Source organism: Kitasatospora sp. CB01950 (assembly GCF_001905465.1).
Lineage (GTDB): Bacteria > Actinomycetota > Actinomycetes > Streptomycetales > Streptomycetaceae > Kitasatospora.
This window is the reverse complement of sequence record NZ_LISX01000014.1, coordinates 1-54094: the sequence shown is the minus strand read 5'-3', so window position 1 is coordinate 54094 and position 54094 is coordinate 1. Positions and strand designations below refer to the sequence as shown.

The window sequence follows — 54094 nt, the reverse complement described above, 5'->3', positions numbered from 1 at the left end:
CACCAGTGCCACACCCATCACGGCTTCCCCTTCCCCGCCGATTCTCCCGCATCATCGCAGGTGGGCGCGGTGCGGCGGCACGGCGCAGCGGCGATTCCGCGAAGTTCCGCGCGTTCAGCGCCCCAGGCCGAGCCGGACGGCGCGCTCCACCGGCGAGTACGCCCCGTCCGCGCGCTCCAGCACCAGGTCGCCGGTGGACAGCAGCGCCGGCTGGGCGAGGAAGCGCGGCACCGTGCCGTGGTGCGGCTGCGCGGCGTGGATCAGGAACGGGTGGCACAGGTAGACGTCCCCCGCCCGCCCGGTGGCCGACGCGGTCTCCCGCTCCGGATGGTCCAGCAGCCCGGCCCGGTCGAGCTCCGCGCAGAACGAGAAGAACTCCACGCCCTTGTCGCCGGCCGGCTCCAACTGCCGCGGCACGTCCAGGTGCGAGCCGACCTTGATCCGGGTCGGCGCGTTCGCCTCGTCCACGTCGGACAGCAGGAACAGCATCAGCAGCGCCCGGCCGCGCGAGACCAGGTTGAGCCACAGGCCCTCCTCGCCGTCCGGCGTGAAGCTCGCGTCCAGGTGCCAGCCCGCGTCGCCCGGGTCGTCCGGGTGCGGGAAGCGGATCGGGAAGCCGCCCAGCCACGGCTGCGGCCGCCACCGGCCCTCGCCGACCAGCTGGTCGAACGCGCCGTGCAGGCGCTCGGTGGTCGCGGCCCGCCGGAACGGCTCGTCCGCGTACCCGGCCAGCCGGACCACCGGCTGCGTCCAGCCCGCCGGATCGTCCGGATCCAGGCCCATCTCGCGCCAGAGGAACTCCCGGCACTCGGCGGCCAGTTCGGGCGAGAACGCACCCTCCAGGCGGACGAAGCCGTCCGTGACGAAACCCTCGACCTGCTGCGGCGACAGAACAGTACCCATGGGGACGGAGTCTCGGCCGAACGCCCGGCAGCGGCAAACGAATTTCCGTCCGAGCGATGCGACTTGACGCGACGCCACCCGCGCGCTTCGGTAGGAGCCATATGACTGCCTTGCACACCGGCCCCGCCTTCGACGCCCTCCAGGGCCTGTCCGTGGGCGACGCCCTCGGCGCCCAGTTCTTCGTTCCCGCCACCGCCCGCGCCCAGTTCTTCGTTCCCGCCACCGCCCGCGCCCACTTCGGCGCCGCACCGTCCCGCCCGGCCCCTGGCCGTGGACCGACGACACCGAGATGGCCTGCTCGGTGTACGCCATGCAGGTCGCCCGCGGCGCGATCGACAGCTACGACCTCGCCTGCGCCTTCGCCCGGTGCCACGACTTCGACCGCGGCTACGGGCCCACCGCCAACCGGCTGCTCCGGCTGATCCGCGAGGGCGGCGACGCCCGTCGGCTGGCGGCCGAACTCTTCGACGGCCAGGGCTCGTTCGGCAACGGTGCGGCGATGCGGGTGGCCCCGCTGGGGGCCGCGTACGCGCACGACCCGGCGTCCGTCGTCCGGCCCGCCGCCGACACCGCGGAGACCACCCACACCCACCCGGACGCGGTGGACGGCGCGATCGCGGTGGCCGTCGCCGCCGCCCACGCGGTGCGCTGCCGGACCGCGCCGCTCGCCCCGGACCGCTTCCTGTCCGCCGTCGCCGACCTCACCCCGTTCGGGCCCGTCCGCGAGGGCCTGGACCAGGCCGGGCGGCTGCTCGACCGGTCCGACGTCCGGGCGGTCGCGGCGGTGCTCGGCAACGGCCGCCGCACCAGCGCCCTCGACACCGTCCCGTTCGCGCTCTGGTGCGCCGCCCGGTGGCTCGACGACTACCCGGCGGCCGTCCGGGCGGCGATCGGCGGCGGCGGCGACATGGACACCGTCGCCGCGATCACCGGCGGCGTGGTCGCCGCCCGCACCGGCGCCGACGGCATCCCCGCCGGCTGGCTGGCCGCCCGCGAACCGCTGCCGGCCTGGGCGTTCCCCGAGGACGCCCAGGTCCCGCCGCCCACCTGGCCGGACACCAGGTCCGCGGTGGAGCCCCCGGCCGTGCCGCGCTTCGTCCCGATGGTGCTGCCCAGGCCCTACCCGGTGCCGGACCGGCTGTCCTTCGGCGAGGAGGTGTGGAACCGCTACCGCTCCGGCTACCGGGCCGCACGCTGGGTGGCCCGCGCCGAGGAGGGCGTCCTGCACCTGCACGGGGCGACCACCGGACGCGAGGTGTTCGCCGTCCGGGTCGCCCCGCACCGCGGCGGCCACCATGCCGTCGGCGTGCAGATCGAGGCCCACCCCGCGCTCTACAACGGCGGCCGCAGCAAGCGGGGCGAGGTGGAGTTCGTCCTCATGGAGCTCGAAGGCCTCGTCCGGACCAGGGGCCCGCTGCCGGCCGGCCCCTGGTGACGGCCCCTGGTGACGGCCCGTCGGGCGGCCGGATAGGGTGAAATCCACCGGTGGGCGGCTGAGGAGGGGACGATGCGCATCGAAGCGGTGCTGTTCGACCTCGACGGCACACTGCTGGACCACGACGGCGCCGCCGAGGCCGCCGTCCTGGCCGGCGCGGCCGCCGAACTCCCCGGACAGCCGCTGGACCGCGACGGACTGCTGCACTTCTGGCGCGACCTCGAACGCCGCGAGTACGACCGCTACCTGGCCGGCGAACTGACCGTCCAGGAACAGCGCCGGGCCCGCGCCCTCGGCCTGGCCCGGCACCTCGGGCTCGGCGAGTGGTCCGACGAACAGGCCGACGCCTGGTTCGCCGGATACCTCCGCCGATACCGGCGCTCCTGGCGGGCCTTCCCCGAAGTCCCGCGCGCCGTCCGCGAGTTGGGCGCCGACCGACAGCTCGGTGTGATCACCAACGGCGAGGGTGACATACAGCGCGACAAGCTGCGCACCGTCGGCCTCGACGCCCTCGCCGCGCACACCACCGCCTCCGCCGAGGCCGGCTGCGCCAAACCCGACCCGGAGATCTTCCACCTGGCCTGCCGCACCCTCGGCGTCGCCCCCGCCAACACCGCGTACATCGGCGACCGGCTGGACGTCGACGCGCAGGCCGCCACCGAGGCCGGACTGCTCGGCATCTGGCTGGAACGCGAGCCCACCGGCGCGCCGGCCGTCACCGTGCCCCGGGTGCGCACCCTCGCCGAGGTCGCCCCGCTCCTCGGCTGAAGGCCGGTCGGCGTGGCTTCGGGCCGCCCGGGCCCCCCGCCGCGTACCGTCGGGCCGGACGGCTGACGGTTCGTCAGCGAAGTGAATCCGGGAGGCCGATATGGACACGAGGCAACGAGTGGCGGCACTGGTGGCGGACGCGGGAACCACCTACGCCGAACAGGCGGGCATCGAGATCGCCGACCGACCCGCCGAACTGTGGCAGCTGCTGATGCTCAGCAACCTCGTCTCGGCCCGCATCCAGGCCGAGATCGCCGTCACCGGCACGGCCTCCCTGGTCGCCGCCGGCGCCGGCACCCCCGCCGGCACGCTGGAACTCGACTGGCAGCAGCGCAAGGACGCGCTGATCGCCGGCCGCTACCAGCACTTCGCCGACGGCACCGCCACCAGGCTCGGCGAATGCGCCCGCCTCGCCCAGGACGAATACGGCGGCGACCTGCGAAAACTCGCCGCCGCAGCCCAGGGCCGCCCCGAGCGCACCCGCGCCCTGCTGCAACGCTTCCCCGGCATCGGCCCGGCCGGCGCCGCCGCCTTCTGCCGCGAGGCCCAGGCCGTCTGGCCCCACCTGCGCCCCGCCCTCGACCCCCGCGCCACCGCCGGCGCCGAACGCCTCGGCCTGCCCACCGACCCGGCCGAACTCGCCGCCCTCATCGCCCCCGAAGACCTGCACCGCCTCGGCGACGCCCTCGTCCGCGCCGCCCTCGACCCCGCCATGGCCGAACGCGTCCTGGCCGCCACCCCCGACACCGCGCAGACCGCGTCGGTCTGACGCCCCGCAAGCCCCGCCCGCCCCGCCGGCCCCGCCCGCCCCGGACGCCTCGCGGACGGCCGGACCCTCGCCGCCGCCCTGCACGACTCGACCGGCGCCGTGCTCCGTTGGGACCTCGCCGACCGCACCCACCCCGCCCGCATCGGCGAGCCCCTCACCACCAGCACCGGCCCGCTCTCCGTCACCGCCTTCGGCCCGGACGGCCGGATGCTGGCCGCCACCACCGACGGCGGCGCGGTGGGCCTCTGGCATCTCGACCCCGAACAGGTGGCCGCCCGTATCTGCGCGACCACCGGCCCGCTCGACGCCCGGCAGTGGGAGGCGCGGGTGGCCTCCGTGCCGTACCGCGCGACCTGCTGAAGGCCCCGAAAACCCCGAGCGCCCCCGCCCTGACGGTGGGCGGGGGCGCGGTTCGGGCGGGTCAGCGGCCGAAGATCCGGCTCAGCCAGGAGCCGGAGGCGGCCTTGTCGGCGGCGGTGCAGGAGCAGCGCTGGGACTTGGGGATACCGGCGAGAACCTGCTCGACGTGCATGCCGCAGCCGGCGTAGGAGGGCTTGTTACAGGTCTTGCAGGTGGTGCGACGGCACATGGGGGTGGTCCTTTCGGGGAGGGGGTGTCAGGAGTGCGAGAAGGGGATGTTCGGGAGGATGCGGTCGAGCCAGCGGGGCGTGTGCCAGGCGGCGCGGCCGGTCAGGCGGAGCATGACGGGGAGCAGGACCAGGCGGATCAGGGCGGCGTCCAGCAGGACGGCGACGCCGAGGACGATGCCCATCTCCTTGGGCGGCAGCGGGCCGGAGATGGCGAAGGTGAAGAACACCGCGACCATCACGGCGGCCGCCGCGAAGATCACCCGGCCGGAGTGGGCGAGGGCGCCGACCATGGCCTTGCGCGGGTCGCCGGTGCGCTCGTACTGCTCCTTCGCGGAGGCCAGCAGGAAGACGGTGTAGTCCATCGCGATCGCGAAGATCATCGCGAAGAAGAACACCGGCGCCCAGCCGTCCAGGAAGCCCTGCGGGGTGAAGCCCAGCAGTCCGGAGCCGTGGCCGTCCTGGAAGACCAGTCGGGCGACGCCGAACGCCGCGCCGGTGGACAGCAGGCTGGCCACGGTGCCGAGCGCCGCGATCAGCGGGGCGCGCAGCGCGAACAGCAGCAGGACGAAGCCGAGGACCATGACGACGCCGATGACCAGCGGGGTCTTCTCGGTCAGCAGGTGCTGGAGGTCGAGGTTCTCCACCGCGGCGCCGCCGACCAGGGTGTGGTCGGGCAGTTCGGCGCGCAGCGTGTTCACGGTCTGGCCGAGCTGCGGGTCGGACGGGTCGACGGACGGGACGGCCTGGATCAGCGACAGGTTCGCGCCGTCGGCGGCGGGCATCGCGGGCATCACGCCGGCGATGCCGGGGGTGGCGGCGACGGTCTGCGCGGTGGCCGCGGCCTGGTCGGTCGGGGTGAGGATCTGCAGGGTGCCGGGGGCGCCGTCGCCGAAGGCCTGCTGGACGGCGGTGTAGCCGGCCCGGGCGCTGGCGTCCTCGGGCAGCACGTTGATGGACGGCATCGCGGTGCGCAGTCCGATCACCGGCGCGGCCAGCGCCAGCAGCGCGACCAGGGCGAGCGCGCCCCAGCGCAGCGGCTGCTTCCACAGCCGCTCGCCCCAGGCCTCGAACCGCGGCGAGGTCTGCGCCTCGCGCTTGGCCCACGGCAGCGACACGGCGTCGATGCGGTGGCCGAGCTTGCCGAGAATGGCGGGCAGCAGGGTCAGGGTGGCGCCGAGGACGAACAGCACGGCCAGCATGATGCCGCCGGCCATCGAGCGGAACGCGGGGGACGGGACCAGCATCACGGCGGACAGGCTGACCAGCACGGTCGCGCCGGACAGCAGCACGGCCTTGCCCGCGGTGTCCATGGTCTCCGCGACCGAGCGTGAACTGTCGCTGCCCCGCTTCGAATTGGCGCGGGCGGCGCGGAACCGGACGACCAGGAACAGTGCGTAGTCGATGCCCAGCGCGAGGGCGAACATCATGGCGAAGTTCATCGCCCAGATGGAGACCGGGAACAGGTGGCTGATCAGCACCAGCGAACCGGCCGAGGCGGCCAGGCCCGCCATGGTGAGCAGCAGCGGCAGTCCGGCGGCGACCAGCGAGCCGAAGGCCAGCACCAGGATGGCCAGGGTGACCGGCCAGGACATGATCTCGGACTTCATCATCGCGTCGTGGTTGGCGGTGTTGAAGTCGCTCCACAGCACGGACGCGCCGGTCGCGGTGACGTCCACGCCGCCGCCGGACAGCTCGCGCAGCGGCTCCTTCAGGTCGTCGGCGGCCCGCACCATGTCGTCGGGCGAGGCGGCGGCCCCGGCCAGCAGCACGGCGGTGCGGCCGTCCTGGCTGACGGTCGCGCCGGGCTGCGGCGGGACGACGGTGGAGATCCGGGAGTCGGCGGTGGCCAGCGCGGTGGCCCGGTCGACCACCTGCTGCACGTCGGGGTCGGTCACCGGGCGGTCGGCGTGCACCACGATCTGGATCGCGGAGGAGGCGTTGCCCGCGAAGTGCTCCTCGGCGAGGGTGCGGACCTTCACCGAGTCGGAGCCGTTGGCCTGCCAGCCCGCGCCGGAGAGCGCGGTGGTGACCTTCGGGGCGAACGCGCCGAGGCCGATCACGATGATCAGCCAGCCGACCAGCACGGTCTTGAAGTGGTGGACGGACCAGACGCCGAGGCGGCCGAGCAGCCCGTCCCGGGGCGGGGCGACGGCCGGGGGCGCGGAGGCGGCCGGCGCGGGGGCGGAGCGGTTCACGGGTGTTTCTCTCCAAGCGGGCGGGGGGTCCGCCGATCCAAGGGTAATACCTGGGGGGGTATATACGGGGACAGGCGGGGCCCTGGGTGCGGGGGAGCAGGGGGAGCAGGGGGAGCAGGGGGCGCAGGGGGCGCGCGGGGGCGCCCCCTGGAGGGTGGGTGCGGGGTCAGGCCTTCAGTGCGGCCATCGCGGCGCGCAGCCGGACGGCGGCGTCGTCGGCCACCTCGGCGAGCTCGGGACGGCCGGTGAACTGCATCATCAGCTGCGGGTCCATGGCCTCGACCAGGACGCCGCCGTCCACCGCGCGCAGCACCACGTTGCACGGCAGCAGCAGGCCGACCCGGCGGTCCACCTCCAGGGCCCGGTACGCGATCGGCGGGTTGCAGGCGCCGAGGACCAGGAAGTCCTCCACCTCGACGCCGAGCTTGGCGTGCAGGGTGGCCGTCATGTCGATCTCGGTCAGGACGCCGAAGCCCTGCTCGGCGAGGGCCGCGCGGACCCGGCCTGCGGCGTCCGCGAACGGGATGCCGGTCAGGGTGGCGGTGAAGTCGTCGGTCATGTCGCCGAACCTCTCTGGTCAGTGCTTCGGTGTCCTGGTTTGTCGCTGTTGCGGCACTTCGATACCCCCGAGGGTATTCAAGCGTACGTCCGATGCAACCGGGCGGGTGGGAGGTCCATTCCCGGGCGCGGCGGGTGACGTCCGTCTCACCCGCCGGCCGGCCCGGTCAACCGCCGTAGCGATGGCGCAGGTTGGGGTCGTCCAGCCACCACGGCCGCTCGCCGTCGGAGGCCTCGTCGTCGGAGACCCGGGCCTGCTCGGCGGCGTCCAGCGCGGCGTCCACGGCGGCGGTCTCGGCCCGGCCGGTGACGATCAGGCGGCGGATCAGCGCGACCAGGAACGGCAGGCCGACCACGTCGCCGAGGATCCAGATCGCGTTGCCGCCGACGAACTGGTCCCGGGCGAGCGAGGGGCCCCAGTCGCGGGCCAGCGACGCGTAGTACGGCTCGGCGACCAGGTGGCCGCCGTACAGCAGCACCAGCGCGAGCGCCGCGTCGAACACCACCTCGACGAAGGTGATCACCACGCTCAGCAGCAGCGGGTACTCGTGCGCCACCGGGTCCAGCTGCAGGCGCGGCCAGAAGTACAGCAGGCCCAGCAGCACCAGCAGCAGGTGGAAGCCGATGTTCCCGGCGGTGCTGGTCAGGGTCTCCCGGTACAGCGGCGTGAAGTACAGCAGCCACGGCGGGACGACCAGCAGCACCGTGGACACCAGCGGGAACATCAGCACCCGGGAGGTCCGTCCGCCGAGCGCCGCGCGCAGCCGCTCCCGGCCGGCCGCCGGCAGGGTGTCGGCCAGCAGCGAGACGGGCGCGCCGAGGGCCAGCAGCAGCGGCACCAGCATCAGCAGCAGGACGAGCTGCACGGCGCGGTCGGCGAACAGCACCCGTTCGTAGACGCCGAGGCCGGAACCCGTCGTCCACACCCACACCGCCAGCCCGCCGAGGAACGCCGCCGTGCGGTACCAGGGCCAGCCGCCGCGGCGGCGCACGCCCACCAGGTAGCCGCCGGCCAGCAGGACCGTCAGGGCGGCGACCGCCGGTTCCAGGGTCCAGGTGTCGGCCAGCGCCGACCAGTGCCAGGGCGCGACGGCCGCGGGGTGGGGCATGGCGGTGGCTCCTTCGGTCGATTTCCGGCCGCGTCGCCCGCCGGGCGGAACCGGGGGCGGCCGCCCGGCGTCGGTCGCAGCGCCGGGTCCGTGGGAGGATCCGGCATTGAAGTTCTACACGCATGTAGAAAATCGACCGAACGGGGGGCCCGGGTGGGACGCGCGAGGCGCAGCGTCGGCAGCCGACGCGCCGCACACCGTCGCAACCTCGAACTCGGCCTGCTCGCCCTCGCGGTGGCGGTCTGCCTGGTCGGCTGGGTGAGCGCGAACCTGGCGCTGCGCGGCACCCTCCCGCCCGGCCTGCTGCCGTTCGGCGGCGGCCTGACCGGCCTCACCCTCGCCCTGCACCTCGCGGTCCGCCGCTTCGCGCCCTACGCGGACCCGCTGATCCTGGCGCTGGCGGTGCTGTTCACCGGCTTCGGCCTGGTGCTGCTCGACCGCCTCGACTACTCGTACGCGATCTGGCACGCCGCCAAGGGCGACTGGCAGAAGATCCCCGCCGCGCCCAGCCAGGTGCAGTGGACGGTGGTCGCCACCCTGGCGGCCGTCGTGCTGCTGATCGTGGTCCGGCACCACCGGCTGCTGCAGAAGTACGTCTACCTGATCATGGCGGGCGCGCTGATCCTGCTGGCCGCGCCCGCGTTCTTCCCCGGCGACACCCTCGGCGCCAAGCGCTGGATCATGGTCGGCGGACTCTCCTTCGAGCCCGACGAGTTCGTCAAGGTCGCCATCGCGGTGTTCTTCGCCGGCTACCTGACGGCCAACCGGGACGCGCTAGCGCTGACCGGCCGCAGGGTGTGGGGCGTCAACCTGCCGCGCGGCCGCAACCTCGGGCCGGTGCTGGCGATCTGGGTGATCAGCCTGCTGGTGCTGATCTTCGAACGCGACCTCGGCACCTCGCTGATCTTCTTCGGGGTGTTCGTGGTGATGCTCTACACCGCCACCGAACGCACCGGCTGGGTGCTGATCGGCCTGCTGATGGCCGTGGCCGGCGCGGCCGTGGTCGGCGACCTCGAACCGCACGTGCACGGCCGGGTCGAGGGCTGGCTGCACCCGCTCGACTACTACGAACCGGTGCACGACCCCCACCTGGTCTCCGACCAGCCCGCGCAGGCGCTGTTCGGCCTCGGCAGCGGCCACCTGGTCGGCAGCGGACTCGGCCAGGGCAGACCGTTCCTGATCGGGTTCGCCGGGCGCAGCGACTTCATCTTCACCACCATCGGCGAGGAACTCGGCCTGACCGGCGCGATGGCCGTCCTGCTGCTCTACGGCCTGTTCGTGCAGCGCGGCCTGCGCACCGCCGTCGCCATCACCGACCCGTTCGGCAAACTGCTCGCCACCGGCCTGTCCGCCGCCGTCGCGCTCCAGGTGTTCGTGGTGGTCGGCGGCGTCAGCGGGCTGATACCGATCACCGGCAAGGCACTGCCGTTCCTCGCCGCGGGCGGCTCCTCGCTGACCGCGAACTGGCTGCTCACCGCCATTCTGATCAAACTCTCCGACGCGGCGGGCCGCGCCGAACTCGAACCCGCCCCGGCACCGCTCGACCCGGCCCGGGGCGGGTGACTTCCCGCTGCGGGCGGTCAGCGCCGGCGGCCGGCAGGACGGTGGCGGCGCGGCTGCGCGCCTACTGGGGGTGCATTCCCCGGAGCGCGGCGACCGCCATGGCCGTGGCGCGGTCGGTGGTGGCGTCGTACGGGGCGCCGGACTCCAGGGCGGTGACCGTCGCGTTCACCAGGCCCTGGAGCAGCTGGGCGGTGAACTCCGGTGCATTGTCGCCGAGTTCGGTGAGGGCGGCGATCAACGGGGTGAGCAGCTCGCGGTGCGCGTGGCCCGCCGCCTCGCGCAGCGCCGCCGCGTCGCGGTCGCCGGCCAGCGCCCGGGCGATCCGGTGCTCGCCGTCGCGGACCAGCTCGCACTGGGCGCGGACGTACGCGGCGACCCGCCCCTCGGGCGTCTCGGCGGCGGCCATCGCGGAGGTGATCCGCTCCGTCCAGCGCGGGGCGGACTCGCGGACCACGGCGGCCAGCAGTTCGACGCGGTCCGCGAAGTACTTGTAGACGCTGTTGCGGGCCAGGCCGGTGCTGCGGGCTACCGCGGCGAAGGTGACGGCGGCGGCGTCCCCCTCGGACTCCAGCAGCGCGCGGGCAGCCTCGACCAGCGCCCGGCGCTGCTGGGCGCGGTGGTCGGCGACCGTGGCGGCGCTGATCTTCGGCACCCCCACAGTCTAGGAGTCGCGGGAGGGCGCCCCCCGTGTTGGGGACGTGGCGTCGCCATGTTCTATCTTGGGGACGCACTGTCCCCATCCTGGAAGGAGCACGGTGTACCTCGCCCTGCTCGAACTCAAAGCCGCGCGTGGCCGCTTCCTGCTCATGGGCTGCGTCGTCCTGCTGGTCGCCGCCCTGGTCGGAATCGTCTCCGGCTTCACCACCGGACTCGGCGACGACACCGTCTCCGCCCTGCGCCGCCTGCCCGCCACCCACCTGGCGTTCTCCCCGGACGCCAAGTCCGACCAGTTCGCCCGCAGCCTCGTCCCCGCCGAGACCCTGGCGGGCTGGCAGCAGCGCCCCGGCGTGCAGGCCACCCCGCTCGGCGTCACCATCACCCGCGGCACCACCGACCGGCACGCCGAGGTCGACCTCGCCGCGTTCGGCGTCGAGCCCGGCTCGTTCCTCGACCCCGGCGTCGAGGACGGCCAACGCCTCGGCGGCGACGGCCAGTTGGTGATCTCCCGGAAGCTCGCCGAGGAGGGCGTCGCGATCGGCGACACCCTCACCGTCGACCGGCTCGGCATCGCCCTCAAGGTCACCGGCATCACCGGCCGCGCCTCCTACGGGCACGTCCCGGCCGGGTACGTCACCACCGGCACCTGGCAGGCGATCCGCTTCACCACCCCCGGCGCGAGCGCGCCCGCCGCGGGGCTCCCGCAGCAGTACAGCGCGATCGCCCTGCGGGCCGCCTCGGGCGCGGACCTGGCGGCGGGGGACCGCGAGCTCGGCACCCGGACCGTCGCGACGACCGACGCGTACGCCGCCGCGCCCGGCTACACCGGCGAACGCGTCACCATGACGTCCATCCAGTTCTTCCTGTACCTGATCGCCCCGCTGGTGGTCGGCGCGTTCTTCGGCGTCTGGACCGTCCAGCGGCAACCCGAACTCGCCCTGCTGCGCGCGATGGGCGCCTCCCGTCGCCGACTCCTCGGGCACACCCTGGTCCAGGCCGCGGCCGTCGTCCTCGGCGGCACCCTGGCCGGCGCGGCACTCGCCTCCGCCGTCGGACTCCTGGTCGGCACCGAAGTCCCGTTCAGCCTCCCCGGGTTGGCGCTCACCGCCACCATGGCCACGGTCGCCCTCGCCGCCCTCGCCGGCGCCGCCCTCACCCTCCGCCGGGTCGCCACCGCCGACCCGATGACCATGCTCGGAGCCGGACGATGACCTCTCTGACCCTGCACCAGGTGTCCGTCTCACTCGGTCACGGCGACGCGAGGACGCCCGTCCTCCGAGGCGTCGACGCGACCTGCCGGCCCGGGGTGCTGACCGCGCTGGTCGGCCCGTCCGGCTCCGGGAAGTCGACCCTGCTCGCCGTCGCCGGCGCGCTGCTCAGGCCCGACGGCGGTCAAGTGCTGCTCGGTGACAGCGACTTGGCGTCCCTGAACGACGGCGAACGGGCGAAGGTCCGGCGCGAACGGATCGGCTACATGTTCCAGAGCGGCAACCTGCTGGGCGGCCTCACCACCGTCGAGCAGCTGCTCGCCGCCGCGTCCATCGCCGGCCGGCCGGCGAGGCGGCTGCGCGCCGCGGCGGAGACGGCCCTCGACGAGGTCGGCCTCGGACACCGGCTGCGGCACCGCGCGGACCAGCTCTCCGGCGGCGAGAGGCAGCGCGTCGCACTGGCACGAGCACTCTTCCTCGAACCCGACCTCCTGCTCATCGACGAGCCCACCGCCGCCGTCGACCGCGAACAGGCGGGCACCCTCACCGAGTTGATCGCCCACAAGGCCCGCGAACGGGGCTGCGTGGCGCTGGTCGCCACCCACGACCCGGTCGTCGTCGACGCGGCGGAAGCAACGGTCTCGATGTAGAGAGTGAACCAGCAGGGGCGCGGGGAACTGCGCGAGGGGGAACGCAGCACGTCCGCAAGATCGCGACGCAAGGCAATGGCCTGCACGTGATCGCGACCTTGCGGACGTGGTGTGCGCTTGTCGCGCCGTTCCCCGCCCCTGTCTTCCTTACCGCTCGGCGGACCTTTCGCTGGCCGAGGCGTTGAGCATGGCGACGCGGTCGACGACCTTCACCCGCTCGCGGCCCTCGGCGGCGCCGAGGGCCTTCTCGTGGGCGTCGAGCCGGTGCCAGCCCTCCCAGGTGGTGAAGTCGACGCCGCGGGAGCGCAGGAAGTCGACCACCGCGTCCTCGGCGGGCTCGGCCGCAGGGCGCAGCGTGCCGGCGGCGTGGTCGGCGACCAGGCAGGCGACGGTCTCGTTGGCGTCGCCCTTGGTGTGGCCGATGAGGCCGACGGGGCCGCGCTTGACCCAGCCGGTGACGTAGACGGACGGGAGGTGGGCGCCGGCCTCCTGGACGCGGCCCGCCTCGTGCGGAACCGTCGCGGAGAGGGCGTCGAAGGGCAGCTTGGGCAGCTCGTCGGAGCGGTAGCCGACCGCGCGGTAGACGGCCTGGACGGGCCATTCGCGGAAGGTGCCGGTGCCGACCGTGTTGCCGGTGCCGTCGAGCCGGGTGCGCTCGGTGCGCAGGGCGACGACGCGGCCGTCCTCGCCGAGGACCTCGACGGGGTTCTCGAAGAAGTGCAGGTGGATGCGGTGCGGGCGGTCGCCGATGTCGCGGATCGCCCAGTTCTCCAGCGTGGCCGCGACCATGTCGGCCTGCTTGTTGGCGCGCCGGGTGGCGATCGAGGCGTCGTCGTAGTCGATGTCCTCGGGGTCGACGATCACCTCGATGGTGGGGGAGTGGTCGAGCTCGCGGAGCTCCATCGGGGAGAACTTGGCCTGCGCGGGGCCGCGGCGGCCGAAGACGTGGACCTCGACGGCGCGGTTGGCGGCGAGGCCGGCGTGGACGTTCGGCGGGATCTCGGTGGGGAGCAGCTCGTCGGCGGTCTTGGCGAGGACGCGGGCGACGTCCAGGGCGACGTTGCCGACGCCGAGGACGGCGACCTGCTCGGCCTCCAGGGGCCATTCGCGGGGGACCTCGGGGTGGCCGTCGTACCAGGAGACGAAGTCGGCGGCGCCGTAGGAGCCGTCGAGTTCCATGCCGGGTATCGCGAGGTCGCGGTCGGCCTCGGCGCCGGTGGCGAAGACCAGGGCGTCGTAGAAGCGGTGGAGCTCGTCCAGGGAGAGGTCGCCGGGGTAGTCGACGTTGCCGAGCAGGCGGACCTGCGGCTTGTCGAGGACCTGGTGGAGGGCGGTGACGATGCCCTTGATCCGCGGGTGGTCGGGGGCTACGCCGTAGCGGATCAGGCCGAAGGGGGCGGGCAGGCGCTCGATCAGGTCGATGGAGACACCGGGGGCGGTGGCCAGCTCGGACTTCAGCAGCGCGTCGGCGGCGTAGATCCCGGCGGGGCCGGCACCGACGATGGCCACCCGGACGGGGCGGGACATGGGCAGGTACTCCTTGTTCGGCTCTGGGCGCGTACCGCCAGCCTTACGGCGGGCGGACGCGCCCGGTACGGTGCTTCGCCTTATGTCGTCATAAGGCGAAGCTATGGCCCCCCAAAGTTCGGCCTATGTGGCGTCCCCGTTGCCCCCCAGCATGCACGAGTCGCCGCGGCCGGGGCGATCACTCGTAGCGCAGGCGCAGCGACTCCTCCTCGGCGGCCAGCACCTGATCCAGCGTCAGCGAGGGATCGCGCAGGTGGGAGAGGGTGATCGAGGCCGAGCTGGGCGCCGCGTCGGCGGGCAGCCACTGCTCGGGACGCCAGGCCGAGCCGCGCAGGAACGCCTTCGGGCAGTGCCCGTAGACCTCGTCCGCGGAGACCACGATCGCGGTGCGCGGCGGCTTGCCGACCGGGGTGAGCCGCTCCAGCAGCCGGGGGTCCGCACTGATGCAGGCCCGGCCGTTGACCCGCAGGGTGGCGGCGCGGCCGGGGACGACGAAGAGCAGTCCGGCCTGTCCGGTGGCGGCGATGTTGTGCAGGCTGTCGAGGCGGCGGTTGCCGGTGGCGTCGGGGATCGCCAGGGTCCGCTCGTCCAGGACGGAGACGAAGCCGGGCGGGCCGCCGCGCGGAGTGGCGTCGCAGTTGCCGTCCGCATCGGCGGTGGCGACGAAGACCAGGGAGGCACAGCCGATCAACAGACGGGCCTCCTCGTGCAGGCGGTCGACCTGCTTGCGCTGCACCGTGTCGCTCGGCTGCTCGTACAACTCCCGCAGCCGGGCCGGGTCGCGGATCGCCTCAGCGGCGAGGGCGTCGAAGATCACGCGACCCGACCCTATCCCCGTTCACCTCGGCGGCGGCGAGGGGGTCAGATCTGCAGCGGAACCGCGTGCACCTCGTCCGCCGGGTGTCCGGTGCGCTCGTGGACGCGCTGGACGGCCTCCCGGGACGGGCCGGAGGACAGGCAGTACACGGTGCCGGAGTCGGGGTCCGCCCAGGCCTGCCGGAACTCCACGCCCTCCTCGTGCTGCACCGCGAGGTCCGCCTCGTGCGCGGCCTTCAACTGCTCGGCGGTGATGCCGGCCATCCCGTGGTGGACGTCCATGAACATCGTCATCGTCGCTCAACTCCTCGGCCGGGAGCCCCCGCGCGGGGGCACTCATCTCCACCGTGCGCCCCGGGGCGTGAACCAGGCCACAGGACGCGCTCTTGCCTTGGGCATAGATGCGCGTGCAAGAATGCTGGTGCAGTAGCAGTGACGTTCAGCGCACTCCGGGGTCGGTGAAATTCCGAGCCGGCGGTTACAGTCCGCGACCCGTCCGCAGCCAGCGGCCGGTTGACCAGGTGAAATTCCTGGACCGACGGTTAAAGTCCGGATGGGAGGCGTGCGCGGCGGACAGGTGTGTTCACACCGCGGCCCACCCGAGGGCCGGGGTGCCGAAGCACGGCATGTCGGCAGCTCACCCGTGCCGCGGGGCAGGTCCCCGGCCGCACGGCGGGCCTTCCCGACGCGCCGCGTCCGCAGTCAACTCCCGATCGCCGCCCCGGAGTCCGCGCCCCAAGCGCGAGGAGAACCCGGGTGTTCACCGGCATTGTTGAAGAGCTCGGCGAGGTCGTCTCCATCGAGGAGATCGGTGAGTCCTCGCGAATCCGCCTGCGCGGCCCGCTGGTCACCGCGGACGTCCGGCACGGCGACTCCGTCGCAGTCAACGGCGTGTGCCTCACCGTCGTCGACGACAACGAACAACTCGCCAAGCACGAAGGCGAGTTCAGCGCCGACGTGATGCGCGAGACGCTCCGCCGCTCCAGCCTCGGCGCGCTGCGCCCCGGCTCCCGGGTCAACCTGGAACGGGCGATGGCGCTCGGCGCCCGACTCGGCGGCCACCTGGTGCAGGGCCACGTCGACGGCACCGGCGCCGTGATCTCCCGCGAGCCGGGCGACCTGGACGCGGACGGGAATCCGCGCTGGGAGGTGGTGCGTCTCTCGCTGCCGCAGCCGATCTCGCGCTACCTGGTGGAGAAGGGGTCGATCACCGTGGACGGAGTGAGCCTCACTGTCGTCGAGGCCGCCCGGGACAGCTTCACCGTCTCGCTGATCCCCGCCACGCTCGCCCTGACCACGCTCGGGGTGAAGGCGGTGGGCGACCCCGTCAACCTGGAGGTGGACGTGCTCGCCAAGTACGTGGAACGACTGCTCGAAAACCGTGCACTGCCCGACACCCTGGGGGAAACCAAGTGAGCGCGCTCGCAGATCTGACCTTCACCGCCTTCGGCGAGCAGGTGAAGGTGGCCGACATGGTCGGCAACCTGATAGGGCTCGCCGGGCTGGCGTTCGGCTGGCGCCGCTCGGTGCTGACCTGGCCCGCCCAACTGCTGGCCGGCGCCGTGCTGATCAGCGTGTTCCTCGGCGGGCAGGTGCCCGGACTGATCGGCAAGCAGGTGATCGTCGTGGTCACCGCGGTCTGGGGCTGGACCCAGTGGAACCGCGGCCGCCGCGACGCCGGCGAGATCGCCGTCCGCTTCGCCGACCGGCGCGAGCGGATCCTGCTGATCGCCGCCACCGCAGCCGGCACGCTCGCCGTCGCCGCGCTGTTCAACGCCTACCCGAAGCTGTCCTGGAACCCGCTGCTGGACGCGTACATCTTCACCGGCACGCTGGCCGCCATGTACGCCCAGGCCCGCGGCTGGGTGGAGTTCTGGTTCGCCTGGATCGCCGTCGACGTGATCAGCGTGCCCTACAGCTACGCCCACGGCTACGTCTTCTCCGCGCTGACCTTCACCATCTACTTCGTCCTCGTGGTGGCCGGCCTGGCCAGCTGGTGGACGAAGGCCCGCACCGCACGAACCACCCTGCCCGTCGAGGGAGTTGCCGCATGAGCGCCGAAGAGCCCGTCGATCCCGGGGAGCCGCTCGCGCTCGACCCGGTGGAGCGCGCCATCGCCGACATCGCGCTCGGCCGCGCCGTGATCGTGGTCGACGACGAGGATCGCGAGAACGAGGGCGACATCGTCTTCGCCGCGTCCGCCGCCACCCCCGAGCTGATGGCGTTCACCGTCCGCTACAGCTCCGGCGTGATCTGCGTCCCGATGCCGGGCGCCGACCTCGACCGGCTGCGGCTGCCCCCGATGACCCAGGTCAACGAGGACCGCAAGGGCACCGCCTACGCCGTCTCGGTGGACGCCCGCGACGGCGTCGACACCGGCATCTCCGCCGCCGACCGGGCCCGCACCGTCCGGCTGCTGGGCTCCGCCGCCACCGAGGCCACCGACCTCACCCGGCCCGGTCACGTCTTCCCGCTGCGCGCCGTCGACGGCGGCGTGCTGGCGCGCCCCGGGCACACCGAGGCCACCGTCGACCTGGTCCGTCTGGCGGGCCTGCCGCCCGCCGGGGCGATCGCCGAGGTGGTCAACGACGACGGCACCATGGCCCGGCTGCCCGAGCTGCACGCCTTCGCCCGCCGGCACGGCCTGGCGATCATCTCCATCGCGGACCTGATCGCCTACCGCCGCCGCACCGAACTGCACGTCGACCGCGCCGCCGTCACCGCGCTGCCCACCGACCACGGCGACTTCACCGCCGTCGGCTACCGCGGCACCATCGACGGCGTCGAACACCTCGCGCTGGTGGCCGGCGGCCTGGACGCCGACGGGAAGCTCCCCGACGGCGAGGACGTGCTGGTGCGGGTGCACTCCGAGTGCCTGACCGGCGACGTGTTCAGCTCGCTGCGCTGCGACTGCGGTCCGCAGCTGCACGCCTCGCTGCGCGCCGTCGCCGAGGCCGGCCGCGGCGTGGTGCTGTACCTGCGCGGCCACGAGGGCCGCGGCATCGGCCTGGCCCACAAGCTGCGCGCGTACGAGCTCCAGGAGCGGGGCCGCGACACCGTCGACGCCAACCTCGACCAGGGGCTGCCCGCCGACGCCCGCGACTACTCGATCGGCGCGCAGATGCTCGCCGACCTGGGCGTGCGCTCGCTCACCCTGCTCACCAACAACCCGGCCAAGCAGGCCGCGCTCACCGAGCACGGTCTGAAGGTCACCGCCCGCCGGCCGCTGCCCACCGCCGCCGGCGCCCACAACCTCACCTATCTGCGCACCAAGCGCGACCGGATGGGCCACGACCTGCCGTGGCTCGACGACGACAACAAGTAGCCGCACCACGGAAAGAGGAGCACGACATGGCCGGTCACGGAGCCCCTGTGCTGTCCCCGAAGAACTGCGCCGACCTGCGGGTCGCGATCATCGCCGGGCAGTGGCACGAGCAGGTGATGAACGGACTGCTGGACGGCGCGCACCGCGCCCTGAAGGAGCTGGGGATCGAGGAGCCGACCGTGGTCCGCGTCCCCGGCACCTTCGAACTGCCGGTCGCCGCCAAGCAGTTGGCGGGACGCGGTTACGACGCGCTGGTGGCGCTGGGTGTGGTGGTGCGCGGCGGCACCCCGCACTTCGACTACGTCTGCCAGGGCGCGACCCTCGGCCTGACCCAGGTCTCGGTGGAGACCGGCGTCCCGGTCGGCTTCGGCGTGCTGACCTGCGACACCGAGCAGCAGGCGCTGGACCGGGCCGGGCTGCCGGACTCCGTCGAGGACAAGGGCCACGAGGCGGCCACCGCAGCCGTCGCCACCGCCGCCGTGCTGCGCGAGGTGGTCGAGCCCTGGCGGTGATCGGACGATCGCACCGGGGGCGGTCCGTTGCGATGTCCAGCGGACTGTCCACGGTGCGGAACCGTTTACCGTCCGTCCGTCCGCACCCCGTAAGGTGAGGCCATCATGGCATCGAAGACATTCGAGGAGCTCTTCGCCGAGCTCCAGCAGAAGGCCGCCACCGGCGACCCCGCGACCTCCCGCACCGCCCAGCTCGTGCAGCAGGGCGTCCACGCGATCGGCAAGAAGGTCGTCGAGGAGGCCGCCGAGGTCTGGATGGCCGCCGAGTACCAGTCGCCCGAGGAGACGGCCGAGGAGATGTCCCAACTCCTCTACCACGTCCAGGTGATGATGATCGCCCGCGGGCTGACGCTCGAAGACGTCTACAAGTACCTGTAATTCCCCACCGCACCGCAGTCGACGAAGGGTTCCCCTCTCATGCTCCGCATCGCCGTCCCCAACAAGGGTTCGCTCTCGGGTCCCGCGGCGGAGATGCTCCATGAGGCCGGCTACCGGCAGCGCAAGGACGCCAAGGAACTCGTCCTGGTCGACCCGGACAACCAGGTCGAGTTCTTCTTCCTGCGCCCGCGCGACATCGCCGTCTACGTCGGCTCCGGCCGCCTCGACATCGGCATCACCGGCCGCGACCTGCTGCTGGACTCCGCCTCGGACGCCGAGGAGGTGCTCGCGCTCGGCTTCGCCGCCTCCACCTTCCGGTTCGCCAGGCCGGTCGGCGCCGAGATCAACGGCGTCCAGGACCTGGACGGCCTGCGGATCGCCACCTCCTACACCGGCCTGGTCGAGCAGCACCTCGCCGAGCACGGCGTGAAGGCCACCGTCACCAAGCTGGACGGCGCGGTCGAGACCGCCGTGCACCTGGGCGTCGCCGAGGTCATCGCCGACGTCGTGGAGACCGGCACCAGCCTGCGCAACGCCGGCCTGGAGGTCTTCGGCGACCCGATCCTGGTCTCCGACGCCGTGGTGATCCGCCCCAAGGGCGCCGGCGAGGACCCGGCCGTCGAGCAGTTCCTGCGCCGCCTGCAGGGCGTGCTGGTGGCCCGCCGCTACGTGCTGATGGACTACGACATCCGCGCCGAGACGGTCGGCGCCGCCGTCGCGCTCACCCCCGGCCTGGAGTCGCCGACCGTCTCGCCGCTGCACACGGCCGGCTGGGTCGCGGTCCGCTCCATGGTGCTCCGCAAGGAGGCCCAGCGGATCATGGACGACCTGTGGGCGATCGGCGCCCGCGCCATCCTGGTCACCAACATCCACGCCTGCCGCATCTGACCCGCTGCCGAACGGGGGCCGCCCGCCCGGCGGCCCCCGCTTGTTCCTGGAGCCACCCGTGTCTGTGCCCGCCCTGCCCGTGACGTGGGCCCCCCGCCGCAACCGCGCCGTGCTGCTCGCCCTGTGCGGCGTGATGGTGGTGCTGTTCACCGTGCTCGCCTTCGCGCTGCCGGACACCTGGCAGCCGCGGGACCGGGTGATGATGGTGCTCAGCGGCCTGCTGTTCGCCGCGGTCGGCCTGATGCTGGCCCGCCCCAAGGTGGTCGCCGACGCCGACGGACTGACCGTGGTCAACTTCGTCCGCAGCCGCCGCCTCGCCTGGGCCGAGGTGGTCCGGGTCAACCTCAAGCACGGCGACCCGTGGGTGATGCTCGACCTCGCCGACGGCACCGCGCTGGCCGCCGTCGGCATCCAGCCCGCAGGCGGCCGCGAGCAGGCCGTCACGGCCGCCCGCACGCTGCGCGACCTGGTCGAGGAACGCGGCGCGAGCCGGGGCTGACCCGGCAGGTCCGGACGGGCCGGAGAACCGTTCGGGTATCGTCTACGCTGGTAAAACCGCGGCAAAGCCCAAGAGTGTCCGGCCTGCCGCCCTGACCCGCGACCTGAGGAGTGACACCTCCCCTCGATGGACGATCCGTCCGGTAGTACCCGCGCCGCCACGCACATTCCGAGCCAGGGAAGGCGGGCGGCCCGATGACCACCGCCTGGCTCCTGCTGCTTGCGGCAATCCTGCTCATCCTCGCCAACGGCCTGTTCGTGGCCGCCGAGTTCGCGTTCGTGACCGCAGACCGCGGCACCGTGGAACGCGCCGCGGCCACCGGTGACGGTCGGGCGAAGAGGCTCTCCAAGGCCCTGCACCAGCTGTCCTTCCAGCTCTCCGGCGCCCAACTCGGCATCACCATCACCTCCCTGGTGGTCGGCATGCTCGCCGAGCCGGCGCTGTCCACCCTGCTGTCCCCGGTGTTCACCGCCGTCGGCCTGCCCGACGCGGCTGCCCGCGGCACCGCGCTGATCGTCGGCCTGGTGCTGGCCACCGTGGTGCAGATGGTGATCGGCGAACTCGTCCCGAAGAACTGGGCGATCTCCCACCCGCTGCAGGTCGCCTACGCCGTGGTCGGCCCGCAGCGCGCGTTCTCCGCCGCCTGCCGCCCGCTGATCGCGTTCCTCAACGGCTCCGCGGACCGGCTGGTCCGCGCCCTCGGCGTCGAGCCGCAGGAGGAACTCGGCCACGCCCGCACCGCCGACGAACTCCTCGCGCTCGCCCGGCACTCCTACCAGGCCGGCGCGATGGACGAGGAGTCGACCGCCCTGTTCGTGCGCACCCTGGGCCTGCGCGAGCTGACCGCCGAATCCGTGATGACCCCTCGGATCGACGTCTCCGCGCTCCAGGAGGACGCCACCGCCGGCGACGTGCTCAACCTCACCCGGGCCACCGGGCTGAGCCGCTTCCCGGTGTACAGCGAAAGCCTGGACAACGTCACCGGCACCGTCACGCTCAAGGACGCGCTCGCCGTCCCCGCCGGCCGCCGCGACCACACCAAGGTCCGCCACCTGGCCTCCCCGCCGCTGCTGGTCCCCGAGACGCTGCCCGTCGAGCGGCTGCTCGACCTGCTGCGCGGCCGCGAACCGATGGCCGTGGTGGTCGACGAGTACGGCGGCACCGCCGGCGTCGCCACCATCGAGGACATCGTCGAGGAGGTCGTCGGCGAGGTCCAGGACGAGCACGACCCCGACGACACCCCCGAGCTGCGCCCGCTCGCCCCGCGCGACGGACTGCCGGTCTGGGACGCCGACGGCCGGGCCCGGCTCGACCAGCTCGCCAAGATCGGCCTGCACGCCCCCGACGGCCCCTACGAAACCCTCGGCGGACTCCTCGCCGACCTGCTCGGCAAGCTCCCCGCCGTCGGCGAGAGCGCCGAACTGCCCGACTGGGAGATGACGGTGACCGCCGTCGACCGCCACCGCACCAGCCGGGTCGAGGTGCGCCGCACCCGCGCCGAGGACGACCACGACGACCAGGACGGTCACCGATGAGCGCCCTGCAACTCGCCTTCTCGCTGCTCCTGCTGCTCGGCAACGCGTTCTTCGTCGGTGCCGAGTTCGCCGTCATCTCGGTGCGCCGCAGCCAGATCGAACCGCTCGCCGAGGCCGGCGACAAGCGCGCCCGCACCGTGCTGCACGCGCTGTCCAACGTCTCCGCGATGCTGGCCGCCGCCCAACTCGGCATCACCGTCTGCTCGCTGCTGCTCGGCGCGCTCGCCGAGCCGACCATCGCCCACCTGCTGGAGCCGGTCTTCCACGCACTCGGCGTGCCCGCGTCGGCGATGCACCTGCTCAGCTACGCCGTCGCGCTCAGCCTGGTGGTGTTCCTGCACATGGTGCTGGGCGAGATGGTGCCGAAGAACCTGGCGCTGGCCGGCCCGGCCCGGGCCGCGCTGTGGCTCGGCCCGCCGCTGGACCGGCTGGCCCGCTGGCTCGCCCCGGTGATCACCTTCCTGAACGCCCTCGCCAACGGTGTGCTGCGGCTGTTCCGGGTCGAACCCAAGGACGAGGTCAACTCGGTGTTCACCAGCGAGCAGCTGCTGCTCCTGCTGGCCGACTCCGGCGAGGCCGGCCTGCTGGACGACACCCGCCGCGAACGCCTGGAGGACGCCCTGGAGATGGGCAGCCGCCCCGTCACCGAGGTGATGCTGCCCGCCGACCAGCTGGTCACCGTGGGCCGCGACGTCACCGGCGAACAGATCCAGCAGCTCGCGGTGCGCACCGGCTTCTCGCGCTTCCCGGTCGTCGACGAGCTGGGCATCGTGCTCGGCTACCTGCACGTCAAGGACTCGCTGGAGGTCGACGACCTGACCGCGCCCGTCCCCGACCGGCTGTGGCAGCCGATCACCGTGGTGCGCTCCGGCCTGCCGCTGGACGACGCGCTCGCCGTGATGCGCCGCAACGCCGTCCACCTGGCGGCCGTGGTGGACGCGGACGGCCGGCAGCTCGGCCTGGTCGCCCTGGAGGACGTCCTGGAGGAGCTGGTCGGCGAGGTCCACGACCCGGACCACCGGCGCTGACGCCTTGTCGCCCCCGGCCCCGTCGCAGTTCCTGCGGCGGGGCCGTTCCTCTTACGGCAGTTCCACCGGGTACGGTTCGGCGAAGTCGGCGGAGCGGCTGACCCGCTCCCAGGCCCCGGCCTCGGCGAGCTGGCGGCGGGAGTACTCCAGCGCCATGGTCACCGCGTTCACGCCCAGCAGCAGGTGGCTCGGGAGCTCGGCCCGCCGCACCGTGCGGACGATGGTCTCCGCGGCGCGCACCGGGTCGCCGGCCGCGCCGGCCTCGCCCCGGCGCATCCGCCGGTTCATCGCGCCGACCGTCTCGTCGTAGGCCTCCGGCACGGGGTGGGCGGTCATCGAGGCGCCCGCCCAGTCGGTGGCGAAACCGCTCGGCTCGACCACCAGGTACCGGATGCCGAACGGCGCGGTCTCGGCGGCCAGCACCCGGGTGAAGCCGTCCACCGCGAACTTGGCGGCCTGGTACGAGGCGATGCCCGGCGACCCGCCGACCCGCCCGCCGACCGAGGAGAACTGCACCACGGTGCCCGAGCGTTGACGCCGCAGCGCGGGCAGCGCGGCCTTGGTGACGTGGTAGACGCCCCAGAAGTTGGTCTCGAACTGGGCGCGGAAGTCGGCGTCGTCCGAGGTCTCGACGGGGGAGACGTTGGCGTAGCCGGCGTTGTTGACCAGCACGTCGATGCGGCCGAAGCGGGCCAGCGCGGCGTCGATCGCCGCCTGCGCGGCCGCCGGGTCGGTGACGTCCAACGGGACGGTGAGGACGCGGTCGCCGTGCCCGGTGAGTTCTGCGGCGAGGGGTTCGGGGCGGCGGGCGGTGGCGACGACCAGGTCGCCCGCCGCCAGGGCGGCGTCGACCAGGGCGCGGCCGAAGCCGCGGGACGAACCGGTGATGAACCAGACCTGCTGCCGGGTGGTGCGCGTCTCTTCGCTCATACCGTTAGTAAAACACCGTTCTCTTATTAGCGCAACGCCGTTGCGTTAACGACTCCTATGATGGTGACATGAGTGAGCCGGCATTCCGACGGGCGCGCAGCGCCGAGGCCAAGCAGGCGCGCGAAGGGGCGATCCTGGACGCGGCCCGGGCGCTCGGCGAGGGGCGTGGCATCCGCGACGTCACGCTCACCGACATCGCCGCCGAAGTGGGCATGCACAAGTCGGCGCTGCTGCGGTACTTCGAGACCAGGGAGCAGATCTTCCTCGAACTCACCGCCCAGGGCTGGCGGGAGTGGTCCGCCGCCCTGCGCGCCGACCTCGCGGCCCGCGCGCACGCCACCCCCGCCGAGGTCGCCGAACTGCTCGCCGCGACGCTGTCGGCCCGCCCGATGTTCTGCGACCTGCTGGCGCAGGCCCCGCTCAACCTGGAACGCAACGTCTCACTGGACGCGGTGCGCGCCTTCAAGCTCGTCACCCTGGACGAAGTCGCCCTGATCGGCGGGGAGTTGAACCGCCTGCTCGGCCTGACCGAGCAGCAGGTGCTGGACCTCGCCGCCACCGCCACCGGCATGGCCGGCGCCCTCTGGCAGATCGCCACCCCCGGCCCGCGACTGAAGGCCCTCTACGCCTCCGACCCCCGCCTCGGCCACGCCATCGTCGAGGTCGAACCCCGCCTGCGCCGCGTCCTGACCGCCTACCTGACCGGAGTGGCGGCGACCTGACCCTCAGCCCGTCACTGGCGGCCGTCGATCAGCTCGCCGTACGCCTGCAGCAGGTCCGGCAGCCGCAGGGTGGCGAGGTCCTCGCGGGACGGGACGCCGCGCAGGGCGGAGAGCCGCAAGTCCCGGTAGGCGCAGGACTTCTCGTACAGGGTGCGGATGAATCGGCCGTTGCCGAGCTGGTCGATCCAGCCCTCCGTGACCACGTGGCGGCAGATCGACGCCAGCTCCTCGGCCGCGTCCACATCCCACTCGTCACCGTCGGTGTGCGCCAACTGCCCGCCGATCTCGGAGAGTTCGGACGGACGGTAGGACGGGAAGTCGACCCGGGTGGTGAACCGCGAGTTCAGCCCCGGGTTGGTCGCCAGCAGCCGGTTCATGCCCTCCGGGTAGCCGGCCAGGATCACCACCAACCGGTCCCGGTTGTCCTCGGCGCGCTTCAGCAGCACCTGCAGGGCCTCGTCGCCGAACGCGTCGCCCTTGCTGTACCCGGAGTTGGCCAGCGAGTACGCCTCGTCGATGAACAGCACGCCGTCCAGCGCCGAGTCGATCAGATCGTTCGCCTTCACCGCCGTCTGGCCGAGGAACTCGCCCACCAGATCGGCCCGTTGGGCCTCCACCAGGTGGTCCCCGGAGAGCAGCCCGAGAGCGTGGAACACCCGGCCGAGGATCCGCGCCACCGTGGTCTTGCCGGTGCCCGACGGCCCCGAGAAGACGAAGTGCCGCTTCGGCGGCTGCACTGGCAGGCCCCGGTCCGCGCGCAGCCGCGCCATCCTCAACTGCGCCGACAGCGCCCGGACCTGACGCTTCACCGGATCGAGGCCGACCATCGCCTCCAGCTCCGCCAGCGCCTGGTCCAGCTCCATCCGGGCCGCCGGCGCCGGGTTCGGACCGGCCGGCGGAATCGCCGCCGCCACCGGCCAGTTGCCCAACCGCAGGGGTAACGGCGAAGCACCGGACGCCCGTTCGGGCACCTGCCCGCCGCGCGACTCCCCGCCCGGCGGCTGCGCCCGCTCCGGCTCCGGATCCTCCACCGTCTCCACCGCGGTCTCCACCGCCGTGCCCCGGTACTCGCCGTACTCGCCCAGCGCCGCCCCGTCCAGCAGCCCGTCCTCGGCGGAGATCGCCGCCAGCCGCTGCTCGGTGTCCATGAACGCCGGATCGGCCCGGTGCACCGCCCGGTACAGCGGCAACGCCGCCGCGCTGCGCCCCGCGCCCTCGTACGCCCGGCCCAGCCAGTACCGCAACTCCTTGCGCTGCGGCTGCTCGGAGCGGCAGCGGGCCAGCGACGCCGCCAGCGGGCGCTGCGCCTGCGCGCACATGTCGAGCCGGACCCGGGCCATGCCCGCGAACAGGCCCGCCTCGATACCCAGCACCGGATCGTCCAACAGGCGGTCGGTGTCCCGGATCAGCTGTTCCCAGTCCTTCAACAGGTAGGAGCGGCAGGCCTGCAGGAACCGCACCGCGGGCTCCTGCTCCGGCTCCGGACAGGCCGCCAACGCCTGGTCCAGCTCGGTGAGATGACGCCCGTCCAGCCAGTGCGAGGCGTGCGCCAGGGCGAGGTCCTGCGCGGACTCCAGCACCGGCTGCACCCACCAGCCCAGCCAGTACCAGGAACTGAGCGGACGGCGGTGGCGCTCGCGCTGCTCGCCGAACCGCTCGCGGTGCCGGTGCATCGCCAGCAGCGCGCCCGCGGTGTCGCTGCGCAGCGCGTGCAGCCCCAGCCAGGCGTCCGCCATGCCCGGGTCGATCCGCACCGCGGCCCGGAACTCCTCCTCGGCACGGGCGTACGAGCCCGCCGTGTAGGCATCCATGGCACGCGACCAGAAGCGGTCGGCCTCCGGATCCGGCCCCGCCGCGGCGGGCCCCTTGCCGCCGGAACTCTCCACCGTCACTGACGCCCCCCGCCAGACCTAGGGCCGCTTCAAACGGGCCTGCGTGGGCATGGTACCGGCGCGGAGCTGATCCGTAAGGGTGCCGCGCGGGTCAAATGGCGCGAGACGATCGGGTGTTGGGGTGCTGAGCGGCGCCCGGCGCGAAAGGGAACGGCGTCTCCGGCTCACGGGGGAACAAACCGGAGACGCCGTGTCTGTGGTTGCGGATTCAACTGATTTCCGCGACACGCAGAACTTAAATCCTGACGACACCGCAGGTCAAGAGCGGTTCAACCGGTTCACTCAGGGTGTCCCCGACGATCCGCCCGGTGATCCCGTCGACCCGCAGCGAGGCGAACGGACGGCTCGGATCGGCGGCGAAATGCGCCCGCTCCGCCACCGCCCAACCCGCCCAGAACTCGGCCAGTTCCGGACCGTCCCGCAGCTCGCCCCGGGCCCGCGCCGCCGCCGCATCCAGCTCCATCCACAGCAGCGCCGCCAGCGCCGGACGCACCGCCCGGCGGCCCGCGCCGACCCCCTCCAGCAGCACCACCGGGGCCGGCGGCACCACCGCGACACCGTCGAACTCCCGTGCCGTCCAGTCGTACACGCCGTGCCGGGCCGCCTCGCCCCGCCCCAGCGGCTCCAGCACCTGGGCGCGCAGCCGGCCCACCCAGCCGAACGGCTCCCGATGGGTCGCCAGATCGTCCAGGTGCACCACCGGCGCACCGCCGAGCGCCTGCGACAACCGGCCCGTGAACGTGGTCTTGCCGGAACCGGCGTGCCCGTCCACCGCGACCAGCCGCACCGGGCCCAGCGACGGGGGCAGCGCGAGCAGGCCCGCGGCGAGCGCGGACAGGTCGGGGAAGGCGTCGGTCATCCGGCCAGCCTACGTGGCCGGGCGGGGGAGTCCCGGAGGGCACCGGGGCGACGGCGCCCTCGGCGGGAGAGGCGGCGCTCAGGCCGCCCGGCGGTCGCGCTGGACGGGCAGCAGCGCCCGCACCGCGCGGTGGGCGCCCGCGTGCGAGAACGGCTGGGTGCGCCAGTCCAACGCCGTCGGCAGCGGCACCAGGTTCTCGGCGCCGTCCTGCTCCGGCTGGTCCACGGACTCCGGCAGGTCGGCCGTCGGCGTGCCGGCGCCCCGGCAGATCGCCGACTGGAAGGGGTTCCACGCGGAGGGCAGCACCGCGTGCTGCGGCAGCCGCTCCTCGTCCCCGATCAACGCGATCGGGCGGTCACAGGCCGGGCAGTCCACCCGGACGATCTCCCAGTTGTCGGCCGCGCCCGCGTCCGCCCCGAAGGACGGCTCGGGCGCGCCGCGTTCGTCCTCGACGTCGGGACGCTGGTCGGTGGAAGGCATTTTGATCCCCCTCGGATCGGGCCGGATTCACTCGTTGTCCGGGCCACCACCAGCACTTCCCCCTGACACCACGTCATAACCCTGCGCCCCGGCGCACGGTGATGCACCAAGTGTGTTCCTCGCCACATTCCATTGGCATGTGCCCCCCGAATGCGCCCCCGATGAGCTGTCTGCACAGCCCCGCCCGTATCGAGTAGGTTGACGCCTTGTGGAGGAACTCGACCAGCGCATCGTCCAGCTGCTGCTGCAGGACGGACGGATGAGCTACACCGACCTGGGCAAGGCCACCGGCCTGTCCACCTCGGCCGTGCACCAACGGGTGCGCCGCCTCGAACAGCGCGGCGTCATCCGCGGCTACACCGCCATCGTCGACCCCGAGGCGGTCGACCTGGCGCTCACCGCGTTCATCTCCGTCAAACCGTTCGACCCGAGCGCCCCCGACGACACCCCCGAACGCCTGATCGCCCTCCCCGAGATCGAGGCCTGCCACAGCGTCGCCGGCGACGAGAACTACATCCTCAAGGTCCGCGTCCCCACCCCCGGAGACCTGGAGGACCTGCTCGCCCGCATCCGCGCCGCCGCCGGCGTCTCCACCCGCACCACCGTCGTCCTCTCCACCCCCTACGAGGCCCGCCCCCCGAAGCTCTGACGAAACTGTCCATAGTGCGAGACTGGTCGCCATGACCGAACGCACCGACCGGACCGTCCTGCTGCGCGGCGGCAATGTCTACAGCCCCGCCGACCCCTTCGCCACCGCCATGCTGGTGGAGGGCGAACACATCGCCTGGGTCGGCAGCGACGGAGCCGCCGAGGCGTACGCCGACGTCGCCGACGAGATCGTCGAGCTGAACGGCGCCCTGGTCACCCCCGCGTTCGTCGACGCGCACGTGCACGCCACCTCCACCGGCCTCGCCCTGACCGGCCTCGACCTCACCGACAGCGCCTCGCTCGCCGACGCCCTCGCCGCGATCGCCGCCTTCGCCGAGCGCCGTGCCGACGGCGTCCTGCTCGGCCACGGCTGGGACGAGACCCGCTGGCCCGAGCACCGCGCGCCCACCCTCGCCGAACTCGACACCGCCGCCGGCGGGGCCGCGCTCTACCTGTCCCGCACCGACGTCCACTCCGGCCTCGCCACCAGCGCCCTGCGCGCCCTCGTCCCGGCGCTCGCCGACTGCGCCGGGTACTCCGCCGACGGCCCGCTCACCCAGGACGCCCACCACGCCGTCCGCCGCGCCGCGCTCGCCCACCTCACCCCCGCCCAGCGCCGCGACGCCCAACTCGCCACGCTGCGCCGCGCCGCCGAACTCGGCATCGGCGCGCTGCACGAGTGCGCCGGCCCCGACATCTCCTCCGCCGGGGACCTCGCCGCGCTGCTCGCGCTGGCCGCCGCGACGGACGGCCCCGAGGTCTTCGGCTACTGGGGCGAACTCGGCGCGGAGGGCGTCGCCACCGCGAAGCGGCTCGGCGCGGTCGGCGCCGGCGGCGACCTGTTCGTCGACGGCGCGCTCGGCTCGCACACCGCCTGCCTGCACGACGCCTACGCCGACACCGACCACACCGGCGTCTCCTACCTGAACGCCGAGCAGATCGCCGAGCACGTCGCCGCCTGCACCGAGGCCGGCCTGCAGGCCGGGTTCCACGCCATCGGCGACGCCGCGATCGCCGCCGTCGTCGAGGGCGTCCGGGCCGCCGCCGACAAGCTCGGCGCGGAGCGCGTCAAGGCGATGCGGCACCGCGTCGAGCACGCCGAGGCGCTCACCCCGGAGACCCTCGCCGCGTTCGCCGAGCTCGGCCTCACCGCCTCCGTCCAGCCCGCCTTCGACGCCGCCTGGGGCGGCCCCGACGACATGTACGTCGCCCGCCTCGGCGCCGAGCGCGCCGCGCAGCTCAACCCGTTCGCCGCGATGCTGCGGGCCGGCATCCCGCTGGCGTTCGGCTCCGACGCGCCCGTCACCCCGCTCGACCCGTGGGGCACCGTCCGCGCCGCCGCGTTCCACCGCACCCCCGAGCACCGGATCTCGGTGCGGGCCGCGTTCACCGCCCACACCCGCGGCGGCCGTCGTGCCCTCGGCCACGACACCGACGGCGTCCTCGTCCCCGGCGCGATCGCCTCCTACGCCGTCTGGGCCACCACCGACCTGGTCGTCCAGGCCCCCGACACCCGCATCGCCGGCTGGTCCACCGACCCCCGCTCCGGCACCCCCGGCCTGCCCGACCTCACCCCCGGCGAACCCCTCCCCACCTGCCTGCGCACCGTCGTCCGCGGCCGGACCGTGCACACCCGTCACGGGTAGCCGGACCGCCCGTACGGGTGAGGTACCTTTCGGGGAACGTCGTACGAAGCAGAGAGATGGTGCGCAGGTGTCACTGCCCGTTTCGCAGGAGCGGCCGGTGGCCGAGGGGAAGCAGGACGGGGCACCGAAGCGCCGCGGCCGCGGCGGATGGTGGGCCCGGACGGGGCTGGCCGCGGTGTCCGGAACGGCGATGGCGTTCGCGTTCCCGCCCTACGACGTGTGGCCGCTGTCGATCCTCGGGGTGACGGCGCTGACGCTGCTGACCCGGGGCCGGCGGGCCCGGCACGGCGCCTGGCTGGGCTTCGTGTTCGGCGTGCCGTTCTTCGTGGTGCTGCTGTCCTGGCTGCGGGTGGTGGGCTGGGACGGCGTGGTCGGCCTGTCCGCGATCGAGGCGCTGTTCCTCGCGCTGATGGGCGCGGGCCTCGCACTGACCTCGAAGCTGCGCGGCTGGCCGCTGTGGGCGGCGATGCTCTGGGTCACCCAGGAGTGGGCGCGCGACCGGCTGCCGTTCGGCGGCTTCCCGTGGGGCCGGCTGGCGTTCGCCAACACCGCCAGCCCGTTCACGCCGCTCGCCGCGCTCGGCGGCGCCCCGCTGGTGACCTTCGCGGTGGCGTCCTGCGGCGTCCTGCTGGCCTGGGCGGCGCTGTGCGCGCTGCGGGCCCGCCGCTCCGACGGAGCCGTGCTGCCGTGGCGCGCCGCCGCGGGCGGCCTGGCGGCCGTCGCGCTGGTGCTGATCGGCTACGCGGTGCCGGTGCCGACCACGGCCGCCGACACCGTCAAGGTCGCGATCGTCCAGGGCAACGTGGACCGTCCCGGCATGGACTTCCTCGGCCGCCCGATGCTGGTGCTGAACAACCACGCGAGCACCACCGAACAGCTCGCCGCGGACGTCGCCGCCGGCCGGGTGCCCAAGCCCGACGTGGTGATCTGGCCCGAGAACGCCTCCGACCTGGACCCGTTCACCGACCCGGCGGCCTACGCCCGGATCGACCAGGCCGTGAAGACCATCGGCGTGCCCACCCTGGTCGGCGCGCTGGTCGACGGACCCGACCAGCAGCACGTGCGCAACGAGGGCATCGTCTGGGACCCGTCCTCCGGCCCGGGGGAGTCGTACACCAAGCAGCACCCGGTGCCGTTCGGCGAGTACGTGCCGTTCCGCGCCGAACTGTCCAAGGTGATCACCCGGCTGCAGCGGGTCGGCCGCGACTTCTACCCCGGCACCGGCAGCGGCGTCATGCACCTCGGCCCGGCCCGGATCGGCGACGTCATCTGCTTCGAGGTCGCGTACGACGAGATCGTCCGCGACACCGTCAACCAGGGCGGCCGGGTGCTGGTCGTGCAGACCAACAACGCCACCTACAACCGCACCGGGCAGACCGAGCAGCAGCTCGCGATGTCCCGGCTGCGCGCCGTCGAGCACGGCCGCGCGGTGCTGATCGCCGCCACCAGCGGCGTCAGCGCGGTGATCACCCCGGACGGCACGGTGCAGCAGCGCACCGCGGAACTCGACCAGGAAGTGCTGAGCGCCGTGGTACCGCTGCGCGACGGCCAGACGATCGCCGACAAGGTCGGCGCCGGACCGGAGTGGGTGCTCGCCCTCGGCGGCCTGCTGGCCTGCGGCTTCGCCGCCGCCACCGGGTGGCAGCGGCGGCGGGTCGGCAAGCAGTCCTGAGACGGTGCGCCGAGGCAGGCCGGCGGCCCGGCGGCGGAACACGACGCGTCGCCGGGCCGTTGTGCACAGTGGTGCCGTGAACGCAGCCGGAGCCGCCGGCCGCCGCTGAGAGCACCGCGTTGGAGTGGATCCGTACCGTGTCCCAGCAAGCAACCCCGGCCCGTCCGACCCGGCGCGGGCGCATCGCCCGGTTCGTGCCGCTGCTGATCGCCGTCTGGCTGGTGCTGGAGATCTGGCTGATCACGGTGGTGGCCGGCTCGGTGGGCTGGTTCCTGACGTTGGTGCTGCTGCTGGCCGGGGTGTTCCTCGGCGGCACGGTGATCAAGCGCGCCGGGGCGCGGGCGTTCCGCGCCGCCGTCGAGCTCTCCAAGGACCCGAAGTCCGCGCAGCCGCAGACCGGCACCTCGATGACGGTGCTGGCCGGCCTGCTGCTGATGCTGCCGGGCTTCCTGTCCGACCTGCTGGCCGTCACCCTGCTGCTCCCGCCGACCCGCGCCCTGTGGCGGGCCGGCGCCCGGCGGCTGACCGGCAGCGTGCTGCGCTCCACCGCCCCGGTCGGCGCGGACCGGCTCGCCGACGCGATGCGGCTGCAGGAGCAGCTGCGCATCCACCGGCCCGACGGCAAGGTCGTCCAGGGCGAGGTCGTCGACCCGCCGGCCGGCCCCAAGGGCCCGGACACCGAGTACCGGCCGCCGATCGCTCCCTGAGCCCGCTGAGCCCCTGGCCGGGCCTTCCGAGCCCGGCCGGGCCGCTGGCCGGGCCTTCTGGGACGCCTCTGGTGGGGCCTTCTGAGACTGTGACTGTGACTGGACAACGCCGAAGGGCCCCGGAACTTCCGGGGCCCTTCGGCAGTGGTGCGGTGTCTCGTCCGTCAGGCGGACTTGCGGGAATCGCGCGGGTGGACCGCCAGGTTCATCCCGCCCGAGCGGAGCACGGCCAGGCGCTCGGCCAGGACCTCCTCCAGTTCCTCGCGCGTCCGGCGCTCCATGAGCATGTCCCAGTGGGTGCGCGTCGGCTTGGTCTTCTTCTCCTCGGGCTCCTCACCGTCGAGGAGTGCGGCCTCCTGGCCACAGAAGCGGCATTCCCACACCACGGGGATTTCCGCCTCGACGGAGAACGGCACCTCGAAGCGGTGTCCGTTCTGACATGCATACTCGACGGTCTGGCGCGGTGCCAGGTCAATGCCGCGGTCGGTCTCGTAGCTGGTCGCCCCGAGTCGCGTGCCGCGGAGAGCTCGCTCGCTCATGAATCGTGCCTCCCGGGCTTCTTGCCCACAGGACTAGTGGTCGCTGTTCTTCGTCGATGGGTCCAACGCCCGACCTCCGACGAAGATTCCCGTCCGGGACATACGCCGCCTGTCGTGCCGCCCCTGTTTGTACCCATGGTCGCCCGATTTGTCACATCTGAGCGGTGATATCACCCGGCGTGTCACATTTTGTGTAGTTCTGGTTCGGCGCGAGCGGGGCCGGAAACCGGGCCGGTCAGGGATGGGTCGGGGCGGCGTCCTTGGTGAGATTCACCTCGGCCCGCTCCGGTTCGGCGGGCGCGGGGGCCTCGGTGCGGGTGTCGCGGTGCGGCAGCAGCGCGATCACCGCGTCGCGCAGCGCCTGCGGGGAGTCCTCGTCCAGCGGGTCCGCCGTCGCCGGGACCTGGACCCGGACCGGGGCCGCGGTGCCGATCCGGGCGTAGCCGCGGCCGGGCGGGGTGTGCGCGGCGGGCGCGATGTCCAGCGGGACGCCCAGCCCGGCCGAGCCGGACTCGGAGGTGACCGGGCCGAGCACCACCCGGGCCCGGGTGCAGGTGTGCACGGTGGTGGAGATCCGGTCCCGGGCCTCCAGGTCGTCCACGAACACCACCGTGACGCGGGCCGCCCGGCCGTGCCTCAGCGGCAGCTCCAGCAGCTCCTGCGGGTCGGTGCGGCCCTCGGCGTGGGCGAGCTCGGACAGCTCGGTGAGGTGGTCCAGCAGGATCCACAGTGGCCGGGTGACGTCCGCGGGCGCGGCCACCCCGTGGTGGCGGGCCGCGTTCAGCGCCATCAGCCGCCGCTCGGTCTCCTTCGCCACCCACTCCAGTGCGGCCAGCGCCCCGTGCAGGCTGGTCTCCACGGTGTACACGCCCGGACGGTTCACCAGGCAGGCGTGCTCGCCGGTGCTCGCCCCGTCCACCACCACCAGGTCCCCGTGCGGCAGCGCCTGGAGCGCGATCGAGCGCAGCAGCGTCGAGGTGCCGAAGCCGGCCGCGCCGAGGGCCAGCAGGTGCGGCTCCGCCGAGCGCGGGCCGACCCGCCACACCACCGGCGGCTGCTGCTCGGTCACCCCGCCCTGCTCGACCGGGATGGTGCGGTGGCTGCCGGCGCCGTCGGTGAAGCCGAGGACGATCTCGCCCGGCGAGGTGACGAAGCGCTGCGCGACGATGTCGGCCGGCAGCGGGGCGAGGGCGCTCACCCGCAGCCGGTTGATCTCCTCGTCCCAGTCGAAGCGGTACTCCCGGGAGCGGCCCGCCTTGCCCTGCACCACCTGCTCGATCCGGGCCCGGGCGGCGGGCTCGGTGTCGGTGAAGTACGCCGGGTAGGAGATCTCCAGCGCGGTGATCCGCCCGTCCGCGTCGAACTCCCCGCCGGAGAACGCCGCCCGCCACTCGCCGTCCAGCCGGTACAGCGCGAACGGCTCGTCGAGGCCACCGAGGTACGGGGTGAGCGCCGCGTACAGCGCCGTCAGCTTGACCTCGGCGAGGTCCGGCTCCGCCTCGGGCGCGGACTTGGGGCTGCGGCCGACCCAGGCGGCCGAGGCGACCAGTGCGACGAGCGCCAGCAGCGGGCCGTGCGGCAGCAGGAAGATGCCGAGCGTGACGGCCGCGCCGACCAGCAGCGTCGGGCCGCGCCGCTCCTTCGGGGTGGCCGCCCAGCGGGCCTTGGCCCAGTCGGCGTGGCGGCGCAGGCCGCGCCCGATCAGCGTCAGCGGCGTGAACACGTCGGCGGCGTGATCGCCGGCCGAGCGGGCGAGGTCGCGGCCCCGGTTGAAGTGGCGGGTGAAGGACATGCGGACTCCCGAGGTGGGGTTCTGACGGGGGACCGGCCGCGGGCGGGGACGGCCCGGGTCGGCGAAAAGGCCCGGGTCGGTGGGATCTCCGCGCCCGGGCCGTGAGGCGGGGCCGCTCAGAACTTGAGGCCGCCGATCAGGCTGGCCAGGCTCGCGCCGCCCGCCTGGATGCTCGGGGCGATCGAGGAGCCCGCGACGTAGAAGCCGAACAGGGCGCACACCAGGGCGTGGGAGATCTTCAGCCCGTCCCGCCGGAAGAACAGGAAGGCGATCACGCCGAACAGAACGATGCCGGAGATGGAGAGAATCACGGGATGCTCCTCACGGGGGCGGGGACAATATGACAGAAAGTGCCTTCATGGTGACAAAAAGTAATAGATGATGGTGTGCGGCAAGCGGGTGGATCTCCGAAGGCCGCCCGAACGGCTGCCTCCCCCGCACGGACGACCCGGTCGCCCGCCCGACGACCGCCCGACGGCGGCCCGTACCCTTGACCGACATGGAGATCCGCACCACCGGCTTCGGACACCCCGACGCCCAGAAGCTCGCCGCCGAAGTCCAGCAGGAGTACGTCGTTCGGTACGGCGACGGCGACCAGACCGCCATGCACACCGACCACTTCGACCCGCCCGCCGGGCTCTTCGTGATCGGCTACCTGGACGGCGAGCCGGTGGCCTGCGGCGGATGGCGGGTCAAGGAGCGCGACGCCGACGGCCTGCGCGACGGCGACGCCGAACTCAAGCGGATGTACGTCGTCCCCGGCGCCCGCGGCAAGGGCCACTCCCGCGCCCTGCTGCACCACCTGGAACAGGCCGCGATCGCCGCCGGCCGCACCCGGATGGTCCTGGAGACCGGCACCCTGCAGCCCGAAGCGGTCGGCCTGTACGCCTCCGAGGGGTACGTCGAGATCCGCAAGTTCGGTTACTACAAGGACCACGAGCAGAGCATCTGCATGGGCAAGGAACTCGTCGGCCGGGACACCGCACCGGGCGCTGACGCGCTGTAACTTTCGCACCCGCAGGGCCACTTGGAGCGGCCGCCGGACCGGAGGACCCGGGCGGCGGCCGCTCCGCCGTTCCTCCGGTCCGCCGCAGGTCGGCGCGGGGACGGGCGCCCTGGTGGTCCAACGGGCCTGGTTCGCAGGTGAGTTGGGGGGCCGGGAGGCGGCGGTGGCGGTCCGTTGCCCGGGGCGCGCGGCCGACCGTACGGTCCGTCCACCCACCCACCCCCCGGAAGGACGAACCATGGCTGCACAGTTGCGCGCAGCACGCCGGCGCGGGCATGCCCTCGCGGCGCTCGCCGTCGCCGCCGCCGGCGGACTGCTGGCCGCCGCCACCCTCGGCAGCGGCCCCGCCGGAGCCGCCGGCACCCCCCTGCGCGACCTCGCCGAGGCCAAGGGCAGCTACTTCGGCACCGCCGTCACCCAGTCCAACCTCGGCAACTCCACCCTCACCGCCGTCGCCGGCGCCCAGTTCGACATGGTCACCCCCGGCAACGAGATGAAGTGGGACACCACCGAATCCTCCGCCAGCAACTTCAACTTCGGCCCCGGCGACCAGATCGTCTCCTTCGCCAAGGCCCACAGCATGCGGGTGCGCGGCCACACCCTGGTCTGGCACAGCCAGCTGCCGTCCTGGGTCGGCAACCTGCCCAAGACCCAGGTACAGGCCGCGATGGAGAACCACATCACCACCCAGACCACCCACTACAAGGGCCAGGTCTACTCCTGGGACGTCGTCAACGAGCCTTTCAACGAAGACGGTTCGCTGCGCACCAGCCCCTTCTACAACGCGATGGGCAGCGGCTACATCGCCGACGCGCTGCGCACCGCCCGGGCCGCCGACCCGAACGCCAAGCTCTACCTGAACGACTACAACATCGAAGGCACCAACGCGAAGAGCGACGCCATGTACCAACTGGTCTCCTCGCTCAAGTCGCAGGGCGTGCCGATCGACGGCGTCGGCCTGGAGAGCCACTTCATCGTCGGCCAGGTCCCCAGCACCATGAAGGCCAACATCCAGCGCTTCGCCGCACTCGGCGTCGACGTCGCCATCACCGAACTCGACGACCGGATGCAGGTGCCCGCCAGCGCCGCCAACCTCGCCCAGCAGGCCACCGACTACGCGACGGTGATCTCCAACTGCCTGGCCGTCAGCCGGTGCGTGGGCGTCTCGCAGTGGGGCGTCGGCGACGCCGACTCGTGGATCCCCGGAGCGTTCAGCGGCTACGGCGCCGCCACCATGTACGACAACACCTACCAGCCGAAGGCGTCCTACACCTCGGCCGCCACCGCGCTCGGCGGCGCCGCGGGCTCCCCGTCGCCGTCCTCGTCCCCGTCCTCCTCGCCCTCGCCGTCCACCCCGCCGAGCGGGTCGGGCTGCAAGGTCGGCACCCAGGTCAGCGCCTGGAACACCGGACTGACCGAGAACATCACCGTCACCAACACTGGCGGCAGCGCCCTCAACGGCTGGTCGGTAAAGTTCACGCTGCCCGGCGGGCAGAGCGTCAGCAGCGCCTGGAACGCCACCGTCAGCCCCGCGAGCGGGCAGGTCACCGCCACCAACCTGCCCTACAACGCGGCCCTCCCGGCCGGCGGATCCGTCAGCTTCGGATTCAACGCCGACCACACCGGCAACACCGCCGCCGCCACCGGGTTCTCCCTCAACGGGGTTGCCTGCACGGCCGGTTGAGCCACGGGCTGCCGGGCCGCGCCCGCCGGGACGAAACCTCCTCGCGAGGGCGGGCGCGGTAGGGCATCCTGACGGCGATGAACGAGAACAGCGAACTGAGCGAAGCCGAACTGCGGCGGATCGCCGAACGGCTGGCCGGGATCGGCGGCATCGTCGGCGTCTGCCTCGGCGGCAGCCGGGCACGCGGGGCGCACACCGCCGGATCCGACTACGACCTCGGCCTGTACTACCGGGCCGGCGAACTGGACACCGCCGCGCTGCGCCGCCTCGCCGCCGAACTCTGCGGCCGGCCCGTCGAGGTGACCGAACCCGGCGGCTGGGGGCCGTGGGTGGACGGCGGCGCCTGGCTGGACCTCGGCGGCGCCCGGATGGACTGGATCTACCGGGACGTCGCCAGAGTCCGTCACTACGCCGCAGAGGCCCGGGCCGGCCGCTACCTGAGCGGCTTGCAGCCCGGGCACCCGTACGGTGTGCCGTCCTACGCGTACGTCGGCGAACTGGCGCTGGGGCTGGTACTCGCCGAGCAGGGCGGCACACTGACGGATCTTCAGGCCGAAGTAAGGGAATTCCCGGCAGAGTTGGCGCGCCGGCTGGAGGCGGACGCCGGGTGGGAGGTGCCGTTCGCGCTCGCCAACGCGCGCAAGGGCGCGCGGCGAGGCGACGCCGCGTACGTGCAGGGGTGCCTGTTCCGGGCGGTCGGGCTGCTGGTGCACGCGCTGCACGCGCGGGACGGGCGGTGGCTGGTCAATGAGAAGGGCGCGATCGCCTCGGCCGGTCAACTGGCCTGCGCGCCACCGGAGTTCGAGCGGCTGGCGCAGGCCGTCTTCGCGCCCGGCTCTGTCGACCCGGACGCGCTCGGCGCGGTGCTGGACGCGGCGGAGGCGCTGGCGGCCGAGGTGCTGGGGGAGGCCCGGCATGGCTGAGTTCGTCGAACTGGGCACTCCCAGACTGCTGTTGCGCCAGTGGCAGGACGGCGACCTGGACCGCTGGGCGGAGCTGAACGCCGACCCCGAGGTGCGCCGGCACTTCGGCAGCGTCCTCACCCGCGCCCAAGCCGCGGCCTCGCTGGAGGCCTTCCGCGTCGAGCTCGCCGAACGCGGCTGGGGCTGGTGGGCCGTCCAACTCCGCGACGACGGACGGTTCCTGGGCTTCGCCGGGCTCGACCCCGTGGACGAGGAGGCCCCGGTCGAGGGCGTCGAGGCCGGCTGGCGCCTGCACCGCGACGCATGGGGCCACGGCTATGCGACGGAGGCTGCGCGGGCCGTACTCCGGTACGGCTTCGAGGAGTTGGCGCTACCGGAGATCCTCGCCCTGATCGCCGCCGGGAACACGCCCTCGCGGGCAGTGGCGGAACGCCTCGGCATGACGCACGACCCGACGGCGGACTTCGACGACCCGACGCTGCCCCCGGGGCCGCACCGCCGCACGGTGGTGTACCGCACCGCCGCACGCCACCCTGCTTAGAGCACCGCCGCCCAGAAGGACGCCTCGTACGCCTGCATCAGGTGGGCGGCGTGGCGGGCGGCGTCCGGGGAGTCGCCGGTGTCGAGGGCGGATTGGAGGAGGGCGACGCCGGAGTACGCCGAGGGCAGCGGGCCGTCCGTGCGGGCCGTGCAGCCGTGCAGCCGTGCAGGACGAGGGCGGCGACGTCGTCGGGGTGGCGGGCGGTGTGGGCGAGCGAGACGTGGCCGCCGAGCGACCTGCCGAGCAGCAGCGGGCGGCGCCCGGTCGCCTCGCGGGCCTCGACGACCGCGTCGTGCACGGCCGCCACCGCCGTGTCCAGGGTGAACTAGCGGTCGGCGAGGGCACCGTGGCCGGGCAGGTCGGGGGCGGTGACGCGGTGGTCGGGAGCGAGGTGCGGACGCCGCATGGCGGTGGACCGGCGGATGCCGTGCACCGGTGCGGCCGGGGCGGTCACGGGCGGGCCTGCTCCACGGTGGCGCGGAGGCGGTCGAGGGTGACGCGCATACCGGCCCGGTTGACGTCCGCGCGGTCGGCGGGCCGGGTGCCGGAGAAGGCCCGGCCGAGCAGTTCGGTGAGCCGGGAGCCGCGTCCCGTGCGCAGGTCCTCCCAGTACTCGGTGACGCGGACGGCGCCCTCGCCGTCCGGTTCGACCAGGTAGCCCCAGCCGGCCACCGGCAGGCCGAACGCGCCGACGTGGAAGGCGAATTCGTGCGAGGGACGGGCGACGGTCACCCGGCAGCCGGTGAACCAGACGAACGGGCCCTTGCGGTTGAACCCGAGGAAGCGCGTCCCGACGGCGACCGGTCCGCCGCCGCCCAGCCGGCGGGTGCCGATGCACTCCGGGCTCCAGCGGGACATGTTCCGCAGATCCGTGACGGCGGCGTACACCGACTCGGCGGACGCGCGCACGGTGATGCTCTCCCGAAGGGTCCATTGGCGGGTCACGCAAACCTCCGAAGCGGGAAGTGACTGGCGAGTAGGGCCGGGCGTGCCGGACTGTAATCGGTCGGCGGAGCGCGCCGCAAGGGGCCAAATCTGCTTGTCGGGGCGGTACTTGACGGCGCGCGAGGGGGCTCGCTAGCGTGGAACGAGACGACTCGTTCCGACCTGTGGCGCGGGCGGGAGCGGAGGCGGGGAGCCGATGGAACCGGAGCGGACGCGGATACCGGTACCGGGTGCGGAGGCGCTCGCGGCGACGGTGACGGCGCCGGAGGGCGGCGCGCCCTCGGCGGTGCTGCTGCTGTGGCCCGCGCTCGGGGTGCCGGCCGGCTACTACGCGCCGTTCTGCGCCGAGTTGGCCGCGCGCGGGGTCGCCGTCGTCGCGGTGGACCTGCGCGGGCAGGGCGAGAGCGGGCCGGTCAGCGGCCGCCGCTCGAGGCACGGCTACCACGCGCTGGCGTCCCGGGACTTCCCGGCGGTGACGGTGCAGGCCCGGGCCAGGTTCGGGGCGGAGGTGCCGCTGTTCCTGCTCGGGCACAGCATCGGCGGCCAGGCCGCGCTGCTGGCCGCCGCCCGCGCACCCGGGGCGGTGGACGGCCTGGTGCTGGTCGCCTCCGGCACGGTGGACTTCCGGGGCTTCGCCGGCGCCGCCCGGTGGCGGGTGCTGGCCAGCACCCAACTCCTCGCGCTGATCGCCACGTTGTGGGGCTACTGGCCCGGCCACCGGCTCGGCTTCGGCGGCCGCCAGCCCGCCCGGCTGATGCGCGACTGGGCCCGCCTCGGTCGCACCGGCCGCTTCGCGCCCGCCGGCGCCGACCTCGACTACGAGCGGGCCCTCGCCACGCTCGCCCTGCCCGTCCTCGCCGTCTCGCTGCCCGACGACCGCCTCGCCCCCGCCGGCGCGGTCGACCACCTGGTCGGCAAGCTCCCCGCCGCGAAGGTGGACCGCCGGCACCACGCCCCCGCCGAGGGCGAGTCCGCCGACCACGTCCGCTGGGCGCGCTCCGGCGGCAGCATCGCCGAGCTGATCGCCGGCTGGCTGCGGGACGGCCGCTGACCATGGGAGAGAAGCGCAACCTGCACCCGCTGTCCGACGAACAGAGCGCTCCCGTACGGGACTTGGCGGCCCGCGAACGAATCCTGGCGACCACGCTGCGGGTGCTGTCGCGGGTCGGCTACGCGAAGGCGACGATCGGCGGCATCGCCCAGGAGGCGGGCGTCGGCAAGGCCACCGTCTACCGCTCCTGGCCGCACAAGGCCGCCCTCACGCTGGACGCGGTCCGCGCCCAACTCCCGGACATCCCGGTCGACGACCTCGACGACAGCCCCCGCGAGATCCTCGCTGTCGCCCGCGCCCTGGCCGGCCTCTACGGCGCGCCGCAGGTCCGGGCGATCCTGCCCGCGCTGATCTCCGACGCCGCCACCGACCCCGAACTCGCCCACCGCCTGCGCACCGAACTCGTCGAACCCCGCCGCGACCGCTCCGCCACCGTCCTGCACCGCGCCGTCACCCGCGGCGCCCTCCCCGCCGACACCGACGTCCTCACCCTCCTCGACCTGTGGGCCGGCCTGATGCTGTTCCGCAGCGTCGTGCTCTGCGACCCGCTCGACGACCGCACCGTCCACTCCCTGGTCTCGGCCGCCCTCGCCGCCCCGCCCCGACTCCCCTGAACAGCCGAAAGGCCCGCCCCGGGCGGTTCGCAGGGGCGGGCCTTTTCGTCGCGTCGTCGGTCGGTGCTCGGTCGGTGCTCGGTCAGTGCTCGTTCGGTGCTCGAGCCGTCCGCGTTCCGTCAGATCAGGGTCGACCAGTAGAACCAGAAGCGGGTCAGGATCAGCAGGGCGACGATCAGGAAGCCGACGATCGGGCCCAGCCACTGGTGGCGGAGGGCGGCGAAGCGGCGGACGGCGGGCGGGGCGGGGAGGACGCCGGTGCGGAGGTTGTGGACGGTGGTGGACCAGAAGAGGGTGATGACCACGGCCCAGACCACCATGCAGTAGGGGCAGAGGGCGCCGATCTCGTAGAGGGCCTCGTGGATCAGCCAGGCGACGAAGCCGAGGCCGACCAGGGTGCCGCCCTGGAGCGAGAGCCAGAACCAGCGGCGGTAGGAGGCGCCCGCGAGGAGGCCCGCGCCGATGGCGGCGAGGGCTCCGAACGCGGCCAGGCCGATGATCGGATTGGGGAATCCGAAGACCGAGGCCTGCTCGGTGCGCATCACCGAGCCGCAGCTGATGATCGGGTTGATGTTGCAGTTCGGCTGGTAGGCCGGGTTCTCGATCAGCCGGATCTTGTCCAGGGTGAGCTGGGCGGACGCGGCCAGGCCGAGCAGCCCGCCGATCAGGATCAGCCAGGAGAAGCGACGACTCGCCCCCACCGGGGCACTGTGGGCCGTGGTCATCGCGTCACCCGCCGATGCTCTGCTTGACCAGCGCACCGAACTGGTCGCCGGTGATCGCCTTGCCGTCCTGGCCGATCACGTTGAGGGTCTTGCCGTCGAGCTTGACGGTCGGGGTGCCGGAGACGCCGCTCTTGTTGAAGGCGGTGGCGACCTTGTTGGCCCAGCCCTTGTAGGTGCCCTCGGTGACGGCCTTGGTGAACGCCTCGGTCTTCAGACCCGGGACCTGGTCGGCCAACTCCAGGATGTGGTTGACGTCGCCGAAGGCGTCCGAGCTCTCGGCCGGCTGGTTCGCGTACAGCACGTCGTGGAACTGCTTGAACTTGTCGACGCCCTCGTTGAGCGCGGCGCCCGCCGCGGCCAGCGCGGTCTTCGAGCCCTTGCCGCCGAGGTTGTTGTCGAGGAACGCGGCCAGGTGGTACTCGATCTTGTACTGGCCCTGGTCGGCGAGTTCCTTCACGGTCGGGCCGGCCGAGGTCTCGAACATCTCGCAGACCGGGCAGCGGAAGTCCTCGTACACGGCCAGGGTGTGCGGGGCGTCGGCCTTGCCGTACACGACCACCGTGTTGTCGGGGCCCGAGGCGTTCGCCGGGACGGCGACCGAGCTGCTGTCCGATCCGGAGTCCTTGGAGGCGTTCAGGGCGAGGGTGGTGCCGCCCGCGATCACGGCGACGGCCGCGACCACCGAGACGCCGATGGTGAGGGAACGGCGGCGCTTGGCGCGCAGCGCCTCCGCCTGCTGGGCCTGCTTCAGGCGCTCGCGGGCGGTGACGGTCTTGGCGGACTTGTGGGTGCTGGGCATGGTGATCCGTCTCCTTGCACCCGGCGGCGGGCGGCGCGGCACGGCCCGGCTCCGGCAGGTGTCTCACCTGGACGGGAGCAGGGGCGGGCGGCCCGGCGGGTGCGGGTCGAAAAAGGGGTGATGGGCAGCGAAGGGCGCCCGGAGACGGCCGCGAGAAACGCGTGGAGGCGGTGGGCCGTCAGCAGGCGAAAGCCGGCTGCGGCGGTCCGCGACGCGGTGCGGGGGAGTGGACGGCGTCCTGCGGGCGGCGCGGCGCGGGCTCGACACCGGCCCGGGGCAGCAGCGCGGCCGGGCAGGCCGGACGGGTCGCCAGCAGCAGCGAACGCCAGCAGCACGGCAGGATCCGGGCCGCCGTGCGCACTGCCTCGGCGACCCCGTCGAGGGCGGCGTCGGCGAGCCGCAGCCAGGCCGCGGCGGCCAGCGCGAGCGCCAGGTGGACGCCCAGCACCAGCAGGCGCAGCATGCCCGCCGAGTTGTGCGTCCACTGCGCGAACAGTTCGGAGCCGCTGACCCGGTCGCCGCCGCAGACCAGCAGGTCCACGCCGTGGACGGGCCGGGAACAGGCGTCCTGGCCGAGGTTGAAGGCGGTGTTCAGCAGCAGCTCCACCGGCACCAGCACCGCGGCCAGCAGCAGGAACCGCCGCCGCGCGCCGTCCAGCAGGACCGCGAGCAGGAAGACCGCGACGCAGGCCACTGCGACCAGGGTGAGCGGCAGGGCACGGCCGGTGATCACCACCTGGCCGAACGCGGCCAGCGGCACGGCGAGCGCGGTGAACACCGCGCCCCGCAGGGCCCTGGTCGCGTGAATGCCGGTCATGGCTCCGGAGTATGCCACGCCGGAGGTTCCCGGCACGAGGGGCCGTTCGGCCCTACGACCTGCGGATAAGCCCTGAATAAAGGGGACTTCGGCGGGCGGGGAGCAGGCGGTGGGCGGGCTGCGGGACGATCCGGTCCCGCCCGGCACGGCTGCCGCGGCGTGGGACTTGTCACGTCCCCGCCGCCGTCACCACAGCTCGACGGTGTGCGCCCGCACCTGCCGCTCGATCCGCGCCAGCACCTCCCCGGCGGGCAGCGGGTCGAGCCGCCGGCCGTCGCGCAGCCGCACCCCCAGGGTGCCGTCCGCGACCTCGCGCGGCCCCAGCACCACCTGGTACGGCGCGAGCCGCGCCTCCCGGACCCGCGCGCCCAGCGAACCGCGGTCCGCGCCCAGCACCTCGGCCCGCAGATCGAGCTCCAGGCAGCGCGCCGCCAGCTCCCGCGCCGCACCGTCCTGCTCCTCGCCCAGCGGCAGCACCGCCAGCTGCACCGGCGCCAGCCAGGCCGGGAACGCCCCGCCGTGCTGCTCGATCAGCTGCGCCACCGCCCGCTCCACACTGCCGACGATCGCCCGGTGCACCATCACCGGCCGGTGCCGCGCCCCGTCCGGCCCGACGTAGTGCAGGTCGAACTGCTCGGGTTGGTGGAAGTCGACCTGCACGGTGGACAGGGTCGACTCGCGGCCCGCGCCGTCCACCACCTGCACGTCGATCTTCGGCCCGTAGAACGCCGCCTCGCCGACACCCTCCTCGTACGGCACGCCCAGCCCGTCCAGCACCTCCACCAGCAGTGCGGTCGCCCGCTCCCACAGCTCCGGCCGGGCCACGTACTTGCCGCCCGGGCCCGGCAGTGACAGCCGGTAGCGGGACGGGACGATGCCCATCGCCCGGTACGCCACCGCGATCAGCTCCAGCGCGCCGCGTGCCTCCCCGGCCACCTGGTCGAGGGTGCAGAAGATGTGCGCGTCGTTCAGTTGGATCGCCCGCACCCTGGTCAGCCCGCCCAGCACCCCCGACCGTTCGGAGCGGTACATGCCGCCCAACTCGGCCATCCGCAGCGGCAGTTCACGGTAGCTGTGGGCGCGGGAGCGGAACATCACCGCATGGTGCGGACAGAGGCTCGGGCGCAGCACGAGCTGGTCGTCGTCGGAGTCGCCCATGGAGAGCGGCGGGAACATGTCGTCGCGGTAGTGCGCCCAGTGCCCCGACAGCTCGTACAGCTCGCGCTTGCCCAGCACCGGCGAGTACACGTGCCGGTAGCCCGCGCGGCGCTCCAGGGCGCGGACGAAATCCTCCAGGCTCTGCCGCACCGCGGCGCCGTCCGGCAGCCAGAACGGCAGACCCGGGCCGATCAGCGAATCGGTGTCGAACAGGCCCAACTCGCGGCCCAGCTTGCGATGGTCGAACACGGCGGTCTCCTCACCGGAAGGGGGACGAGCCGCCGCGGCCGCACATGCGAAAGCCCCGGGCGCTCGGCCCCGGGGCTTGATTCACTGCAGCAGTCAGCGCGCCAGGACACTCTCCGGCGTCGTCGTCAGCATCGCAGCACGCTTCATGCCTCCCACGGTAGCAGCCCGGCCGCCGCCGAGCACCGGATCCGCCCGCCAACGGGCGTGCCACGACGGGCCGGTGATCGAACCCGCCGCGCGCCCGGCGGTACGTGACGGTGGGTCAATTCGGAAACCTGCTGGACCGGGTGGGCGTTCCGCGCCGAGGATGACCCCCGAACGCAGATGTCTGTTCGAGAGGGTGTTGCCGTGCAGAACGCTTCCGACCGTCCCAGCCTGCTGGTCCTGGGCGGCACGCGGTTCGTCGGCCGGGCCGTGGTCGAGGCCGTGCTCGCCGACGGCTACCGGGTGACGCTGTTCAACCGGGGCCTGACCGACCCCGGGCTGTTCGCCGAGGCGGGCGTCGAGACGCTCGTCGGCGACCGCACCGGTGACCTGTCCGCGCTGGAGGGCCGCAGTTGGGACGCGGTGATCGACGTCGCGGGCTACCTGCCCGAGGTGGTGCAGCGCTCGGTCGACGTGCTCGGCGACCGGGTCGGCCGGTACGTGTTCGTCTCGACGATCTCGGTGCTGGCCGACCTCTCCACCGTGCAGGACGAGGACGGCGCGGTGCTGGAGCCCGTCGACGGCCTGCCGCCGGTCCAGCTGTACGGCGCGAACAAGGCCGTCTGCGAGCGGATCGTGCGGGACGCGTACGGCGAGCGCGCGAGCATCGTCCGGCCCGGGCTGATCGTCGGACCGCACGACCCGACCGACCGGTTCGCGTACTGGCCGCGGCGGTTCCGGCGCGGCGGACGGGTGCTGCTGCCCGGCGACCCGGCCGACCCGACGCAGTTCATCGACGTGCGGGACGTCGCCCGGTGGATCCTCGGCTGCGTCGCGGCGCAGCGCGGCGGCACCTACCACGTCACCGGCCGGACCATGCCGATCGGCTCGTTCCTGGAGGCCTGCCGGGCCGCGGTGGGCGCTTCGGCGGCTTCGGTGGCTCCGGCGGCTTCGGTGGCCGAGGAGGTCTGGGTCGGCACCGAGACGCTGCTGAAGGCGGGCGTCGCGCCGTGGATGGGCGTCCCGCTGTGGGTCGGCGACCCGGAGTTCGCGGCCGCCAACCGGACCGACATCTCGCGCGCCCTGGCCGCCGGCCTGACGTTCCGTCCGCTCGCCGAGACCCTCGCCGACACCGACGCCTGGGACACGCTCCGCGGCGGGCCGGACGCCGACAAGGAGGGCCTGACGCCGGCCGAGGAGGAACGGCTGCTGGACGCGCGCTGATTGCGGATCGGCACCGGGTGCCCACGCTCCCCGGGCCTGTCCGGTCGATCCTGCCGGGCGCGCGAAGCCGGATCATCCGCCCCCAGCCCTGGCGGGCCGGGAGGTGCCCCCACCCCCAGCCCTGGCGGGCTGGGAGGTGCCCCCACGGACGCACCGGCAAACCATCCAAGTACACCCAGTACGAGGACGGTTCGCCGGCACGCCCAGCCGGGCGCCCGACTCCGCGCGCTGATCCGACAAGACCGACCGGACAGGCCCTAAGGTGGGCACCGTTCGGACGGCGCGACAGGGAGAGACGCGATGGTGACGGCGGCGGACAGCACCCTTCCGGAACTCGACGCCGAGGAGTTGGGCCGCTGGCGGGCGGACGGCGGGCGGCTGGTCGACCTGCTGACGGCCGCTCAGCGGCTGGGCCCGGTCGCCGGATTCCGGATCGGCGAACGGCAGGTGGTGCTGGTCACCGGGCCCGAGGAGGTCCAGCAGGTGCTGGCCCGCGAACCCGACACGTACGTCAAGCACGGCCACCGCGCGAAGGTGCTGCTCGGCGACGGCCTGCTGTGCGCCGCCGGCGAACCCTGGCGGCGTCAACGCAAGCTGCTGCAACCCCAGTTCACCGTGCGCGGCATCCGCGCCTACGAGCCGCAGCTGCGAGCCGCCGTCGCCGCCCTCGCGGGCCGGTGGCGGGCCGCCGCCGACAGCGGCGAACTCCGCGAACTCGACGCCGACCTGCGGTACTTCTCGCTCGACGTCATCTGGCGCTCGCTCACCGCGCAGGCCCTGGACGAGCCCACCTACCGGCAGTTGGTCGCCGCCGGTGACAGCCTCGCCGCCATCCCCGCGTTCGCGCCCGCCACCGGCGAGCACACCGCCGACTTCAGCCGCGCCGTCGCCGACGCCGACCTCGCCGCCGAACACGCCATCGCCCTCGCCCGGCAGGCCGACGAACCCACCCTGATCGCCGTCCTGCTCCGCGCGGCCCGCGAACTCCCGGACTACGACGAGACCTTGGTCCGCGACGAGCTGCTCACCCTGATGGTGGCCGGCTACGAGACCACCGCCACCACGCTCGGCTGGCTGTTCCTGCTGCTGGACGAGCACCCCGAGCAGCGCGAGCGGGCGCTGGCCGCCGGGCCGGCCGGATCCGCCGAACGCGCCGCCGCGATCCGGGCGTTGATCGACGAGACGCTGCGGCTGTACCCCGTCGCGTGGCTGATGCCCCGGCACGCCGCCGAGGCCGGAACCGTCGGCGGCCGACCCGTCCCCGCCGGGGCGACCGTGCTGCTCTGCCCCTACCTGACGCACCGCGACCCGGCGCTGTGGCCCGAGCCGGAGGCGTTCCGCCCGCAGCGCTTCCTCGCCGCCGGGCGGCGACCCGCGCCCGGCGCCTACTTCCCGTTCGGCCTCGGCCCGCGCGCCTGCATCGGCGCCCAGTTCGCGCTGCGGGAGATGACGCTGCTGCTGGAGGAGCTGCTCCCCGCGATCCGCCCCGAGATCCGCGAGCGGCCCGCCGAGGCCGGGTACCGGCTGACCGTCCACCCGGACGGGCCGGTGCGGGCCGTGCTGCACCGCGAAGGCTCTCGGTGACGCGAAAACCCTTTGTGAGCACGGCCGTTCGTCCGTGATGATCGGTGGCGATGATGCCTGAACCGCACGCTCCCGCCCGTCCCGTCGCACTGGTGACGGGAGTCGGCCGGACGGCCGGCATCGGCGCCGCCGTCGCCGAACGACTCGCCGCCTCCGGCTGGGACATCGCCCACACCCACTGGACGCCCTACGACACCCGGATGCCCTGGGGCGTGGAGGCGGATGCCGTCGACGCCATCGGCGCGGCGATCCGCGCCCACGGCACCCGGCAGCTCGCAGTGCCCGCCGACCTCGCCGACCCCGCGACACCCGCCCGGCTGTTCGACCGGGTCACCGCCGAACTCGGTCCCGTCACGGCCCTGGTGATGAGCCACGCCGAATCCGTCGACTCGGGCCTGCTCGACACCACCCCGGACAGCTTCGACCGGCACTTCGCCGTCAACACCCGGGCGAGCTGGCTGCTGATCCGCGAGTTCGGCCTGCGCTACACCGGCCCGTTCGGCAGCGGCCGGATCATCGCCCTCACCAGCGACCACACCGTCGGCAACCTGCCCTACGGCGCCAGCAAGGGCGCCCTCGACCGCATCACCCTCGCCGCCGCCCACGAACTCGCCCACCTCGGCATCACCGCCAACGCCGTCGACCCCGGCCCCACCGACACCGGCTGGATGACCGACGCCGTCCGCACCGACGTCCTCGCCCGCACCCCCCTCGCCCGCCTCGGCACCCCCCACGACGCGGCCCGCCTGATCGATTTCCTCTGCTCCCCGGCCGGCCAGTGGATCAACGGCCAACTCCTGCAGAGCAGCGGCGGATTCAAGTAGCCGGACCGGGAGCCGGTGTCGGGCTCAGACGCGGTGCTCCGCCTGGGCGCGGAGCTCGCGGGTGCGGGCGGCGAGGGCTTCGAGGGTGAGGGTGGCGGTGCCGTCGGTGAGGCTGCCGAGGGTGCTGCCGTCGGCCCAGGCGCAGACCGGGAGTTCGCGGTCGGTGTCCTGGAGTCTGGCGCAGGCGATCGCTCCGCCGAGCGGGCCGGGATCGAAGGTCTGCAGGTCGGTGACCTCGGTGCCGTCGCGGAGGGTGCTGACGCCGGCCGGGGAGTAGCCGCCCAGCATGCGGGTGGCGGCCTCGGCGGCGTCCGGGACCGAGCCGGAGAGGCCGATCGCCAGCAGCTCCGCCTCCTCGAGGCCGGTCGCGCCCGGCTGCCCGTACGCGACGACCTCGATGTTGCGCGGGACGTACCGCTTGGCGTTCTCCGCCTCCCACTGCGCGTGGAGCTGGGCCAGGTCCTGGGCCTCCGCGACCCGGGGCAGGCCCGCGAACTCGGCCGGCATCGCGATCCTGCGCTGCTCCACCTCGCTCGTCGCCGCGACGCCGAGTACGACGAGGCCGAGGGCGGCCACCGTACCGACGGTCAGGCCGATCTGCTTGCCCGTCAGCCGCCGGTACCACGGCACCGGCGGCTGCGGCTCCTGGCCCGCCGCCCAGATCGCCCGCAGGCTGTCGACGCCCGACTGCGGGTGTTCCTCGGTCATGGGCTCCCCCTGGCTGAAGTGGAGTCAGATCATCCGATTGGATGTCGGCGGGCACTCTACCGGCACCCTGACCAGGGACGACACGCAGGCCCGGCGGACGGTCAGGTGTTCGCGGGGGCCGGCGGGCGTTCGCGGAGGGTCAGGTGTTCGCGGGGGCCGGCGGGCGTTCGCGGAGGGTCGGGGTGAGGAGCAGGGCGGTGGCGGTGAGGGCCGTCGCGGCGAGGAGGGGGCCGGTCGGGGAGGGGAGCGTCGCGGCGGCGAGGAGCGGGCCGGTGGCGGCGCCCAGGTTGAGGGCGGCCGTCGCGTACGCCCCCGCCATGGTGGGCGCGCCGGTGGCGGCGGCCAGGGCGAGGGTGATCAGCGTGCCGCCGACCGCGAAGGAGAGGGCGCCGAGCAGCGGCACCAGCACCAGGAGCGCGGCCGGGCGGTCCGCGAGCGCGGCGAGCGCCGCCCAGCCGAGCGGCAGGAACAGGCCCGCCACCGCGAGCAGGTGCAGCGGACGGCGGTCGGCGAGTCGGCCGGCGACGGTCACGCCCGCCATCGTGCCGAGGCCGAACAGCACCAGCACCACCGGCACCCAGCTCCGGCCCAGCCCCGCCGGGCCGGTCACCAGCGGGGCGAGGAAGGTGAACGCGGCGAACGTCCCGGCGTTCACCAGCGCGCCCAGCAGCAGCACCCGCAGCAGCCGGGGCCGGGCGAGCTCGGCCAGCTCCGCCCGCAGCGCCGGCCGTCCGGCTGCTTCGTGCCCGGGCCGGACGCCCGCCCCGCGGCCGGGTCGGAGGACTGCTTCGTGTCCGGGCCGGACGCCCGTCAGCACTCCCGCTGCGGCCGGCACGCAGAGCAGCGCCACCGCCCAGAACGCGGCCCGCCAGCCCAGCAGTTGACCGACCGTCGCACCTGCCGGAACGCCCACCACCGTGGCCAGCGTCGTCCCCGACAGCAGCACGCCCACCGCGCGCCCCCGCCGCTCGGGACCGACCAGCGCGCCCGCCGCCGTCACCGCCAGCGCGAGGAACCCGGCGTTCGCCAGCGCCGCCACCACCCGGCTGACGCACAGCACCGCGAACGACGTCGCCACCGCGCCCGCCACGTGCGCCACCGCGAACAGCGCGACGAAGCCGAACAGCCCCGCCCGGCGCGGCCACCGGCGGGCCAGCGCCGCCATCGGCGGGGCGCCCGCCACCATGCCGACCGCGAAGGCCGAGGTCAGCAGGCCGGCCGTGCCGACCGGGACGTCGAAATCGGCGGCGAGGTCCGGCAGTAGGCCGGACAGCATGAACTCCGAGGTGCCCATGGCGAACACGGCCAGGGCGAGCAGATACAGGGCAAGAGGCATCGCACGGAACTCCGGGGTGAGGAGCGGAAACGGACAGCCGTCTCGTCACCCGGGAGCCCTGCGCAGCGCAGCGGCTCAGCACCACGCACCGCACGGCCCATCGGCGGGCGGTGCGGCAGCGCGGGAGGACTCAGGTGTTCAGGGGCCGACGGCGGGGCCGAAGACCCCCACCTCGTCCGACTCGGGGCTCACCACGCTGCGCACCCTACCGAAAGCCTGGCGTGCGGTCACTCGCATTTCCGTCCGCTCGCCTTGCATTGACGCAACGTCAGAGGTCCTTGCGCAGCGACATCGCGGCCACCTGGTAGCCGTTGGCCCGGTACAGCGCGATCGCGGCCTCGTTGCCGCCGAACACGTTCAGCCCGAGCGCCGTCCATCCCTCGCGGGCGGTGAGCGCCTCGGCCGCGCGCAGGATCGCGGAGCCGAAGCCGCGGCGGCGGGAGTCGGGCCGCACGTGGAGGTCGTACAGCCATGCGGAGGCCGCGCCGCCGACGGCCTCGCGCGGGTCGGGGCCGATCCACGCGTCGCCGACCGCCCGGCCGGCGGCGTCCTCGGCGACCACCAGGTGGTGGCCGGCCGTGTCGGGCCCGTCCGGGAGGAACCGCGCGGTGCCCTCCCGGGCCCGTTCCCGCGCGAGCTCCACCGGCAGGAACGCGGCGAGTTCGCGCGCCGTCTCCTCCTCGCGGCGCTCCGTGACGGTCTCGTACTCGGCGGGAGTCATCCGCCGCAGGCGCACGGTTCGGTCGTCCATCCCGCCATCTTCGGCTGCCGGCCGCCGGACCGCCGCCGCGACAGTCGATGTCCGCCGACCGCTCAGCTCCGGTCCTGCCGCCACTGCGCGACAGCGGCCTCCACGTCGACCGGCGCGACGCCGAGCGGCGGCCCCTCGATCGGGCGGCGCAGCGCGGCGTCGATGCGGGAGTTTGCTTCGGCGAGCCGGGTGCGCAGCAGCGCCTCGGTGGGGGCGCGACGGGCGGCGTCGAGGGCCTCGTGCAGCTCGTTGCGCAGGACCAGCGAGGGCGGCAGGAAGCTCAGGCCCTCGCGTTCGAGCTTCTCCCGGATCCACCACATCTCGTGGTACGGCCGGTTCTCGTGCGCGAGCGGCTTGCCCGCGCCCGGCAGGTCGTCGAACGCGCCGCGCTCGGCGGCCTCCCGGATCTGCCGGTCGACCCAGGTCTCGAACGTGACACCGGGCGGTTTGCGGTCGGTCATGGCGTGCTCCTCCCGCCCTCGTCGCTGCGGAGAGTTCCACCAACGAGCCGAAGGGCTACGAGGGCCGCCGCGCCCGCACCTGGCTCACCCTCACCCCCGCCGGCAGCCGCGCCCTCCAGGACGAGGTCGCCCAACTCAAGCGGCTCATCCACCAGATCGAGCAGGGGAGTTCGGTACTCAGCTGACGCTCCGGGGCCCGCAGCCGGACGCCCTCTCCTCGCCCGGCACGAACAGGTCGAACGCCAACAGCGGCACGTCCTCGACCCGTGGCTCCCGCCCGGCCCCGGCCCTGATCCTGGTCACGCTCGCCGCATACGCCCTGCGGCTGTCGGCGGCCATCAGCCACAGCCGGGCGTGATAGGCATCTGGGAACGCCAGCAGCACCGGCCGTCCCGCCGGATCCGGTAGCGTGCAGAACTCGCCCATGACCACGTCCCGCAAGACGTGCGATCCTGCCGCGTCCACCACCTCGTAGCGCATTGCTGTGCGCGACACTGCCTGACCGGGATTTTTTTCTTCTTTTACGGGCATGGTTGGGCTCCACTTCGCTCGGTTCTCGTGAACGGAGTCCCAAGCTAGGGGCATGCCAGCGGACGATCAATGATATTCTCGTCGGTGACTAAATATCCCGGCGGAACGTGTCCGCCCACTCTTCCAGTTTCTCGCGGGCCTGCTCATCGAACTGTGCATGGTTCTCGTACATGGAGAAAATTTCGCGGTACTTCTGAATGTCCCTGGGGTCTCGCAGCACGATGATCCCGGTTTCGGTCTCGACCGTGGCAAGGCTGCTGTCGTAGACGGTGAATGTGTTGAGCGGACAGCCGGGGATGTACGTGCCGAGCGGAATCACGCCGATCCGAATATTCGGAAGTCGTGACAGCGATACGAGTCGGTCGACCTGGAGCATCATCGCGCGGGGCGGCAGGACGGCCCAGTGCACAGCCTGTTCCGTGAGGATGAACGTGAAGGCCTTCGATTCGTCGTGAATGATCGTCTGTCGGTCCAATTTCTTGGCCACGGCCTTGGTGGTGTCTCCCGGAACGTGGGCAAGACTTGCCCGGATGTACTCGGGAGTGGCCAGCAGGGTTGTCAGCATCGACAGCAGGAAGTACCGGATCTCGGTCGACGACGCATCGAGCGCCGCCAACTCGACCTGTTCTTCTCCAGGCCCTTCTGTCTCAGCGCACGGACGTCCTGCCACTCGGTGTTTGCCACCCTGGCGAGTTCCAGCACCCGCGGGGCGAGATCGACCGGCACGTCGAGTGCCCGCAGGATCAGCTCCACGTCCACCAGGGACGGAACCGATCGACCTGTCTCAATTTTGCTGATCTTGGACTGGGTCATGCCGCAACGCCGAGCAAGCCGGTCTCCCGAGAGGCCGGATTGATACCGGAGTTCCTTGAGTGCTCTTGCCAGGTCGGATTTGCTCCGGCCAAGATCGGCGGGGTCTATTGCCACCCATACTCTTTCACGTATTCCGCGAAGGGCACGGACTCGGCCACCGCGAGCCGGCGCCATTCCCGGTACTGCTGCACGTCGCCGTCGAGGAGGACGCGATCGAGCTGTGTTCCGTCCGTCTCGTAGTTCATCAGGACCACGTTGGCGTCATCGAACAGCCAGAAGTCCTGATCCGGGAGTCCCGGGTTGGACCTGTCCGTGAGGTCGAGAATCCGAATGTCTTCGCCGGCCTTCACCTGCGGCTCGTAGTACATGAATTCGAACCGGAGATACTGAACTTGGATTCGTGATG

Annotated in this window: 61 protein-coding genes, 1 pseudogene and 1 riboswitch (1 of these 63 cut by a window edge); of the genes and pseudogenes, 30 read left to right on the top strand and 32 right to left on the bottom strand. The window is 73.3% G+C overall.

From position 1 onward, the window contains the following. Positions 1–18 carry the start of a hypothetical protein gene (locus AMK19_RS27860; RefSeq protein WP_073816466.1) on the bottom strand. The gene continues 189 nt to the left of window position 1, outside the view, so only the first 18 of its 207 coding nucleotides appear in the window; it begins with the start codon at positions 16–18; its stop codon lies off the left edge, out of view. Between the two features lie 96 nt (positions 19–114). Then, the gene (locus AMK19_RS27855) at positions 115–903 is read right to left on the bottom strand and encodes a phytanoyl-CoA dioxygenase family protein (RefSeq protein ID WP_073816465.1); all 789 of its coding nucleotides are present in this window, start codon (positions 901–903) and stop codon (positions 115–117) included. 286 nt (positions 904–1189) lie between these two features. On the opposite strand from AMK19_RS27855, the pseudogene AMK19_RS38500 reads away from it, so the two are divergent. The 4 genes and pseudogenes from AMK19_RS38500 to AMK19_RS27835 all read left to right on the top strand — a co-directional run. Beyond that, a pseudogene (locus tag AMK19_RS38500) lies at positions 1190–2338 on the top strand (ADP-ribosylglycohydrolase family protein); the annotation flags it as partial. Positions 2339–2410: 72 nt separating this feature from the next. After that, a complete protein-coding gene (locus tag AMK19_RS27845; RefSeq protein ID WP_073816462.1) occupies positions 2411–3106 on the top strand; it encodes an HAD family hydrolase in 696 nt (231 codons plus the stop codon). 100 nt (positions 3107–3206) lie between these two features. Continuing rightward, positions 3207–3875 (top strand): endonuclease, encoded by a 669-nt coding sequence (locus tag AMK19_RS38295; protein ID WP_073816460.1) that lies wholly within the window; start codon positions 3207–3209, stop codon positions 3873–3875. Positions 3876–3974: 99 nt separating this feature from the next. Then, positions 3975–4235 carry a hypothetical protein gene (locus AMK19_RS27835; RefSeq protein WP_073816459.1) on the top strand — a complete coding sequence of 87 codons (261 nt, stop codon included), beginning with the start codon at positions 3975–3977 and terminating at the stop codon, positions 4233–4235. A gap of 61 nt (positions 4236–4296) precedes the next feature. Here AMK19_RS27835 and AMK19_RS36680 read toward each other — a convergent pair whose 3' ends face one another. The 4 genes from AMK19_RS36680 to AMK19_RS27820 form a co-directional block, all read right to left on the bottom strand. Next, positions 4297–4464 carry a hypothetical protein gene (locus tag AMK19_RS36680; RefSeq protein WP_198953479.1) on the bottom strand — a complete coding sequence of 56 codons (168 nt, stop codon included), beginning with the start codon at positions 4462–4464 and terminating at the stop codon, positions 4297–4299. A 27-nt stretch (positions 4465–4491) separates the two neighbouring features. Further along, complete coding sequence (locus AMK19_RS27830) at positions 4492–6660, bottom strand: MMPL family transporter (RefSeq protein ID WP_073816457.1); 2169 nt, start codon at positions 6658–6660, stop codon at positions 4492–4494. Positions 6661–6826: 166 nt separating this feature from the next. Next, entirely contained in the window at positions 6827–7219 is a 393-nt protein-coding gene (locus tag AMK19_RS27825) for a DUF302 domain-containing protein (RefSeq protein ID WP_073816455.1), read from the bottom strand. 166 nt (positions 7220–7385) lie between these two features. Further along, positions 7386–8327 carry a cytochrome c oxidase assembly protein gene (locus tag AMK19_RS27820; RefSeq protein ID WP_073816453.1) on the bottom strand — a complete coding sequence of 314 codons (942 nt, stop codon included), beginning with the start codon at positions 8325–8327 and terminating at the stop codon, positions 7386–7388. A 153-nt stretch (positions 8328–8480) separates the two neighbouring features. Between AMK19_RS27820 and AMK19_RS27815 the strand changes: the two genes are divergently transcribed. Further along, positions 8481–9890 (top strand): FtsW/RodA/SpoVE family cell cycle protein, encoded by a 1410-nt coding sequence (locus tag AMK19_RS27815; RefSeq protein WP_073816451.1) that lies wholly within the window; start codon positions 8481–8483, stop codon positions 9888–9890. Between the two features lie 61 nt (positions 9891–9951). Here the strand turns inward: AMK19_RS27815 and AMK19_RS27810 are convergent, their stop codons facing one another. Continuing rightward, entirely contained in the window at positions 9952–10542 is a 591-nt protein-coding gene (locus tag AMK19_RS27810) for a TetR/AcrR family transcriptional regulator (protein ID WP_073816450.1), read from the bottom strand. A gap of 103 nt (positions 10543–10645) precedes the next feature. Between AMK19_RS27810 and AMK19_RS27805 the strand changes: the two genes are divergently transcribed. Together AMK19_RS27805 and AMK19_RS27800 are read left to right on the top strand one after the other, a co-directional pair. Continuing rightward, positions 10646–11758, top strand: coding sequence for an ABC transporter permease (locus AMK19_RS27805; protein ID WP_073816448.1), 1113 nt, complete (start codon positions 10646–10648; stop codon positions 11756–11758). Then, positions 11755–12405 (top strand): ABC transporter ATP-binding protein, encoded by a 651-nt coding sequence (locus AMK19_RS27800; RefSeq protein WP_073816446.1) that lies wholly within the window; start codon positions 11755–11757, stop codon positions 12403–12405. Before AMK19_RS27805 ends, AMK19_RS27800 begins: the two co-directional genes overlap by 4 nt. A 147-nt stretch (positions 12406–12552) precedes the next feature. Here AMK19_RS27800 and AMK19_RS27795 read toward each other — a convergent pair whose 3' ends face one another. The 3 genes from AMK19_RS27795 to AMK19_RS27785 all read right to left on the bottom strand — a co-directional run bounded on the left by AMK19_RS27795 (position 12553) and on the right by AMK19_RS27785 (position 15042). Beyond that, on the bottom strand, positions 12553–13932 hold the full coding sequence (locus AMK19_RS27795; protein WP_073816445.1) for an FAD-dependent oxidoreductase: 1380 nt from the start codon (positions 13930–13932) through the stop codon (positions 12553–12555). 178 nt (positions 13933–14110) lie between these two features. Then, positions 14111–14749, bottom strand: coding sequence for an MSMEG_1061 family FMN-dependent PPOX-type flavoprotein (locus AMK19_RS27790; RefSeq protein WP_241844622.1), 639 nt, complete (start codon positions 14747–14749; stop codon positions 14111–14113). A 44-nt stretch (positions 14750–14793) separates the two neighbouring features. Continuing rightward, complete coding sequence (locus tag AMK19_RS27785) at positions 14794–15042, bottom strand: SCO4226 family nickel-binding protein (RefSeq protein ID WP_073816441.1); 249 nt, start codon at positions 15040–15042, stop codon at positions 14794–14796. 147 nt (positions 15043–15189) lie between these two features. Continuing rightward, positions 15190–15317, top strand: a riboswitch (FMN riboswitch). Positions 15318–15504: 187 nt separating this feature from the next. On the opposite strand from AMK19_RS27785, the gene AMK19_RS27780 reads away from it, so the two are divergent. From AMK19_RS27780 to AMK19_RS27740, 9 genes are all read left to right on the top strand, one after another. Further along, positions 15505–16164, top strand: coding sequence for a riboflavin synthase (locus AMK19_RS27780; protein ID WP_073816440.1), 660 nt, complete (start codon positions 15505–15507; stop codon positions 16162–16164). Beyond that, complete coding sequence (locus tag AMK19_RS27775) at positions 16161–16802, top strand: nicotinamide mononucleotide transporter family protein (RefSeq protein WP_073816438.1); 642 nt, start codon at positions 16161–16163, stop codon at positions 16800–16802. Before AMK19_RS27780 ends, AMK19_RS27775 begins: the two co-directional genes overlap by 4 nt. Next, positions 16799–18073: a bifunctional 3,4-dihydroxy-2-butanone-4-phosphate synthase/GTP cyclohydrolase II gene (locus tag AMK19_RS27770; protein ID WP_073816437.1), complete on the top strand. Its 1275-nt coding sequence runs from the start codon at positions 16799–16801 to the stop codon at positions 18071–18073. Before AMK19_RS27775 ends, AMK19_RS27770 begins: the two co-directional genes overlap by 4 nt. A 26-nt stretch (positions 18074–18099) precedes the next feature. After that, on the top strand, positions 18100–18585 hold the full coding sequence (gene ribH / locus AMK19_RS27765) for a 6,7-dimethyl-8-ribityllumazine synthase (RefSeq protein WP_073816435.1): 486 nt from the start codon (positions 18100–18102) through the stop codon (positions 18583–18585). A 105-nt stretch (positions 18586–18690) separates the two neighbouring features. After that, a complete protein-coding gene (locus tag AMK19_RS27760) occupies positions 18691–18963 on the top strand; it encodes a phosphoribosyl-ATP diphosphatase (RefSeq protein WP_073816433.1) in 273 nt (90 codons plus the stop codon). 39 nt (positions 18964–19002) lie between these two features. After that, positions 19003–19851: an ATP phosphoribosyltransferase gene (gene hisG / locus AMK19_RS27755; RefSeq protein ID WP_073816431.1), complete on the top strand. Its 849-nt coding sequence runs from the start codon at positions 19003–19005 to the stop codon at positions 19849–19851. A 58-nt stretch (positions 19852–19909) separates the two neighbouring features. Beyond that, complete coding sequence (locus AMK19_RS27750; RefSeq protein WP_241844621.1) at positions 19910–20350, top strand: PH domain-containing protein; 441 nt, start codon at positions 19910–19912, stop codon at positions 20348–20350. Positions 20351–20544: 194 nt separating this feature from the next. Next, positions 20545–21885 (top strand): hemolysin family protein, encoded by a 1341-nt coding sequence (locus AMK19_RS27745; protein WP_073816430.1) that lies wholly within the window; start codon positions 20545–20547, stop codon positions 21883–21885. Beyond that, complete coding sequence (locus tag AMK19_RS27740; protein ID WP_073816428.1) at positions 21882–22913, top strand: hemolysin family protein; 1032 nt, start codon at positions 21882–21884, stop codon at positions 22911–22913. The genes AMK19_RS27745 and AMK19_RS27740 overlap by 4 nt, the downstream gene beginning before the upstream one ends. Positions 22914–22964: 51 nt before the next feature. Here AMK19_RS27740 and AMK19_RS27735 read toward each other — a convergent pair whose 3' ends face one another. Continuing rightward, complete coding sequence (locus AMK19_RS27735; protein WP_073816426.1) at positions 22965–23843, bottom strand: SDR family NAD(P)-dependent oxidoreductase; 879 nt, start codon at positions 23841–23843, stop codon at positions 22965–22967. A 68-nt stretch (positions 23844–23911) separates the two neighbouring features. On the opposite strand from AMK19_RS27735, the gene AMK19_RS27730 reads away from it, so the two are divergent. Next, a complete protein-coding gene (locus AMK19_RS27730; RefSeq protein ID WP_073816424.1) occupies positions 23912–24565 on the top strand; it encodes a TetR family transcriptional regulator in 654 nt (217 codons plus the stop codon). 11 nt (positions 24566–24576) lie between these two features. Here the strand turns inward: AMK19_RS27730 and AMK19_RS27725 are convergent, their stop codons facing one another. The 3 genes from AMK19_RS27725 to AMK19_RS27715 all read right to left on the bottom strand — a co-directional run bounded on the left by AMK19_RS27725 (position 24577) and on the right by AMK19_RS27715 (position 27796). Then, positions 24577–26376 (bottom strand): AAA family ATPase, encoded by a 1800-nt coding sequence (locus AMK19_RS27725; RefSeq protein ID WP_083647421.1) that lies wholly within the window; start codon positions 26374–26376, stop codon positions 24577–24579. Between the two features lie 316 nt (positions 26377–26692). Beyond that, a complete protein-coding gene (locus AMK19_RS27720) occupies positions 26693–27316 on the bottom strand; it encodes a uridine kinase family protein (protein WP_073816423.1) in 624 nt (207 codons plus the stop codon). 78 nt (positions 27317–27394) lie between these two features. Beyond that, complete coding sequence (locus AMK19_RS27715) at positions 27395–27796, bottom strand: hypothetical protein (RefSeq protein ID WP_073816421.1); 402 nt, start codon at positions 27794–27796, stop codon at positions 27395–27397. 208 nt (positions 27797–28004) lie between these two features. Between AMK19_RS27715 and AMK19_RS27710 the strand changes: the two genes are divergently transcribed. The 4 genes from AMK19_RS27710 to fxsA all read left to right on the top strand — a co-directional run bounded on the left by AMK19_RS27710 (position 28005) and on the right by fxsA (position 32469). Continuing rightward, positions 28005–28445, top strand: coding sequence for an Lrp/AsnC family transcriptional regulator (locus AMK19_RS27710; RefSeq protein WP_073816420.1), 441 nt, complete (start codon positions 28005–28007; stop codon positions 28443–28445). 31 nt (positions 28446–28476) lie between these two features. Beyond that, on the top strand, positions 28477–30090 hold the full coding sequence (locus AMK19_RS27705) for an amidohydrolase (RefSeq protein ID WP_073816418.1): 1614 nt from the start codon (positions 28477–28479) through the stop codon (positions 30088–30090). Positions 30091–30157: 67 nt separating this feature from the next. Further along, positions 30158–31762, top strand: a complete 1605-nt coding sequence (gene lnt, locus AMK19_RS27700; RefSeq protein ID WP_083647420.1) for an apolipoprotein N-acyltransferase — start codon at positions 30158–30160, stop codon at positions 31760–31762. A gap of 137 nt (positions 31763–31899) precedes the next feature. Continuing rightward, on the top strand, positions 31900–32469 hold the full coding sequence (fxsA, locus tag AMK19_RS27695; protein ID WP_073816415.1) for an FxsA family membrane protein: 570 nt from the start codon (positions 31900–31902) through the stop codon (positions 32467–32469). 164 nt (positions 32470–32633) lie between these two features. Here fxsA and AMK19_RS27690 read toward each other — a convergent pair whose 3' ends face one another. The 3 genes from AMK19_RS27690 to AMK19_RS27680 form a co-directional block, all read right to left on the bottom strand. Further along, complete coding sequence (locus AMK19_RS27690; RefSeq protein WP_073816413.1) at positions 32634–33008, bottom strand: RNA polymerase-binding protein RbpA; 375 nt, start codon at positions 33006–33008, stop codon at positions 32634–32636. A 235-nt stretch (positions 33009–33243) separates the two neighbouring features. Continuing rightward, positions 33244–34800, bottom strand: coding sequence for a hypothetical protein (locus tag AMK19_RS27685; RefSeq protein WP_073816411.1), 1557 nt, complete (start codon positions 34798–34800; stop codon positions 33244–33246). Between the two features lie 116 nt (positions 34801–34916). Next, positions 34917–35111, bottom strand: a complete 195-nt coding sequence (locus tag AMK19_RS27680) for a hypothetical protein (RefSeq protein WP_014134294.1) — start codon at positions 35109–35111, stop codon at positions 34917–34919. Positions 35112–35299: 188 nt separating this feature from the next. On the opposite strand from AMK19_RS27680, the gene AMK19_RS27675 reads away from it, so the two are divergent. From AMK19_RS27675 to AMK19_RS27660, 4 genes are all read left to right on the top strand, one after another. Continuing rightward, the gene (locus AMK19_RS27675) at positions 35300–35806 is read left to right on the top strand and encodes a GNAT family N-acetyltransferase (protein ID WP_073816409.1); all 507 of its coding nucleotides are present in this window, start codon (positions 35300–35302) and stop codon (positions 35804–35806) included. 238 nt (positions 35807–36044) lie between these two features. Beyond that, on the top strand, positions 36045–37490 hold the full coding sequence (locus tag AMK19_RS27670) for an endo-1,4-beta-xylanase (protein ID WP_073816407.1): 1446 nt from the start codon (positions 36045–36047) through the stop codon (positions 37488–37490). Between the two features lie 77 nt (positions 37491–37567). Then, the gene (locus AMK19_RS27665) at positions 37568–38413 is read left to right on the top strand and encodes a nucleotidyltransferase domain-containing protein (protein ID WP_073816405.1); all 846 of its coding nucleotides are present in this window, start codon (positions 37568–37570) and stop codon (positions 38411–38413) included. Continuing rightward, the gene (locus tag AMK19_RS27660; protein WP_073816402.1) at positions 38406–38954 is read left to right on the top strand and encodes a GNAT family N-acetyltransferase; all 549 of its coding nucleotides are present in this window, start codon (positions 38406–38408) and stop codon (positions 38952–38954) included. The genes AMK19_RS27665 and AMK19_RS27660 overlap by 8 nt, the downstream gene beginning before the upstream one ends. A 37-nt stretch (positions 38955–38991) precedes the next feature. On the opposite strand, the gene AMK19_RS27655 is transcribed toward AMK19_RS27660, so the two are convergent. The 3 genes from AMK19_RS27655 to AMK19_RS27650 are packed head-to-tail and all read right to left on the bottom strand — an operon-like array spanning position 38992 to position 39899. Continuing rightward, positions 38992–39261, bottom strand: coding sequence for a hypothetical protein (locus AMK19_RS27655; protein WP_073816400.1), 270 nt, complete (start codon positions 39259–39261; stop codon positions 38992–38994). Positions 39262–39279: 18 nt separating this feature from the next. Next, a complete protein-coding gene (locus tag AMK19_RS38290) occupies positions 39280–39408 on the bottom strand; it encodes a hypothetical protein (RefSeq protein ID WP_274537005.1) in 129 nt (42 codons plus the stop codon). Continuing rightward, a complete protein-coding gene (locus tag AMK19_RS27650; RefSeq protein WP_073816398.1) occupies positions 39405–39899 on the bottom strand; it encodes an SRPBCC family protein in 495 nt (164 codons plus the stop codon). Before AMK19_RS27650 ends, AMK19_RS38290 begins: the two co-directional genes overlap by 4 nt. Positions 39900–40095: 196 nt before the next feature. Between AMK19_RS27650 and AMK19_RS27645 the strand changes: the two genes are divergently transcribed. Beyond that, complete coding sequence (locus AMK19_RS27645) at positions 40096–40950, top strand: alpha/beta hydrolase family protein (protein WP_073816396.1); 855 nt, start codon at positions 40096–40098, stop codon at positions 40948–40950. 2 nt (positions 40951–40952) lie between these two features. Then, positions 40953–41564 carry a TetR/AcrR family transcriptional regulator gene (locus AMK19_RS27640; RefSeq protein ID WP_083647419.1) on the top strand — a complete coding sequence of 204 codons (612 nt, stop codon included), beginning with the start codon at positions 40953–40955 and terminating at the stop codon, positions 41562–41564. A 119-nt stretch (positions 41565–41683) separates the two neighbouring features. Here the strand turns inward: AMK19_RS27640 and AMK19_RS27635 are convergent, their stop codons facing one another. From AMK19_RS27635 to thrS, 4 genes are all read right to left on the bottom strand, one after another. Continuing rightward, positions 41684–42265: a vitamin K epoxide reductase family protein gene (locus tag AMK19_RS27635; protein ID WP_241844620.1), complete on the bottom strand. Its 582-nt coding sequence runs from the start codon at positions 42263–42265 to the stop codon at positions 41684–41686. Between the two features lie 28 nt (positions 42266–42293). Further along, positions 42294–43088, bottom strand: coding sequence for a DsbA family protein (locus AMK19_RS27630; RefSeq protein ID WP_073816392.1), 795 nt, complete (start codon positions 43086–43088; stop codon positions 42294–42296). 178 nt (positions 43089–43266) lie between these two features. Then, positions 43267–43905, bottom strand: a complete 639-nt coding sequence (locus AMK19_RS35540) for a hypothetical protein (protein ID WP_073816390.1) — start codon at positions 43903–43905, stop codon at positions 43267–43269. 186 nt (positions 43906–44091) lie between these two features. Next, entirely contained in the window at positions 44092–45312 is a 1221-nt protein-coding gene (gene thrS, locus AMK19_RS27620) for a threonine--tRNA ligase (RefSeq protein ID WP_073816389.1), read from the bottom strand. 348 nt (positions 45313–45660) lie between these two features. On the opposite strand from thrS, the gene AMK19_RS27615 reads away from it, so the two are divergent. The 3 genes from AMK19_RS27615 to AMK19_RS27605 all read left to right on the top strand — a co-directional run bounded on the left by AMK19_RS27615 (position 45661) and on the right by AMK19_RS27605 (position 49088). Next, a complete protein-coding gene (locus tag AMK19_RS27615; RefSeq protein ID WP_241844619.1) occupies positions 45661–46680 on the top strand; it encodes an NAD-dependent epimerase/dehydratase family protein in 1020 nt (339 codons plus the stop codon). Between the two features lie 300 nt (positions 46681–46980). After that, complete coding sequence (locus AMK19_RS27610; RefSeq protein WP_073816386.1) at positions 46981–48264, top strand: cytochrome P450; 1284 nt, start codon at positions 46981–46983, stop codon at positions 48262–48264. 50 nt (positions 48265–48314) lie between these two features. Beyond that, positions 48315–49088: an SDR family oxidoreductase gene (locus AMK19_RS27605; RefSeq protein ID WP_073816384.1), complete on the top strand. Its 774-nt coding sequence runs from the start codon at positions 48315–48317 to the stop codon at positions 49086–49088. A gap of 24 nt (positions 49089–49112) precedes the next feature. On the opposite strand, the gene AMK19_RS27600 is transcribed toward AMK19_RS27605, so the two are convergent. From AMK19_RS27600 to AMK19_RS27570, 8 genes are all read right to left on the bottom strand, one after another. After that, the gene (locus AMK19_RS27600) at positions 49113–49796 is read right to left on the bottom strand and encodes a hypothetical protein (RefSeq protein WP_073816383.1); all 684 of its coding nucleotides are present in this window, start codon (positions 49794–49796) and stop codon (positions 49113–49115) included. Between the two features lie 139 nt (positions 49797–49935). Then, the gene (locus AMK19_RS27595) at positions 49936–51132 is read right to left on the bottom strand and encodes a Cmx/CmrA family chloramphenicol efflux MFS transporter (protein ID WP_073816381.1); all 1197 of its coding nucleotides are present in this window, start codon (positions 51130–51132) and stop codon (positions 49936–49938) included. A 268-nt stretch (positions 51133–51400) separates the two neighbouring features. Next, a complete protein-coding gene (locus AMK19_RS27590) occupies positions 51401–51883 on the bottom strand; it encodes a GNAT family N-acetyltransferase (RefSeq protein WP_073816380.1) in 483 nt (160 codons plus the stop codon). Positions 51884–51945: 62 nt separating this feature from the next. Further along, positions 51946–52344: a J-domain-containing protein gene (locus tag AMK19_RS27585; RefSeq protein ID WP_073816378.1), complete on the bottom strand. Its 399-nt coding sequence runs from the start codon at positions 52342–52344 to the stop codon at positions 51946–51948. A gap of 177 nt (positions 52345–52521) precedes the next feature. After that, positions 52522–52875 (bottom strand): hypothetical protein, encoded by a 354-nt coding sequence (locus AMK19_RS27580; RefSeq protein WP_143200429.1) that lies wholly within the window; start codon positions 52873–52875, stop codon positions 52522–52524. Positions 52876–52963: 88 nt separating this feature from the next. Next, positions 52964–53491, bottom strand: coding sequence for a DUF5753 domain-containing protein (locus tag AMK19_RS38495; protein WP_338015822.1), 528 nt, complete (start codon positions 53489–53491; stop codon positions 52964–52966). Then, positions 53434–53862, bottom strand: coding sequence for a helix-turn-helix domain-containing protein (locus AMK19_RS38490; protein WP_338015821.1), 429 nt, complete (start codon positions 53860–53862; stop codon positions 53434–53436). Before AMK19_RS38490 ends, AMK19_RS38495 begins: the two co-directional genes overlap by 58 nt. Beyond that, positions 53793–54094 (bottom strand): DUF6879 family protein (locus AMK19_RS27570; protein WP_338015820.1); only part of this gene is annotated, 302 nt, incomplete at its 5' end. The genes AMK19_RS27570 and AMK19_RS38490, both read right to left, overlap by 70 nt.

Excerpts from the sequence above, each read along its gene's own strand:
- AMK19_RS36680 (WP_198953479.1), bottom strand. The coding sequence starts at position 4,464 with ATGTGCCGTCGCACCACCTGCAAGACCTGTAACAAGCCCTCCTACGCC.
- AMK19_RS27670 (WP_073816407.1), top strand. The coding sequence starts at position 36,045 with ATGGCTGCACAGTTGCGCGCAGCACGCCGGCGCGGGCATGCCCTCGCG.
- AMK19_RS27760 (WP_073816433.1), top strand. The coding sequence starts at position 18,691 with ATGGCATCGAAGACATTCGAGGAGCTCTTCGCCGAGCTCCAGCAGAAG.
- hisG (WP_073816431.1), top strand. The coding sequence starts at position 19,003 with ATGCTCCGCATCGCCGTCCCCAACAAGGGTTCGCTCTCGGGTCCCGCG.
- AMK19_RS27745 (WP_073816430.1), top strand. The coding sequence starts at position 20,545 with ATGACCACCGCCTGGCTCCTGCTGCTTGCGGCAATCCTGCTCATCCTC.
- AMK19_RS27770 (WP_073816437.1), top strand. The coding sequence starts at position 16,799 with ATGAGCGCCGAAGAGCCCGTCGATCCCGGGGAGCCGCTCGCGCTCGAC.
- AMK19_RS27580 (WP_143200429.1), bottom strand. The coding sequence starts at position 52,875 with ATGCCCGTAAAAGAAGAAAAAAATCCCGGTCAGGCAGTGTCGCGCACA.
- AMK19_RS27725 (WP_083647421.1), bottom strand. The coding sequence starts at position 26,376 with ATGGATGCCTACACGGCGGGCTCGTACGCCCGTGCCGAGGAGGAGTTC.
- AMK19_RS27720 (WP_073816423.1), bottom strand. The coding sequence starts at position 27,316 with ATGACCGACGCCTTCCCCGACCTGTCCGCGCTCGCCGCGGGCCTGCTC.
- AMK19_RS27610 (WP_073816386.1), top strand. The coding sequence starts at position 46,981 with ATGGTGACGGCGGCGGACAGCACCCTTCCGGAACTCGACGCCGAGGAG.
- AMK19_RS27800 (WP_073816446.1), top strand. The coding sequence starts at position 11,755 with ATGACCTCTCTGACCCTGCACCAGGTGTCCGTCTCACTCGGTCACGGC.
- AMK19_RS27595 (WP_073816381.1), bottom strand. The coding sequence starts at position 51,132 with ATGCCTCTTGCCCTGTATCTGCTCGCCCTGGCCGTGTTCGCCATGGGC.
- AMK19_RS38490 (WP_338015821.1), bottom strand. The coding sequence starts at position 53,862 with ATGGCGCCGGCTCGCGGTGGCCGAGTCCGTGCCCTTCGCGGAATACGT.
- AMK19_RS27855 (WP_073816465.1), bottom strand. The coding sequence starts at position 903 with ATGGGTACTGTTCTGTCGCCGCAGCAGGTCGAGGGTTTCGTCACGGAC.
- AMK19_RS27795 (WP_073816445.1), bottom strand. The coding sequence starts at position 13,932 with ATGTCCCGCCCCGTCCGGGTGGCCATCGTCGGTGCCGGCCCCGCCGGG.
- AMK19_RS27605 (WP_073816384.1), top strand. The coding sequence starts at position 48,315 with ATGATGCCTGAACCGCACGCTCCCGCCCGTCCCGTCGCACTGGTGACG.
- AMK19_RS27735 (WP_073816426.1), bottom strand. The coding sequence starts at position 23,843 with ATGAGCGAAGAGACGCGCACCACCCGGCAGCAGGTCTGGTTCATCACC.
- AMK19_RS27665 (WP_073816405.1), top strand. The coding sequence starts at position 37,568 with ATGAACGAGAACAGCGAACTGAGCGAAGCCGAACTGCGGCGGATCGCC.
- ribH (WP_073816435.1), top strand. The coding sequence starts at position 18,100 with ATGGCCGGTCACGGAGCCCCTGTGCTGTCCCCGAAGAACTGCGCCGAC.
- AMK19_RS27705 (WP_073816418.1), top strand. The coding sequence starts at position 28,477 with ATGACCGAACGCACCGACCGGACCGTCCTGCTGCGCGGCGGCAATGTC.
- AMK19_RS27785 (WP_073816441.1), bottom strand. The coding sequence starts at position 15,042 with ATGACGATGTTCATGGACGTCCACCACGGGATGGCCGGCATCACCGCC.
- AMK19_RS27585 (WP_073816378.1), bottom strand. The coding sequence starts at position 52,344 with ATGACCGACCGCAAACCGCCCGGTGTCACGTTCGAGACCTGGGTCGAC.
- AMK19_RS27645 (WP_073816396.1), top strand. The coding sequence starts at position 40,096 with ATGGAACCGGAGCGGACGCGGATACCGGTACCGGGTGCGGAGGCGCTC.
- AMK19_RS27690 (WP_073816413.1), bottom strand. The coding sequence starts at position 33,008 with ATGAGCGAGCGAGCTCTCCGCGGCACGCGACTCGGGGCGACCAGCTAC.
- AMK19_RS27820 (WP_073816453.1), bottom strand. The coding sequence starts at position 8,327 with ATGCCCCACCCCGCGGCCGTCGCGCCCTGGCACTGGTCGGCGCTGGCC.
- AMK19_RS27640 (WP_083647419.1), top strand. The coding sequence starts at position 40,953 with ATGGGAGAGAAGCGCAACCTGCACCCGCTGTCCGACGAACAGAGCGCT.
- AMK19_RS27730 (WP_073816424.1), top strand. The coding sequence starts at position 23,912 with ATGAGTGAGCCGGCATTCCGACGGGCGCGCAGCGCCGAGGCCAAGCAG.
- AMK19_RS27630 (WP_073816392.1), bottom strand. The coding sequence starts at position 43,088 with ATGCCCAGCACCCACAAGTCCGCCAAGACCGTCACCGCCCGCGAGCGC.
- AMK19_RS27600 (WP_073816383.1), bottom strand. The coding sequence starts at position 49,796 with ATGACCGAGGAACACCCGCAGTCGGGCGTCGACAGCCTGCGGGCGATC.
- AMK19_RS27845 (WP_073816462.1), top strand. The coding sequence starts at position 2,411 with ATGCGCATCGAAGCGGTGCTGTTCGACCTCGACGGCACACTGCTGGAC.
- AMK19_RS27685 (WP_073816411.1), bottom strand. The coding sequence starts at position 34,800 with ATGTCCTTCACCCGCCACTTCAACCGGGGCCGCGACCTCGCCCGCTCG.
- AMK19_RS38295 (WP_073816460.1), top strand. The coding sequence starts at position 3,207 with ATGGACACGAGGCAACGAGTGGCGGCACTGGTGGCGGACGCGGGAACC.
- AMK19_RS35540 (WP_073816390.1), bottom strand. The coding sequence starts at position 43,905 with ATGACCGGCATTCACGCGACCAGGGCCCTGCGGGGCGCGGTGTTCACC.
- AMK19_RS27740 (WP_073816428.1), top strand. The coding sequence starts at position 21,882 with ATGAGCGCCCTGCAACTCGCCTTCTCGCTGCTCCTGCTGCTCGGCAAC.
- AMK19_RS27675 (WP_073816409.1), top strand. The coding sequence starts at position 35,300 with ATGGAGATCCGCACCACCGGCTTCGGACACCCCGACGCCCAGAAGCTC.
- AMK19_RS27825 (WP_073816455.1), bottom strand. The coding sequence starts at position 7,219 with ATGACCGACGACTTCACCGCCACCCTGACCGGCATCCCGTTCGCGGAC.
- AMK19_RS27590 (WP_073816380.1), bottom strand. The coding sequence starts at position 51,883 with ATGGACGACCGAACCGTGCGCCTGCGGCGGATGACTCCCGCCGAGTAC.
- AMK19_RS27715 (WP_073816421.1), bottom strand. The coding sequence starts at position 27,796 with ATGCCTTCCACCGACCAGCGTCCCGACGTCGAGGACGAACGCGGCGCG.
- AMK19_RS27660 (WP_073816402.1), top strand. The coding sequence starts at position 38,406 with ATGGCTGAGTTCGTCGAACTGGGCACTCCCAGACTGCTGTTGCGCCAG.